Consider the following 57,671-nt stretch of genomic DNA (forward strand, 5'->3'; position numbering starts at 1 on the left):
TTGAACAGGGCAACCTGGTGCCGGAGGGAAACAAGGTGGTTGTGATACTGCAACTAAGCGGTGGCAACGATGGCTTGAATACGGTTATTCCTGTACGTAATGATATATACTATAAGCAGCGGCCAGCACTGGGTATAGTAAAAGATAAAGCGCATCAACTTACTGACGAGGCTGCACTGCATCCTTCTTTAACGGCTTTCAAAAGCTTGTACGATGATGGTAGCCTCGGCATCATTAACAGTGTAGGATATCCGAATCCTGACAGGAGCCATTTTAGAAGTATGGATATCTGGCACAGCGCCAGCCTTAGCACCGACTACTGGAACACCGGCTGGCTGGGCAGGTATTTAGATGCCCAATGTAAAGGATGCGATAAGCCAACACATGGTTTGGAAATTGATGATGTGCTAAGCCTGGCACTAAAAGGAGAAGAAGTAAAAGGGTTGGCTTTAAGAGATCCGCGCAGGTTGTATGGCACCAGCCAGGAGAATTATTTTAAAGAAATAGCAAAGCACCACAAGCACGATCACGATGAACAGCCGGTAGATTACTTATATAAAACACTCAGCGAAACGCTCAGCAGTGCCGACTATATTTACAAGCAAAGCAAGTTGCGCCCATCCACTACAGATTATCCAAAAACGGGTTTGGGAAATAGTTTTAAAACAATCGCCTCACTTATTTTTTCTGATATCAATACCAAGGTGTATTACGTAAGCCTTGGCAGTTTTGATACACATGTAAACCAGCAGAACCAACAACAGAAATTGTTTGCTGAAATGAATGATGCTGTGGCTGCATTTGTAAAAGATCTAAAAGCTAACAATCGTTTCCAGGATGTATTGTTGATGTCGTTCAGTGAATTTGGTAGAAGAGTAGCGCAGAATGCAAGTGGCGGCACCGATCATGGAACGGCGAATAATATGTTCCTGGTGAGTGGCGGCTTAAAGCAGCAAGGCATACTGAATGAACTGCCTGATCTAACAGACCTGCAGGATGGCGACCTGAAACATAAAGTAGATTTTAAACAGGTATATGCTACCATACTAGATAAATGGCTGGCCGCTGATGATAAAGCTATTTTGAAAGGCAGCTATGAGAAAATGGCCTTTATATAGAAATATGTTTGCAAGTTTTCAGCAATTGTAAGAGACAAGCTTTGCCTGTTGTTACAGGTATGAAGTTTCTGTTTCAATAGAATAATACATATAGAAGATGCCATCTGTTTAAAAACAAATGGCATCTTCAAACACTCATTTCTGGTCTTCTATTTTCACCTTTCTTATCTCGTTCCTGCCAAAGAATGTTGGGAAATACATCAGCTCTGCTTTGGCAGGATTGAGTGTAAAACTTCCGCTGTAGCGAGGTTCCAATTCTATTTCGAATGTATGTGTGCCGGTGCGCAGGCTGTTGGCAAACACTACTAGTTTGTCTTTGAAGTATTCCTTATGCACAGCCCACTGATCCTGCTTGCGACTGCTATAGTTGCATCCTGCAGGTATGGGTATATGTATCATCACATACTCTGCATCTGCACGTACATTCACTTTTACCACCATTTTTATTTTTTCACCGGCTGGCAGTTTCAGCACCTGCTGCCCATTTTTTTCAAAATAGGTAGTGATATCAAATTTGCCTGTTGCTGGCTTAGCACTATCATTCCACCACTTCTGGTACAAGGTAATGTAGGTGTACCCACCACCAGACCTGCTCACCTGGTAATTGCCACCTGCAGGTAGTGTTGTTTTAAATGGAAACGTGTTAACGGAAAGGGTGGTGTCGCCTTTCACTACAACCTGTGCAGGAGCGGTTGCATTTGCATTTTGCTGTAGCATCTGCGGAAGGATAGCATCTACAATAGAAGCCGATTCTACTGTGTTGCGCCAATAGCCGCCGCGCTTGTGCTCCATAAAAAATTGGATGATTTTTGGAACGAGGTGCTGGTACTCTTTTTCATTTTTTATAGTGTGAAAAGCTGCCAGGGTAGTAGCCACATGATTGCTGTACCACAAGTAGTTTTCTTCTCCCCAGTACATACCACCTGTCATAGTTTCCTGAGGTTTTGATACCAGCCTTTTCAATTCCTTTTCACCACCAGCTTTTTGTTTGCGCATTACCTGCACCCATAACCACTGCTGGTGGATGCCCAGTGAATCGTAAGGTGTTTTTTCAAGCTCTGTTTTATAATCCATAACATGGCCAGCATTGGATAGGGTGGCAATGATAGAAAGCTTGTTTCTCCAATGCTGATGCGGCAGCTGGTTGTTCAGGTACAATAACCCATTGCGGATGGTAGATTCAACCAAAGGTTGTTCGCGCAGCGGAAGCAATGCCTGCACGATGTATGCTGTAATATTAAGGTCAGGCTTTCCACTGCCCCACCAGCTCCAGCCGCCCTCATAATGCTGTGCGTCCTGCAGTTTTTTAAGCAGGGCATTCATTTCTTTTTGATTTTCAAAAGGCTGCTGCAATGCTGCTCTTATCCGTTGCTCCAGGGCAAGCCCCTTAAGTTTGGAAGCTGTTTGTTCCATGCAGTAAAATGGATATTTCTTCAGGTGATCCAGTTCCTGTAGCAGTAGATCGAGTGTGTTGTTTTGCAGGTAAAGCGAAATAGGCAGCCCGTTCTTTTTACCTGCATATTCAAATGTAGTATCCCTATAAGCCACGGTAAATATGCCTTCTGTTTCTTCGCTGCCTTGCCTGAACACCGGCAGCTTTCTTTCTTCACCATCATTGAAGCCTGTGGTAGCTGAAACAGTAAATCCAATGGTTGCGGTATCAGTAGTAGCAGGCGCAACTACATGCTGTTGTATAACTGAAGAGGCTGCCTTAAGATCGAAAACAGATGGTGGCGCAGTGGCTTTATTATAGATAAAACGAGCTTCAATTTTATAATCATCATTTGTGTGATTGAGTGCTTTGCCAACTACTTTGACAGAGTCTCCAACTACAAGAAATTGCGGCAGGCTTAGCTGTGCAGCTACTGGTTTAAATGCTCTTGTAAAACTTGTGCCTTTACCCACACGTTTTTTCTTGTCCATGGCCAGTACAAACATTTGCCAGCCTGTAATGTTATCAGGATAAATTGCCGTGAAATGAGCCTTACCATCAGCATCGGTGAATAGTTGTGGTTCCCAGAAAGCATAATCACGAAAAGCGGTACGCTGCGTCTTTACGCCGGTGATTATGAGGATTACACCGTTAGCCCCTCTTGCTCCATAGATAGAAGTTGCTGCTGCATCTTTCAGCACTTCCATGCTGCCGATCATTTCAGGCTTTATATGCAAAGGAAGCTCGTTGTAAATTATTCCATCTATTACATAAATAGGAGGAGCAGCACCATTAATGCTGCTGGCACCACGGATACGAATGAAACCATCTGCAGCACCCGGTGCTCCCCGCACTTGTACCCCAGCAGCCCTTCCCTGGAGTTCATTAGCAAAAGTCAATGATAAATCTTCTGAACTGGTAGTAACTACAGAACCTGTCATACTCTTCATTCTTTTATTGCTATAGCCCACTACCACTACTTCATTCAATTCCATATTAGACGCTTCCAGTTCTACAACAAGATTTGTTGTTTGGTTGCTGAATGTTTCTACAATCACTTCTTTGTGTACATAACCCAATGATGAGATCACCAAAGTATACCTGCCTGGTTGAATATGGGCTATTGAAAAATTACCACCCATATCAGCAGCAATAGAGAATGAAATACCTTTCAAGCTAACAGCACCACCGGGTATAGCATTGCCTCCTTTCCTGTCTTTTACTATTCCTATAATATTACTATTTCCTTTAGGATAAGTGCGCAACACTTCTTTTTGAGGCTCCACAACAGGTTGAGTTATGGGTGCAGGTATAGGAGTATCTAACTGCGTTAATATTTTTTTTATGATTGAATTATTAGGTTTATAAACAGCTCTATGTGTTTGAATACATAATGTACTATCGGCTGCAATGCGTACACGAACATGTGCTGTTGACCAATCTTTATTTACCAGCAGCAATGAGTATATGCCGGGTTTAATGTTGTTGATCTGCCTGGTATGTCCTGGCAGAACGAGGTTATTCATGCCAGAATCAGGATGGTACAGCACTACATACCTGAGGTTGACAGAAGTATCCTGCTTCACCGTAAACATTAGTTTTCCATTGCTTGGATGCTGCAAGTAAGAACTGTAGTGAGTAAGTTTTAAATAAGGCTCATGTTTTATTGGTTCATACTTTATAACAGGCGGCGAAACAAGTGTATCGCCTAATCTCCATTTGGTTTTAGAAACATGTTCTAGTGGCACCTCTTTTTGTAAAGCAGGAAATATGGGTTTCCTTTCTAGCCTGGTTATCTGTTTTGATAAATTATACTCATAGCCGGGTTCGAAGATGAATGAAATATCAAAATTACCGGGAGCAAAAAATTGTACATAATTCATAGGAGTAAAGGGACCAACCAGGTGCCTTATGTTTCCATTGAGCTTTACCAGTTTATTTGCTTGCCATAAATAACCATAATTGGTTTGATAATTATTATCTAATTGCAAAATGGATGATTCAATTAATCTTCTTTCTGCATCAGTATAGTGAACCGGTCGATCTTCCACCAGCGCTTTTGCTGGCAATTTGTCTACATCAATCACTATATCATGCTTGTAAAATGGCTGCAGGTAAATGCTGTCTATTTGAATGTATTTATTACGAAGTCGAATGCCTACCTGCGCATATCGTTGCACCGATGGCCAAACATAATTCATGGCATCAGTTACGCCGTTGTAGTACACCAACTGTCTGTTGAGGTAAAGAAGATATATCTCTTGCGGCTTACCTTTTTGTACCACATGTACACTCACTTGCGGTATAAATTCAGCTATAGGAGTAACTACATCGTAAGGTGTTGTAGATGGGAAAAGCATGCGGTAGTACAGGGCTGTATCGGTAGATAGTTTTTTATTCCAATGCGCATACTTACCTAAGCTATAGCGGGAAGAAACGCCTGGTTCGTCCACTTCGTATTTGTTTCTCAACACCAACCGCTTGCTTTTGTATGTGGCCAGGTATGGCGGATCCTGTACCTGTATGGCATCTTTGAATTGTGCATTGTATGCTACTGCAGAAAGATTCACTCCTTGAGCCGGCCGCCCTTTATAGTCTTTAACTTCTACTACCACAGAATCTTGTTGCCCGGGAAACACAGTGGAATTATGATGCAGGTCTACTTTCAGAAGTTTATACAACAGGCCAATGTTTTCTTGTCCCTGCTGGTGGTTTCCGCCCCACATATAGCTCCACTTCACTTGCAGCATTTTTCTTTTATTCGAAATAGCTTTCTCCCACTTAATAGCCGGGTGATCACTTTTACCTTCAGCTATTACATTACTTCCATAAAGCACGAGATAATTAACCGGTATCTTATAAGGATTGTGCAATACAAAGCCGAGTGTATCGCCGCGGCTAATTCGAGAGAGAGAAGGGGAATACCGGCTGTTGATCTTTGTAGAGTTCTTTAAGGTATCTTTTTCGTGAATAGCTTTGAATAAGTATTTGTCAGCTAGTGGATCTATTTTTAATTTAACCGGATATAATACTTCTATTTCTTTATCAATTAAATCACCAGTAATATATACTGAACCTTTTGCTGCTATTTCTTTTCCATTATTTCTGAAAATAGCCACAATGCTATCATCTACTAACTTTACATCTAATTCCTCGCTTTTTACTTTATAATCTATTTCAAGCTTTTTTTCCTGGAGCTCGTTGTTGCTGTTTTTGAAAATAGCATTGGCTGCAATTTTTAAATCAGCATGTGGTAATGCGGATGATGGTATGGAGAATGTTGTTTCGCCTGTTGTTACCAGATCTTTTTCTACATTAAATAAAGTGTCTGCTACATACAAACTGTCCTTGTAATAATTATTGATTGTAGAGGTTAATAGCAGTAGCCTCACTTGACCATCAAGCAGGTTGTTGCCATTCGCGTCTTTAGCAGTGGCAGTAAACCTTAAGCTGTCGCCTAAGTAATAACTGGTTTTATTGGATGAGAAGTTATAGCTGCCAATATCATCCAGTACATAGTCTTCGGTAGAAAAGGTTTTATTAAGCAGCGTCTTCTGCTTTTTGCTTTTGAATGCGATGGTGTATTTGATATCAGACACCAATGTATCGCTAAGTGGAAAACTATAGATATAAGCGCCCGGTGATGTAGGTGCAAGATTTGCCAGCAATTGCAGGAGATTCTTTCCACGGGCATAATACGAAAGAAACACATCCAGCTTTTCCTTGGAAGGCTTTTGTTTTTTATCGAGAATAAATGCTTTTAGTTTTACGGTATCAGTCAATTTATATTTTGGCTGGTTAAATAAAACATAACCTGTTCCTTCAGCCTTGTATCTCTTATATCTATATCGCCTTTTAAACAGCGACTTGATATTATTAGGTAACCACAATAAGGATCGGCCAAATTTGCTATAAGTGAAATTCTTCCAACGCTGCTTCCAAACCGGCACCTCAAATGATTCATCATCTTCTAGTGTAACGAAATTGGTATCGCCGGGTGCATATACTTTCACCAGGGCTTCTTTTATCTTGTTTTGCCTTGGCCAATAAGATCTTGATGCTGCATTATATTTTGCTTTTTTGCCGGCGACATACACATCTGCCTTTTCAATGAAATTTCCATCTGCATCGCGTACATCAAGCTGTATCTTCTGCTGGTGATTAACCGGGTAAACGATCAACCTGGATACCGTTTCTATTCTTGCCAATACATCGTTTTCCATCACCTGTATAAGTACATAGTTACCTACAGGTAGCCTCTCTACATCCACAGCATTTGAAGGAAAAGAATCAAACACAGGCGCATCTAAAAACATATTGATCGGGATGCTATCCCACACTATAAACTTTTCAGCCCATGCTGCTGTTGTTCTATAAACCAGTACTTTTTCACTTTGTTTTCTAACCTGCTTCAAGTTGACCTGCCCATGTAGCTGTAAGGAAAACATAAGCAGTAGGAGAGTAATTAATTTGTTCATTTGTTTGGTGTTGGCACAGGCAGGATGCAGTTTACATGATAATTGCATAACTGGTAGGGAAATGATTTGTCGACCAATCATCATTAAAATAAAAAAGTAAAGACATGGCAGTAAAAGAAGGCGGTAAAGCTCCGGCATTTAAAGGCGTAGACCAGGATGGAAAAACTATTTCTCTTGCAGATTATAAAGGAAAGAAGGTGGTAATGTTTTTTTACCCTCGCGACAATACACCCACCTGTACTGTTCAGGCATGTAACCTGCGCGACAATTTTGGGCTGCTACAGCAAGAAGGTTTCCACGTTATTGGCATTAGCACCGATAGCGTTAAAAGCCATAAAAAATTTGAGCAAAAGTTCAGTTTGCCTTTTCCCCTTATAGCCGATGAAGACCTTGTTATTGTTCAAAAATATGATGTGTGGGGTGAGAAGAAGTTCATGGGTAAGACCTTTGATGGCATCCATCGCACCACTTTCATCATAGATGAAGAAGGTAAAATCAGGAAGATCATTAAGAAGCCAAACACAAAAGATCACGCACAGGAAATAATAACAGCGTGGAATGATTCATTAGGCGGTTGATGTTGTTTTTGTTGTCATGCCTCTGTGGCAACCTGCTCTTATCAGGCATATTTTATAAAACAGAAGGAAGCAACTATAGGGGAGCATAAAAAGTTAATATATTCGTCCTACCCCCACTTATTATTCCAATTTCAACCTGATCCTAATGACTATAGTACGAATTAAGGAGAATTCGTGGCTGGCAAAAATGGCTGCCAGGCAACTTAAAGCAAACAAAGTGGCTATGGTTTTGGGTAGCACCATCCATTTGTGGGAGGCCTCTAAAGAAGAATTTTTAAATAATAAAAAGTGGGTACGGCACGAAGTGGCTCATGTAAAACAATACCAGCGCCTGGGCTTTGTTCGCTTCATTTTCCTATACCTTATTGAAACCTTCAGCAAAGGGTATGAGCATAACAGCTTTGAGGTAGATGCCCGCAAGAAGGAAAGGGATGTGAATGTGATGCAGGGAGTCGAGTTCAGTTAACTCAAGATCCATTCAACGGAACCGAACGGGATAGCGGTCACACTGCCGGTGTAAATAAGTAGCTCACCCTGTTCGTTCACGCCGAGAACTTTTGCTTCAATTACTGCATTGTCTTTTTTAAGCCTTACCAGTTCGTTGCTTTTATACAGTCGTTGGTTATAATCCTGCAGTATTTGAGCCAGGTTACCTTCTGCTAGTTGTCTCCATCGTGCTTCCAGGCAACCACAAAGCTGTTTGGCCAGATTAACAATGTCAAACGTTTTCCCGGTCAGTTGCTTCAGCGAAACCGGGTTTGGTAAAGAAGGATCAAATGAAACCTGGTTGATATTTATCCCGATGCCGATAATGGCAAACTTCCACTCAGCGCCTTGCAAAACGTTCTCAATTAAAATTCCGCCTGCCTTTCTGTCTTTCCAATAAAGGTCGTTCGGCCATTTAATGCAAGTATATTGTGGGGCATGTACCAGGAAAAAGTCGTGGCAGGCTAATGCCACCAGCATGCTTAGATAAAATTGTTGAGCTATTTGCAAACCTGGGGGTACTACGGCTATACTAATGGCCAGGTTCTCACCTGGGGCATCTTTCCAAGATTTTCCGCGCTGGCCGCGGCCTGCCGTTTGATGCTTTGCTAGCCATGCTGTACCATGGTCTGCCAAAGAGGCTTGCACCTGTGCCATGGCATAGTTGTTGGAACTATCAACAGTATCCAGTTGTATAAGCGGTGTGCCTATTGGAGTTACAGGTGGCAAAGAATTACTATTTTTGCCGCGAAGTTATAGAAGGAAGTGCCGGTTTAACAATTGGTAGTACACGGTTTCCAAAAAACAAACGGAAATTTGTTGCTGGACTAAGATGAAAACATCCCTGATCGTTTATATTCTAAGCCCTCTTAATTGTATTTGATACTTATTTAAAAAAGAATTTATTTGGAACCACTTGAAATGTTGTCGAACCGGAAAAAGAACCCGGCTACTAAGATCAACAGGAACTCAAAGCTTTTTAAGACAATCATAAAAGCCATACAGGAAAAAAAAGGTGAAAACATTGTTTCGCTCGACCTTCGTAAGATTCATGAAGCGGTAGCGGACTTTTTTATTATATGTGAGGCCACCAACCCGCAGCAACTACGTGCGATAGGTGAATCGGTAGAAGAAGAAGTGAAAAAACAATGTGATGAACTACCTTACAAGCATGAAGGTTACCAGGCACTACAATGGATACTAATTGATTATGTAAATATTGTAGTACATGTGATGCTACCCGAACCACGCAAATTCTATGGATTAGAAGAAATGTGGAGCGATGCTGAACGCATGGAACACGAAGGGTAAACCTTTTTCGCCCGTACATACACGGGAATAAAATATCTAACAGAGAAGACATTTATGGCACAAGACGATAAAAAACCTAGAGATATCAGAAACATCCCAGGTATCCCATCAGGCGATGACAAACCATCGCGGAAGGGACCAAAGTTTAGCATATACTGGATCTATGCGATCATTGCTGTGGTTCTGATAGGAGCCCAGTTTTTTAATATGACACCCGACGCGGTCAGGACTACAGAGCTTGAATTCAGGCAGCAGATGCTTGCTAAAGGCGATGTAGAAAAACTTGATCTTGTAAAAAACAAGGAACTTGTTCGTGTCTACGTTAAAAAAGAAGCATTATCCAAACCATTCTATTCACAGAAAATAAAGCGACCATCTACCGGCGTTGCCCGTGGACCGCATTTCGAATTTTCTGTAACAGACTGGGAAAGTTTTAATGCTGCACAGACCAAGTTTTACAATGATCCTACGGCTAATCCACTGCAGATACAGCAGGTACCGGAGAATGTAATTAACGAAGGCGAATGGTTTGGACCAGTAGCCAACACATTAGTTACCATCTTGCTTTTTGTGGGTCTTTGGGTATTGCTAATGCGTAAAATGGGTGGCCCTGCCGGTGGTGGTGGACCAGGCGGTATCTTCAATATCGGTAAATCGAAAGCTACTTTATTTGAAAAAGGTACACGTGTAAACATAAATTTTGGTGATGTAGCCGGTTTGGACGAAGCCAAAGTTGAGGTAATGGAGATCGTGGACTTTTTGAAGAACCCAAAGAAATATACTGCGCTCGGTGGTAAAATTCCAAAGGGTGCTCTGTTGGTAGGCCCTCCGGGTACTGGTAAAACCTTACTGGCAAAAGCCATGGCAGGTGAAGCACAGGTGCCTTTCTTTAGCCTTAGCGGTAGCGATTTCGTAGAAATGTTTGTGGGTGTGGGTGCAAGCCGTGTTCGCGACCTGTTCAAGCAAGCTCGTGAAAAAGCACCATGTATCATTTTCATTGATGAGATAGATGCAATCGGTCGTGCTCGTGGCAGAAATGCAATAATGAGTAACGATGAGCGTGAGAATACCCTGAACCAGTTGCTGGTTGAGATGGATGGATTTGGAACGGACATTGGCATTATCATACTAGCGGCAACCAACAGGCCGGATGTACTGGATACAGCTTTACTTCGCCCGGGTCGTTTTGACAGGCAGATCTCTATTGATCGCCCGGATGTAAAAGGACGTGAAGCTATTTTCAAAGTGCACCTGAAGCCGATAAAGATCTCAGAAACTTTAGATATTCATAAGCTGGCTGAGCAGACACCTGGTTTCGCGGGTGCTGATATTGCTAACGTTTGTAACGAAGCTGCTTTGATTGCAGCCCGTAAAGACAAGCAAGCTGTTGATATGAGCGATTTCCAGGATGCTATTGATCGTGTTATCGGTGGTTTGGAGAAGAAGAACAAGATCATTCTTCCTGAAGAGAAAGAGATCATTGCTTACCACGAAGCCGGACATGCTATCTGTGGTTGGTTCCTTGAGCATGCTTACCCGCTGCTTAAAGTTACCATTGTACCACGTGGTACAGCAGCTTTAGGCTACGCCCAGTATACTCCAAAAGAGCAATATCTATATAATACAGATCAACTGTTCGACCAGATATGTATGACCCTTGGTGGACGTGCGGCAGAACAGATCTTCTTCGGTAAAATATCTACCGGTGCAAGTAATGACCTGCAGCAGATCACCAAAATGGCTTACTCTATGGTTACTGTTTATGGTATGAATGATCGTGTAGGTAACATCAGCTTCTACGATCCACAGGCAGATAATTCTTTCACCAAACCATACAGCGAGGAAACAGGTAAAATAATAGATGATGAAGTAAGAAAGCTGATTGCTTCTGCTTACGAGTCTACCATTCGCCTACTTACTGAAAAGCGCAATGAAGTTGAGATACTGGCAAAAGAACTTCTTGAAAAAGAAGTATTATTCCAGAGTGATGTAGAAAAGCTAATTGGTAAAAGGCCTTACGACGATAAGAAACTACTGGATGTAGCACACCAGGAACAGAATAGTGAACTTAGCGCTCCACCTGAAAAAACGGTGATAGATGCTACTTCAACAGAATTACCATGAAAGTAACTTCAGCAAAAGAAAACATACTGAAGAAAATAAGACAGGCACTGGCGAACCCAGTGCCTGTTCCCTTTCCGCAAAGTGAGGGAGTTAATAGTGTATTTCAGCCCCTGGAAAAGGAGATAGAGGTGGAGTTTGCTGAGAACTTCACCAGCCTGCAAGGAAAATTCTCTTTTTGTGCTGATGAGCGTGAGTTGGCGGGGCAGTTGGTTGAGTTTGTAAAAGCCAGGCCTGCATCTAAAATCTTTTGTAATGAACCTGCGGTGGTTCAAACTCTTCAGCAAAATGGTTTTGACCATTTCAACTCAACTGACCTCAGCAGCTGCACTGCTGCAATAACCACCTGCGAATTACTCATTGCCCGTACCGGCAGCATCTTATTATCTTCTGCCCTGGCAAGTGGACGAACTGCAAGTGTATATGCACCGGTGCATATCTGCATAGCATATACCGACCAGTTGGTGTACGATATCAGGCATGGACTGCAGATCATGAAAGAGAAATATGGAGGATCATTGCCATCACTGATCAGCCTGGCCACAGGTCCCAGCCGTACTGCCGATATAGAAAAAACGCTGGTTGTAGGCGTGCATGGCCCAAAAGAGGTTTACGTATTCCTGGTCGACAGGTCGTAACAAGAATTGGAAATATGCCATAGACATCCTTTACCTCATTTCTCTTGCCTGAAGTAATGTAATAAGCAATACCTCGCTTATCTTTAGCACATGGAAAATGCAGTTACTCAAATCTTTGTATATGGTTCATTGCGCAGTGGCTTCAAGCATCCTGCTTATGACTACGTAAGTAAATACTTCACCTTTATTAGCAATGCTAAAGTGAGGGGTTGCCTGTACGACATGGGTAGTTTTCCTGCTGCCTTGCCTTGTGAAGATGATTCTTTCATCATTGGAGAGCTGTATGACCTGAAGGAAGATGCTGATTTTTCGTGGGCTATCGAACAGCTGGACGAATACGAAGGTGTGAATCCTGAAGAGGGGGAAACAGCAATGTATCGTAGAGACGTAACAGAAGTTTTTTATAACGACACTTCTACAACAGCTTATATCTATTGGTTCAACGGAGATGTTACCGGGAATCCCATCATAGCTTCAGGAGATGTGCTGCAGTTTATACAACAAAAGAGTAAGCTGTAATGCAATTGCCTGTTGGTAAAAAAGTTTATTTCCTTTCCGATTTTCATCTTGGTACCCCTGGCCATGCTGCTAGTCTTCAACGCGAAAAGAAAATTGTAGCATTCCTTAATGAGATACAAGAAACAGCCGCTGCAATATTTATAGTAGGCGACATGTTTGACTTTTGGTTTGAGTACAAACATGTAGTACCAAAAGGTTATGTGCGCATACTGGGAAAGCTAGCTGAACTTACCGATGCCGGTATTCCAGTTCATTTCTTTGTTGGCAACCACGACATGTGGATGCGTGGTTACTTCGAGAACGAATTGAATATTCCGGTTTACCACGAGCCAAAGGTTTTCCACTTCAATGATAAGAAGTTTTTTGTTGGTCATGGCGATGGACTCGGTCCCGGTGATCATGGTTATAAAATGCTTAAATCAGTTTTCCGGAACAGGTTTTGCCAATGGTTGTTCGGATTATTGCATCCATCGTGGGGTATAGGCCTGGCTAATTATTCCAGTAGGTCGAGCAGGAAAAAGACTGGTGCCTCCGATGAGCATTTTTTAGGCGATGATAAAGAATGGCTGATCATTTTTAGCCGTGAAATGTTGGCTAAAGAACATATTGATTATTTCATTTTCGGTCATCGGCATCTTCCTCTCAACCATCCACTAACCGACACCAGCAGGTACATAAACCTAGGAGACTGGATCCGGTATTTTACCTACGCTGAATTTGATGGAAATGATGTTGAGCTGAAATATTGGGAGAAGTAACCTCTGCAATTAATTTGAATAAACATTGAAAAGAATCTTGTTCATATATATGATGGTGATGTTTTCAGCTGCAACAATGGCTGCAGGTGATAGCACACTTCATTTAAAACTGCAGCGGGTTTATCCTGAGGTGATTTCTGATTTCACCACCGATAACCTTGGCAATATCTACCTTGTTTCCACTTCCAACCATGTAAAGAAAATTGATGAAAAAGGCGACTCGCTGGCAGTGTATAACGATGTTCGCCGCTATGGTAAAATATCATCGGTAGATGCTACCAACCCACTGAAGGTGTTGGTGTTCTTCAAAGATTTTTCGACCATTGCCGTACTTGATCGGCAACTGAGTGTGCGTAAAACAATTGACCTGCGAAGGCAGAATATCCTGCAGGTAAAGGCTGTCACCACCAGTTACGACAACAATATCTGGTTGTATGACGAGATGGAAGCCAAACTAAAAAAGCTCGATGATAATGGACGTGTAATGCTTGAATCGGTAGATATGAGGCAGGTGTTTGATGTGGCTCCATCGCCGGAAGCATTATTCGATCGCGATGGTTTTTTGTATATGTACGACACCACAAAAGGCTTATTGGTTTTTGATTATTATGGCGCACAAAAACAGAAGCACGGATTGCCGGTAATTCAAGATCTGCAGGTTATAGATAAACAAACCGTTACCGGGCGTGATAATGACCGCATCTTGCTGTACAAGCCTGCTACTTTACAACTCTATTCTTTTAAGGCTTTTGCTGATCCGGCTGTGTATAAGAAGATAAGGTTCAACGATAAAAAAGTATATGCCCTTACTAAGGAAGGTAAGCTGGAACTTTACTATGTACAATAGATCGTTAACACGCTTTCCTCCAGGCTGCTTTAGTTTTTAAATTTTCTCCTACACTCATTCAACGTATAGCAAACTGGTATCAGAACAAAGATTATTTTACACGATAATCTTCAAAAGGCTACACATGAAATTGATCTGCATAATTATTCTTCAGCTATTGCTGGCACCAGTAGCATTACAAGCTCAACAGCAAAAAGTACATAAGCAAATAGCTGCCGTTTTAGATGATATAAAAAATTTCAGGGAGAAGGAATGGAAGCGGGATAGTGCACTAGGGTTTGTACTCCTTTCTCACAATGAAGAGGCCAATGCGCGTAAATATGCTTTTTACAAAGGAGCTAATGCAAAGCTGAAGGCCATCAATAAAGACACTCTTTCTTTTGACGACCAGGTAAACCTGGAGCTACTGCACCACCAGGTACTGGATGCTGTTGCTGAATACGAGTACCAGGCTTACCTAAACCCGATTTTATCTGATGAAGGTTTTCATACCGGGCTGCCACGACGTGCCGCCATCACTATCCGCAACAACAGGGATGCAGAGCGGTACCTGAAGCAGCTACAGGATATGCCGCGCTTTGTAAATGAGTACCTGCAACTGATGCGGAAGGGTGTGGCATTAGGTATCAGTCAGCCTGCTGTTATTTTAAAAGGTTATGAAAATACCTATGCCCAACATATAGTAGACAGTGTAGAAAAATCTGTTTTCTGGAAGCCATTTGTAAAGAAGCCTGCAACTATAACTGATGCTGACTGGCAGAAATACCAATTAGCAGGCAGAACTGCAATAGAAAAAGATGTGTTAGGAGCGTACAAGAGTATCCAGCAGTTTTTTGATAAAGAATATTTACCAAAGACAAGGAAGTCGCTCGGTGCATCTCAATTCCCTAAGGGTAGAGCATATTACGAGGATCGGGTTCGCCATTATACAACAACCAATCTTACCTCAGAAGAAGTTTACCAAATAGGTTTGAAGGAAGTAGCAAGGATTAAAGCAGAGATGGATGCAGTAATGAAGCAGGTTAATTTCAAAGGCAGCTTCAAGGAGTTCATAGAGTTTCTTCGCACCGACCCGCAGTTTTACCCTAAGACTGCGCTGGAGCTTTTGAAAGAAGCTTCCTACATAGCTAAGAAGGTGGATGGTAAGCTTTCATCAATGTTTGGGAAATTGCCCCGCCAGCCATATTCCGTGGCTCCCGTTCCGGATTACCTGGCGCCAACCTATACTACCGGCCGCTACTCCGGCGGAACCAATGAGTACTGGGTGAATACTTACAATCTACCAAGTCGTACATTATATACACTAGAAGCTCTTACGCTGCATGAGGCGGTACCAGGCCATCACCTGCAGACTGCTCTTTCTCGTGAGTTGGATCACCTGCCCGACTTCAGGCGCAGCTTGTACATCAACGCCTTTGGTGAAGGGTGGGGTTTGTACAGCGAATACCTTGGTCATGAGATGGGCTTTTACCAGGATCCATATAGCTTGTTTGGCCGGTTGACATACGATATGTGGCGTGCCTGCAGGCTGGTAATAGATGTAGGTGTTCACACCAAAGGATGGACACGGGAACAGGCGGTAAATTACCTGGCTGATCACACTGCATTATCTATGCATGAGGTGAATACAGAGATCAACAGGTATATATCATGGCCGGGCCAGGCACTTTCGTATAAAATTGGCGAGATCAAAATAAAGGAGATGCGCAAAAAAGCAGAGGAGGCATTGAAAGGAGACTTTGATGTGCGTGCTTTTCACGATATGGTACTTTCAAATGGATCGGTGACTTTATCAATACTGGAAAAAATGACCGACAGGTTCATAAAGCAAGAGCTGGATAGGGTAAGTGAAAGGTCAAAAGGTGAAAACCAAAAGTAAATACTACCGGTACCCATTTGAGTGCAGATATTTAGGTAACAACTTCCTGGCAACAGAAGGCAAAACAATAAGCTGGGAAGCTGGTTGAAACCTTATAAACCCGAAGGGGCAAAACCCCTAATTTTGCTGCGTCTGCTGCTTGCCGTTTCCTGCTGTATTATGTGCTGAAAAAACTACTTCAGCAGAAGTGTGCGACGCAACGGATGCCCGGTCATGTGCTGTCGCTGGTTCCATAAAAAAGAACTCCTGCAAAGGCAGTGGCCTGAGAAAATACACATACAATGTCTACACAAGAGCAAAAAGTAAGAATAGTAACAGCGGCTTCGCTGTTTGACGGTCATGACGCGGCGATCAATATCATGCGCCGCATATTGCAAAGCAAAGGCGCCGAGATCATTCACCTTGGTCACAACCGGAGTGTGGCCGAAATAGTGGAATGTGCTATCGAAGAAGATGCGCACGGTATAGCCATCACCAGCTACCAGGGCGGTCATGTTGAGTTCTTTAAATACATGAAAGACCTGCTGGAAGAGAATGGCTGTGGTCATATAAAGATCTTTGGCGGCGGCGGCGGAACGATACTGCCAAGCGAGATAAAAGAGCTGCATGATTACGGCGTTACCCGCATTTATAGCCCCGACGATGGACGTGCAATGGGATTGGAAGGAATGATACAGGATGTGATTGATCAGTGTAGCCCCCTCCTTGCCTCCCCCGGTGGGGGAGGAGACTGGCAGCAGGTGGATTACTTCCGGGCTGCTTCAGCTTGGAACGGGAAACTGCCGTTAAACGAGAAGAAGGATGTAAGGCGCATTGGCAGAGCTATCACTTTAGCTGAAATGGGACAAAGCTTTGCGGAGGTGATAGCTCCAATCAACGGTAATAACAAGAACAGTGAGCATACACAGGCGACCGGCCAATCTTCCATCACTGTGGGTCAGTTCATGGCTGATCCGATGCTTTATGGAAAGTTGAAGGAGTTTGCTCTTGAACATAGAAAGCATGCAACACAAGCTGAAGAACTTTTATGGGATAAACTAAGAGCGAAGAAAGAAGGTTACAAGTTCAGGCGGCAACACATCATAGGCGCTTTTATTGCCGATTTTGTCTGCTTATCTCGCGGAGTTGTGATAGAGGTAGACGGAAATTATCATCAACTTCCTGAAATGCAGCTAAGTGATGCAGAACGTACGGCTGAATTAAATAAGCTAGGCTTCGATGTGCTGCGTTTTACCAACGAAGAGGTAATTTATCAACTTGACGAGGTGGTTGAAAGAATCCACAAGCACCTGGCAGACCTGCCGGAGAAAAACGTTGACGTAGATACTCATGGTGCTAGCCACTCCTCCCCCGCTGGGGGAGGCCGGGAGGGGGCCATTCTCGGCATCACAGGTACCGGTGGTGCGGGCAAGTCTTCAGTAACAGATGAGATTGTTAGGCGTTTTTTGAATACGTATACTGATAAAACAATTGCTGTTATTTCAGTAGATCCATCTAAAAAGAAAACAGGTGGAGCACTGCTGGGCGATCGTATTCGTATGAACAGCATCCACAATGGACGCGCTTACATGCGAAGCCTGGCAACTCGTGAAAGTGATAAAGCCTTAAGTAAATACGTGCAGGAAGCGCTGGACATTTGCCGCAGTGCAGGCTTTGACCTGGTGATACTGGAAAGTGCGGGTGTGGGTCAAAGTGATGCATCCATCCTTGACTACTGCGACGTGAGCATGTATGTAATGACGCCGGAATACGGTGCGCCATCGCAGCTGGAGAAGATCAACATGCTGGATTATGCGGATGTAGTTTGTATCAATAAGTTTGATAAGGCCGGTGCACTGGATGCGCTGCATGATGTGCGGAAGCAGTTTAAGCGTAACCACCAATTATGGACTGCCAAAGATGAAGAATTGCCAGTAGTGGGTACCATAGCTGCACAGTTCAATGATGCGGGCATCAACGAATTATTTGAAAAACTGATGCTGGCGATAAGTACAAAAACTGGTAAGCAATTTGGTGTGCTGGAAGATCATGGACATACTGCTGATACTTCTACAAAATCGCAGATCATACCACCAAAGCGTGTACGTTACCTGAGCGAAGTGGCTCAAACCAACCGCGAGTACGACCAGTGGGTGAACGAGCAGGCAACCATTGCTTCTAAACTTTACAAGATAAATGGTGCCGCAGAGGCGCTGCAGGAAACAGGTGCTTCGTCAGCCGATCTTGATAATGTTCGTAACCATTTTGAAGAAAAGCTGCACACTGAGTGCAGGAAGTTGATAGAGGCATGGCCGCAGGTGGTAGCTAAATATGCTGCTGATTTTTTTGAATATAAAGTAAGAGACAAGATCATTAAGCAGCCACTGACGTCGGTGTCGCTGAGTGGTACACGTATACCAAAAGTGGTGCTGCCAAAATATAAAGACTGGGGCGACATTCTTCGCTGGCAGCTGCAGGAAAATGTGCCGGGTGAATTCCCGTACACTGCAGGTGTGTTTGAACTGAAACGCCAGGGTGAAGATCCTACCAGGATGTTTGCCGGAGAAGGTGGACCTGAGCGTACGAACAAGCGCTTTCACTATGTTTCATTGGGGCAGCCGGCAAAGCGATTGTCAACAGCCTTTGACAGCGTAACGCTATACGGAGAAGATCCTGCAGTGCGACCAGATATCTACGGAAAAGTAGGAAACAGCGGTGTGAGCATAGCAACAGTAGACGATGCCAAAAAATTGTATAGCGGTTTCGACCTGTGCAGCCCAACCACATCGGTAAGTATGACCATCAATGGTCCGGCGCCTATGCTGCTGGCGTTTTTCATGAATGCTGCTATTGATCAGCTATGCGAAAAATATATTGAGGAGAATAATCTTTGGGACAAGGTAAACGAGGTGTTTCAACAGAAATATGAGCATGCTCCACGTCCTTCCTATTACAATCCCTCTTCGCCGGAAAGACTGCCGGAAGGTAACAATGGTTTAGGGCTAAAGCTGCTTGGACTAAGTGGTGATGAAGTGCTGCCAGCTGATGTTTACCAGAAATTAAAAGCAGAAGCGCTGAGCCAGGTACGTGGTACGGTGCAGGCGGATATTTTAAAGGAAGACCAGGCGCAGAATACCTGCATCTTCTCTACGGAATTTGCGCTGAAGCTAATGGGTGATGTGCAGCAATATTTTATTGACAAAAAGGTGCGCAACTTCTACAGCGTTTCTATTTCAGGATATCATATTGCAGAAGCAGGAGCTAATCCTATTACCCAGCTTGCTTTCACTCTTGCCAATGGTTTTACTTATGTAGAGTACTACCTGAGCCGCGGCATGAACATAGATGATTTTGCGCCAAACCTTTCGTTCTTCTTTAGCAATGGCATGGACCCTGAGTACAGCGTGATTGGCCGTGTGGCGCGTCGCATTTGGGCCAAGGCAATGAAGTACAAGTACAAAGGCAACGACAGGAGCCAGAAGTTGAAGTATCATATTCAAACATCGGGTAGAAGCCTGCATGCGCAGGAGATCGATTTCAACGACATACGTACCACGCTGCAGGCGCTGTATGCCATCTACGACAACTGTAACAGTCTTCACACAAATGCGTACGACGAAGCCATTACCACACCAACAGAAGAAAGTGTGCGCAGGGCAATGGCCATCCAATTGATCATTAACCGCGAGTTGGGTACAGCAAAAAATGAAAATCCAAACCAGGGAAGCTTTTTGATAGAAGAACTGACAGACCTGGTAGAGGAAGCTGTGCTGGCAGAATTTGACCGACTAACAGAACGTGGCGGAGTGCTGGGTGCAATGGAAAGAATGTACCAGCGCAATAAGATTCAGGAAGAAAGCCTGTTTTACGAGCACCAGAAGCATACAGGTGAGTTGCCGCTGATTGGGGTGAATACTTTCCTGAACAAAAAAGGTAGCCCGACCATTTTACCTTCAGAAGTTATAAGAAGTACAACCGAAGAAAAAGAGCAACAGATACATAACCTACAGGGTTTCCAAAAGCGGAACGAAGCCAAGAGCCAGGAGGCGCTAAAGCGCCTGCAACAGGTAGCCATCAACAATGGAAACCTTTTTGAAGAACTGATGGATACGGTAAAGTACTGCAGCCTTGGGCAGATAACACATGCACTTTACCAGGTAGGCGGGCAGTACAGGAGAAACATGTAAAAACAGTATATAGATTTTTAAAACGAGAGGCTGCCAGTAATGACAGCCTCTCTTGATTTTTACCATGATAAGTAGTAGCCGCTGGAGGTAATACTTTTGATTAGTTCAGAAAAATCCATTATTCTATCTGAATCTTGCTGCTTCACGCATCCCAATCTAAAATCCGCAATCGCAAATCAACAATTGTTACTCTACTCCATAAAACTCATCTAACGAGCGGAAGTAGGTCCCATTCCAACCATCTACCACATCATCATATTCCTCATCCGGGATATTTACATGGCGCAGCTCAAGAGAAGTTCCGTGCTTATGCGTATGTAGTTTTATCGTAACTATAGATGGCTCTTCTTGGTCGAAATACCATTGCTGTACGATCTTTTTTCCTTCTTCGAACTCAAGATTAAGTCCAACAATGCTGCCTTCCCACAGGCTGAACTCACTTCCCGGTTCTGTAGACATTTCTGCCGGTTCACCCGTCCAAAGCTGGATGGTAGCCGGGTTGGTAAGGGCAACATATACTTCTTCGGGTGGCGCAGGTACTATATAGTATTTTTTAAAATCCTTCATTGTGCTTTGATATTCGGCAGCAAATTTACCTTTTACTACCTGTAGTTACTGTATTAGTTACGCTTGCTGCATAGCTGCAATAGTTTGCATTGATTTACGTTTACAAATCCATGAACCAATTTTTTAAGCTTAACTGGATGCTGCTGCTGTTGATTGTAGCAACACCTTCGTTAGCACAATCAAAAAAGACGCCGCAGGAAGTGGCGGCAAAAGTGGTGAAGATAATAGATGGTGATACGGTAGATGTAACGGAAGCTGACAGCACCTACAGGATACGCTTGTACGGTATAGATGCACCGGAGAAAGGACAGGAATTCTTTTCTCAATCACGCGATCTGCTGCGGCAGCTCACGCAGGATGAGCGGGTAGTGCTGCAACTGCATGGAAGAGACAGGTACGGCAGAACTTTAGCCACCATCATCAGGTTGAGTGATAGGCTGAACATAAATTACCATATGGTGAAGAGCGGAATGGCGTGGCATTTTGTTCAATATTCGGATGACCCGGAGCTGGCAAAGCTGGAAAAGCAGGCAAAGAAACTAGAACTTGGAATTTGGTCGCTATTCAATTATGTAGAGCCGTGGGAGTTTAGGAAGAACATGCGCAACTAGAGGAACTAGTGAATAAAAAAACAGCAGGCCTTTAGGACCTGCTGTTTTTGTTTATAATGCTTAACAAGATTAGTTCAAAGGAGCACCTACAGGTACTGCGCAATCATGACCTGGTTCGCCATGTGCAGGGTTTACCCTTCCGCTACCTGCAGTTGGTAATGCAGGTTTTGCTGGCTGTATAGGAGTGATTTGTGGTCCTACCTGTACCTGTTGATTAGCAGGAGTTACTTGCTGTACCTGTGGTTGTGCTGTATTAGCTACCGGTGAATTGAGCGGCGCACCTACAGGAATATCGCACCTATGGCCTGGCTGACCATGCTCAGGGTTCATTCCCTTTGCAGCTTTCGCTTGTTGTGCGGGTGCTTGTTGCGGTGTAGGCACTGCTGTTACAGTCTGTGCACCTGCAGCAGGATTTACAGGAACTATTGTTTGACCTGTAGAATCTGTTTGAAATGCATTGGCAGGAGCTGTTCCTGGCATTGGCATTGGTTGGGTAGCAACCGGCTCGTTATAAGCTGGCGGATTGCCTGAACAGGCTGTTAACGTAGCGGCGGCGCAAATACATGCACCCAGGAAGAATTTATTCATTGTAGGTTTTTGCTTTTTGTGAGAAAGTGGGTAAAGCTAAAGGATAATTTTCACTCGCTGTTGCCACCTGCTATAGAAGCTGTGGTAGTTAATGTTAAAACTTTGATGTAGCTACAGAACGTGTTGAATATGAAACTTATTGTATGGGTAATGCACCAGTTTGATTTTGAAGAGCGTTTTTGGAAATGATGTTTGTGAGGTTGGCTTCATCTTCCGCAGCACCAGGTTTATTAGAATAACCTACGGGTATTCATTAAAAAAATGCACTGAAAGCTTGGGTTGGTTAAATCGGTTTATATTGCACCTCCTAAAAAATGAACTTATGGAATATGGAAGAATAATTTCCGTGACAGGTATTGGCGGGTTGTTTGAACTGGTGGGTAGCAAAAAAGATGGCGCAATTGTTCGTTCGCTGGAAGATAAAACCACTCGTTTTGTTGCAAGTCGCATACATAACTTTTCGCATCTTGAGAGTATAGAAGTATATACGCAGCGCGATAATGTAAACCTCGTGGAAGTTTTCCAGGCTATGGACGCAAGCAGTGAAGCGTTGCCATCAGAAAAAGACAATGCAGCTATTAAGGCATATTTCCAGAAAGTTTTTCCTGATATGGATTTTGAGCGTGTATATGCCAGCGATATGAAAAAGATGGTGAAGTGGTATAATGTATTGAAGAAAAATAAAGTAGAGCTAAAACTGACTGATCATCCTGAAGAGGAAGAAGAAGCCAGTGAAGAAACACCTGAAAGTAGTGCAGCCGCTGATGTAGTAGCAGAGGAAACACCTGAAGAGGCTCCTAAGAAAAAAGCTACCAGGAAAAAGAAGACTGAAGAATAAGTAGTGTAGAAAATAATTATAGAAGCTGCGGTTGTCATAGATGACCGCAGCTTTTTTTATTGGTTGAAAAGGTAGCAGCGTTTTTGCGGCACCTTTCCAATGGCTTATCAAATGCGCCTCTCCAACAAGAAGCAACTATCGAAAATAGATTGTGCTCGCCACTCTTAAACTTAAAGCTACCGGTGCTATACATGCTTCCTCTCTGCCATCTAAATCTTACACCTAAATTTGCACACCCTACAGTAAGGCTGTAGTGGCTTACACATTGCATTACCAGAAGCTAAAAAAAACGATTATGGAATTAAGTGCTGATATAAAGAAACTGGAAAGGAAGTACCTGCCTAAGGATTTTTCTGTAACAGATTGGGCCGGATTGGAGCCTTATTTTAAAGAGCTGCTGGAGCGTCCGATCAACAGCCGCGAAGACCTGGAGCAGTGGCTGAAAGACTCAAGTGAGCTCGAAGCAGTAATAAGTGAAGATGCATGCTGGCGCCAGATACGCATGACCTGCGATACCACCGACAAATCGCTGGAAGAAGCATTCAATTACTTCTGCATGCACATTCAGCCGCATATGCAGCCATATGCAGATAAGCTGAACCGCAAGCTCATTGAGAATCCTTTTACACAGGAACTTGATAAGGAAGAGTATTTTACTTACCTGCGCAATGTGCGCAAGAGCATCGATCTTTTCAGGGAAGAGAATATTCCTATACAGGCTGAGCTGAGCGTGATGCAGCAGCAGTATGGCCAAATAGCAGGCGCTATGACCATAGAAGTTCGTGGGCAGGAGTATACGCTGCAGCAGGCTTCAAAATTTTTAGAAGATCACGACCGGAACCTGAGAGAAGAAGTCTACCGGAAAATAAATGAACGTCGCCGGCAGGACCAGGAGACGCTTCATACACTTTACTCGCAGCTGATAGCAAAGCGTCATCAAATAGCACTGAACGCAGGTTTTGAAAACTACCGCGACTACAAGTTTGCAGAAATGGGTCGCTTCGACTATACCAAAGAAGATTGTTTCAATTTTCACGAGGCGGTAAAGCTGCATGTACTGCCATTGGTAAAAAAGATATACGACAAAAAGAAGCAGAAGCTGGGCCTGGATACGCTGCGCCCATGGGATACGGAGGCAGAGCCGGAAGGAGTGCAGCCGCTTCATCCATTCAATACAGGAGAGGAACTAACGGAGAAGACAATCAAATGCTTTGAACTGCTTAATCCATTCTTTGCTGACTGCCTGCGTAAGATGAAAGAACTGGGTCACCTGGACCTTGAAAGCAGGAAGGGTAAGGCGCCTGGAGGGTACAATTGTCCTTTAGCAGAAAGTGGTGCGCCATTCATCTTCATGAATGCGGCGGGGCAAATGCATGATGTGACGACGATGGTACACGAAGGAGGACACGCCATCCATTCTTTCCTTAGCCACAGGCTCGCCTTAAGTGCTTTTAAAGAATACCCGATGGAGATAGCTGAGGTAGCAAGTATGGCTATGGAGCTTTTCAGCATGAATTTCTGGAATGTTTTCTTTGATAATGATGAAGACCTGAAGCGTGCAAAAGAGCATCAATTGGAGCGCACCATTACCATTTTCCCATGGATCGCAACCATCGATAAGTTTCAACATTGGGTTTATGAAAATCCAACGCATACTGTAGAAGAAAGAACCAGTAAGTGGATGGAGATACTGGAAGAGTTCAATACAGGTGCTGTTGATTTTACAGGATTAGATGAATACCGCAAAATTGGATGGCAGCGCCAGTTGCATTTGTTCGAGGTGCCTTTTTATTACATAGAATATGGTATAGCTCAACTGGGTGCTATTGGTATGTGGAAACAGTTCCAGAGAGATAAAGAGCAGGCGCTGCGTAACTATATTAATGCCTTAAGCCTGGGCGGAACAAAAACACTTCCTGCACTATACGAAGCTGCGGGACTGGAATTCAATCTTTCACCTGATTATATAAAGTCACTAATGGAATTTGTGAACGAGGAGATGGAAAAGATTTAGTGCTCTGAGATCAGTAGATCAGTGACTAGATGAGAGAACAAAACCTTTCTACTAGTCACTGGTCTCTAGTCTCTAATCAACTACTTTACATTCCTACGGCTCCTCCCATTGGCCTAAGCCGTACCTGATCACCTCGTATGGTTCTGTGGTGCAATCAATGATTGTAGAAGGGTGCATGCCGCCATTTCCCCCATCAATCACGATATCTACCAGCTTTTCAAATTTTTCATGCATAAGCTCTGGGTCAGTATACTCTTCTACCATATCACCTGGCAGCGATGCACTAAGAATTGGATTCCCTAGTGCTTCTATAATTCCCAGAGCAATCTTATTATCAGGAATTCGAAGGCCGATCGTGTTCTTTTTGCTCTGCAGGATTTTAGGTACTTCACGACTTGCGGGTAATATAAAAGTATAAGGACCTGGTAGGTGTTCTTTCAATGTTCTGTACAATGGCGTGGATACTGACTTAGTGTATTTACTTAAATCACTTAAGTCGTGACAAATAAAACTCAATTGCGCTTTTTGCGGGTCAACTTGTTTTATCCTGCAAATTCTTTCTACAGCCTTAGGTTTAAAGATATTGCATCCCAACCCGTAGATGGTGTCAGTTGGATAAATAATGATCCCTCCGTCTAATAAACATTCTACTACCGTTTTTACCAACCGCGGCTGTGGATTTTCAGGATGTATTTGAAGTAGCATCTTGGTTTTGTTTTAGGTCACTCAATGGGAATGTTTTTACCATCTTCCATTACTGTGCCTGAGGGCTGTTATTAAAAATGTTTAGCTTTTATTGAAAAATCACATATTTATGTGTTGCAAATATAAAAGCCTATGTATACTTTTATTTCTCCATCTATTCCTTAGAAATACCTCACAACTTATTCTTGCCATTTTTTATTGACAAATTATTTGCTAAGCTATGGCTCAGTTAAATGGTACAGTTGGCGTAGGTAAAGTAACGGTAAAAGGGAAGTTCCTATTTAGAGGCAGACAAAAATTTTACATTAAGGGTGTTACATATGGCACCTTTGCCCCTGACGAAGAAGGCTTTCAATTTCCTGATGAAACAGTAATTGCGAAAGATTTCGAGATGATGGCTTTACATGGCATCAACTCAGTAAGGACTTATACAGTTCCTTCACAATCTATACTTAATCTTGCTTTACAAAATAACCTGCAAGTAATGGTGGGCCTGCCATGGGAACAACACATTACTTTTTTAGATACAAAAGAACGCCAGCAGGACATTATACGCAGGGTGAAAGAAGGTGTTCGTGCAAGTGCTGGGCATCCTGCAATCTTGTGTTACGCAATAGGAAATGAGATACCTGCTCCTATTGTTCGATGGTATGGCAAAGAGAAGATTGAGCGTTTCTTAAAAAGGCTCTATAAAGCTGTAAAGGAAGAAGCGCCTGAAGCCTTGGTCACTTATGTAAACTATCCTACCACCGAGTATCTCGACCTAAGTTTTCTTGACTTTGATTGTTTCAACGTGTACCTGGAAACACCAGAGAAGCTTAGCAAGTATATTGCCCGGCTTCATAACCTGGCAGGCGACAGGCCGCTTGTGCTAGCAGAGATAGGACTGGATAGCATGCGCAATGGGCATGATAAACAATCTGAAGTGCTACGTTGGCAGGTAGAAACAATTTTTGGTAAAGGCTGCGCAGGCATGTTCGTATTTGCCTGGACCGACGAGTGGTGGCGTGGTGGATATGAAATAGAAGACTGGGATTTCGGTTTGGTTGATCGCTGCCGGCAAGCAAAGCCCGCACTATTTACAGTGGCTGCGTCCATGCTTGAAGTACCCGTGAGGATCGAGCACCATTTTCCTTCATTCTCAGTAGTTATTTGTACATATAATGGTTCGGCTACAATTAAAGATACTTTGGATGGCTTGCAGCGTTTGAAATATCCTAATTATGAAGTGATAGTAGTAAATGATGGTTCAAAAGATAATACCGTAGAGATAGTAAGCAAGTATGAGGATGTAAGGCTGATAACTACTTCAAACTGTGGACTAAGCAGTGCCCGCAACACCGGGATGTATAATGCACGCGGAGAAATACTAGCCTATATAGACGATGATGCATATCCTGATCCGCACTGGCTGCATTACCTGGCATATGCCTACAGCAATTCATCGCATGCAGCTATGGGTGGTCCCAATATCATTCCTGAAGAGGATGGGCCTATAGCTACTTGCGTGGCAAATGCGCCCGGTGGTCCTGTGCATGTATTAGAGACAGATGAGATAGCTGAGCATATACCAGGTTGTAATTTGTCGGTACGCAAAGATGTACTTATGAAGATCGGTGGCTTCGATCCGATGTACCGCGCCGCCGGAGATGATGTAGACGTATGCTGGCGCATACAGGAAGCTGGTTACACCATAGGCTTTCATCCGTCTGCGCTTGTATGGCACCACCGCCGCAATTCTATAAAAGCATATTGGAAACAGCAGAAAGGATATGGCAAAGCTGAAGCATTATTAGAACATAAATGGCCGGAGAAATACAATGGCTTTGGTCACCTCACCTGGGCAGGCAGGATCTATGGTCATGGGTTTACGTTGCCGATAAAAACTAAGAAGGATCGTGTCTTTCACGGCACCTGGGGAAGCGCCTTGTTTCAGTCGGTGTACCAGCCGGCAGATGGGTTGTTAAATTGTATACCCCTGATGCCCGAATACTATCTGATCACTGGCATGTTTGGCTTATTGGGCGCATTGGGTCTTTTCTGGCCACCACTGATATGGATGTGGTTGTTCTTTGCTGCATCAATTGTAACAATAGTGGTACAGGCTGCTATTAGTTCATCTAAAAACTCTTCGCTCACCAAATCGCAGTCAGCCAACTGGAAATACAGGTTGCTGATATTCTTCTTTCACATCATCCAGCCGGTAGCACGGTTAAGGGGAAGGATCAACAATGGCTTAACTCCCTGGCGAGTAAGAGGATCTGGTGGGTTGATACATAAAGCCCCGTTGGTTAGATCAAGGACATTAAAGCATTGGTCGGAAGCCGAGTGGAAAGGTAATGAGACCTGGCTTGAAGAACTGGAAAGCAATATCATCAAATGCAAGGCAAGGGTAAAAAGAGGTGGTGATTTCGACAGGTGGGATCTCCAGGTACGGACAGGACTATTCTCTTCAGCACGGAGCATATTAACCGTAGAAGAGCACGGAGCCAATAAGCAGTATGTAAAGATGAAGTATTGGGTAAGGCACTCATGGATTGGAATCTTCTTGGTGACTGCTTTTGTGAGTATAGATGTGGCGGCGGCATTGGAGCAAAGCTGGGTGGCACTTGGCCTGTTGGTAACAATTACTTCATTCATTCTTTTGAAATACGTGCAGGATATACAAAGAGTTTCAGGCTGTGTGCAGCACTCTTTTAATTCACTTTCATTACAAGGAGAAAAAGAAAGTAAGCTGGTGCTGGTAAAGGTAGATGGAATGGAGGAAGCAGAACAATCCGAAGCACCTGGTGTATACGAAGACAGCCATATGAGAAATTTCAGGAGTAACATAGTCAACGGTAAAATTTAACCAGGCAAGAAATGAGCAAAGCGCAGATACTTCTTCGTTTAATAAGATTTACGTATAACTACAAGGCAAGCATCCTATTGTTGGTGATCCTGGGTTTTTTAAGTGTTGGTTTCAGCGTGCTTCAGCCCCTGCCTGTGAAGTACATAATTGATAATGTGCTTTCAAATCATCCACTTCCTGAAAATTTGAGAAGTTTATTCTTGTATTTTGGAGAGGTTCCTGGCGATAAACAATTACTTCTCATTCTAGTAATTGCTTCTGTTTTAATGGTTATAGGAACGTCTGTTTTATCTTATATATCTACCGCTGTTACCACTAAAGTTTGCCAAAGGCTAGTTTATGATTTCTCCGTGGCTCTGTTCGATAAAATGCAGAAGCTTTCCCTTTCTTTTTTTTCTAAGAACAACGTGGGTGACTTGATGGCGCGGCTTTCGGGTGATACGTATGTCATCTATTCTGTTGTTGGAGGTATCATGTTGCCAACTATACTTTCTGTTACATCACTCGTGTCTATGTTTTACGTGATGTACACAATCAATTCAGGTCTTGCATTATTAGCAATTTCCACCGTTCCTCTTTTTGCTATTCTTTTATTTGTTTTCAATAAACCAATGACCCACACCTCTACTTATCAATCTGTAGTGTCAGGTCATCTCTGGTCGTTTATGCAGCAAAGCTTATCTGCAGTAAAAGTTATACAAGCTTACTCAAGAGAAAGCTTTACACGCGAACAATTTAAAAAGCAGAGTCATCAATACAATCAAGCCTCTTTGGCAAACACCAGGATCGGCATGGTGTACAATGGGTTGATTGGTATTGTTACCGGAATTGCTACGGCCATTGTTATTGGTATTGGAGGGTACAAAGGATTGAATGGAGAAATAACCACGGGAGAACTATTTCTTTTTATTAGTTATATCGGTAGCCTATTCGGACCTGTGAATTCTTTGGCTAGTATAATTGTTTCTTCATTTTCAATCACAGCAAGAGCAAAAAGAGTATTTGAGATACTTGACTCAGAGGAGGTAGTAAGTGAAAAATCTGATGCTGTAGAATTAACAAGTATAGAAGGACATGTGGAGTTGCGCAATGTTTCATTTGGTTATGGTATCAAACATGATGCAAGCGCCATTTTGAACAACTTCAATTTAGAAGTAGACGCTGGAAAAGTAGTGGCAATTGTAGGTCCAACAGGCGCTGGTAAAACATCAATGATTTCTTTGCTTCTACGCTTCTATGATCCATGGGAAGGCGATGTATTTATTGACGGCAAAAATCTAAAGGATGTTACTTTATCGTCACTAAGAAGAAATATTACTCTTGTTCTGCAGGATGCTTTCATCTTTCCAATATCTGTTGCAGATAATATTGCTTTTGGAAAACCAGGGGCAGCAAGAGATGAAATAATAGCTGCAGCAAAAGCTGCTCAGGCTCATGAATTCATAAGCAGGCTACCTGAAGGATATGATACAGTGGTTAGTGAAGGCGGCTTATCCTTGTCGGGTGGAGAGAAGCAACGTTTATCATTAGCAAGAGCATTCTTGAGAGATAGTCCAATTCTGATCTTAGATGAACCCACATCAGCAATGGACGTTCAAACAGAAGCCAAAATTTTTAAAGCTTTATCTACTTACTCAGCAGGGAGAACAGTATTTATAATATCACACCGCCTTTCCACGGTGCGACATGCTGATATGATCATTTCAATAAAAGATGGAGTGATTGTAGAAAAAGGAAATCATGAAACTTTATTACAAGGGGGGAAAGTGTATGCGGAATTTTATAAACATCAAGGCGTTGCCGGCTAATTCTAAATAAGATGAGTAAATTAAGAATCGTTGTCGGAGGCTATATTGCCTCTTACTGTACCTCTGGCGTTACATGGGATTACGTACAGTATCCCGTTGGGCTGCAGTTACTAGGGCACGACGTATATTACATTGAGGATACTTTGGGCTACCATTGCCACTTTGACCCTAAGTACTCGTGGGATGATCCTACACCCGTTGTTAATTATCTTAAAGAAACAATGACTTTCTTCGGAATGAGCGAACGGTGGGCTTATAGAGACGCCGTTTCTGGAAAGTGTTTTGGTTTATCCGAAGAAAAGCTCCTGGAAGTATGCGCCTCGGCTGACGTGTTCATCAATGTATCATGTTCTACATTTCTTCGTGAGGAATATCTAAAAATTCCCACACGAGTTCTGATCGACAGTGATCCAATGTTCACCCAGATTCCTAATAATGAAAATCCCTCGCAAGTTGAAGCTATTCAAGCATCATTCAAAAATTATACTCACCTTTTCTCCTTCGGCGAAAACATCATGGCGGAAGACTCAAAAGTTCCTACCTATAGTTTTAAGTGGTACTCAACCAGGCAGCCCGTATGTCTAGATTACTGGGCAAATCAGCACGTAGTAAATAAGAAAACATTTACAACAATAATGAATCTTTCTGCTAGGAAAAAAATTCAATACGACAACGAAGAATGGGGCCAAAAAGATTTGGAATTAGAGAAGGTTGTGCAGATACCTGAATTGTGTCAAACGGGTTTCTTCGAGATGATATTATCTTGTTCTGTAAACAACAGGAACGACGGTGAGCACACCTGGTTAAGACAGAACGGATGGAAAATACTCAAAGCTGTGGAAACGATAGGCCAAATACATGATTACAGCGCCTTCATTAAAAATTCGTATGCAGAGTTTTCTGTTGCTAAACATACTTATGTGAAAGCCAATACGGGATGGTTTAGTTGTCGGTCCGCCTGCTATTTGGCTGCGGGGAAACCTGTCATTGTTCAGGATACAAAATGGTCCAAATATATACCAGCGGGGGAAGGGGCTCTTGCATTTGACTCTATATCAACCGCTAAAACTGCGGTGGACGATGTTCTGTGCAATTACGAAAAACATAAGAAACGGGCTAAGGAAATAGCTTATGAGTATTTTGATAGTCAAAAAGTGCTAAATCGAATGCTAGAAGATTTAAATTAAAGTTATGGACAAACATGATCATCTTTTTCACCTTTTGGAACCCGGTAAGCTGCTCCTGGCTGACGGTTCAATGCAAGTGGTGCCTGCGAACATAGAAGTCGGAGAAGACACAAAAGCGGACTCAGCGTCTATTTTTAAAAACTTTTTTTCGAAGCTTCCCGTTGGACTACGGGTAGGAAGCAACGTAACCTTCTTTCGTTCTTATTTGGCGACTGAAGAAGCCGGCTACATCCAAATTGGTGACTATACTTTTATGTCTAACGCTTCAATTGCATGTAATAGTGAAGTTGTCATCGGGAGCTACGTGTTTATAGCAGGGGGAGTTAACATAGTCGACACAGATTTTCATCCAGTAGCACCAGCTGCTCGTTTGGCCGATACAATAGCTATTTCCACTGTCGGCAAAAGAAATCTGAGGCCGCACTTTAAGTCTTACCCCGTTTTAATTGAAGATGACGTTTGGATTGGTTATAACGCCACCATACTAAAAGGGGTGACAATTGGCAAAGGGGCCATTATTGAGCCAGGATCTGTTGTTTCAAAAGATGTTCCTGCAGGTGCTGTTGTATCAGGAAATCCAGCCATTGTAATAAATGATGTTTATGCATAAAAATATTGCTCAAAACCTGCTTTGTAACGAGCAGGGTGAATTGTCCATTGAGTATGATTGGTATCCTGCCCCTTTGCCTAAAAATATTCATCTGGACGAGATGACATATCCAGATACGGCCTATTCATTTGCTACTTTTCATTCGGAAAAAAAGGATGGGTTTAAGTTAGGGTATGCCAGCGGCAATTATGGTCATAGTATCATTATGGCTGGAAAGAGCGGAGTAATTAATGTGGGTAAGTATGTAGTCTTGGAGTGTACTAATTTAATATCTAATTCATCGATCTTTATAGGGGACCATTGCATGTTCTCATGGGGCTCAATTGTAACCGACTCATGGTTAAATCTACAGTCAAGTTCTATAGGAACGAGGAGAGAAATGTTGAAAGAAGCTGCCCATTCCAAGACACGACATGTAGAATTCTTACATCCAAAACCAGTAATCATTGAAGAAAATGTCTGGGTAGGTTTCGATGCTATTATCATGCCGGGTGTTCATCTAGGACGAGGATGTATTGTTGGATGCAAAGCAGTTGTACGGGAGGACGTTCCGCCTTACGCAGTAGTTACGGGCAACCCAGCTAGAACTATTAAATATCTGGAGGCGAATGATACAGATGAAGCTAAACAAGAGGCTTTAAGAACTTTGTTAGTAGTTTGATATGAAAAAAATTCTTGTACTTGGCTACATAATCAGAGCTCCCTTTGGGGGACTTTGCTTTCATCATTTGCAGTACTTGTTAAGCTTAAAGAACTTGGGTCATGAAGTGCTTTTCTATGAGGACAGTGATGACTATCCAGGCTACTACAATAGCCAATCTATAGAAATAGCCAAACATTTAGGCTTCGACTTTATTAATAAGCTTTTTGCGTACTACGGTCTAGAAAATAAATGGGTTTTCTTTGATTCAGGAGTTAATGTTTGGCATGGTTTGTCACGAAACACATTCCTTAACTTTTGTTCTCAGGCTGACATAGTTCTAAATCTTTCTGGAGTTAATGTGTTGAGGGAATGGTGGTTGAAAATTCCTGTAAGGGCTTTTGTTGATACAGATCCTGTCTTCACTCAAATAAAAAATATTACGGATCCAAAGTTTAAAGAACTTGCTGCTGCACATACATGTCATTTTTCTTTTGGTGAGAATATTGGCAGGAATACTAGCTTGGTTCCTGATGATGGGTTTGATTGGAAAGAAACACGGCAACCAGTTGGAATTGAAATTTGGAAAGTAGCGACAGCGGTGAATTGTGGTCGGTGGACTACAGTTTTACAGTGGGATGCATATGATAAGTGCGAATATAGCGGAGAGATTTATGGGATGAAAAGTGCCTCCTTCAACAACTTTATAGATCTGCCGGCAAGAACGGGTGAGAAATTTGAACTAGCTATCAAGGCTGATGAAAAGACAATTATTTGGTTAGAAAATGCCAACTGGTTAACAGTGGGATCCCTCATTCCAACTAAAGACTCCTGGAGCTATCAACTATATATTGCAGAGTCAAAAGCAGAATGGAGTATTGCGAAGCAAGGTTATGTAAAGACAAGAAGCGGCTGGTTTAGCGAGAGGAGCCTTTCATATTTGGCTAGTGGCAAACCAGTTGTTGTTGAGAATACCGGATTTTCAGATTTTTTACCAGTAGGTGAGGGCGTTTTTTGCTTTTCTACATTGGAAGAAGCTGTAGAGCATATTGCTAGGGTAAATAAAGAATATGCACGCCAATGTGGGAATGCTAGAACTTTTGTAGAAGAACATTTCGAAGGTAAATCAGTATTGATGTCCTTATTGAATCGTCTTTCATAATTACATGTAAACTTATCAATAGCAACTCGTGATACCGAACATCATCCACTTCATTCTTTTTGGGGACAGGCCCTTCAATCATATTCACTATGTAGCTATTAAATCAGCTTATGAAGTAAATTACCCTACTAAGATTTTTTTTATTTGTGAGGAGGAGCCAAATTCAAGATGGTTTAGTAAATGCATTCCTTTCATAGAATTAGTAAAATTGAGAGCTCCGAAAACTGTGTTTGGTAGGCCATTGCTTCATAATGCTCATAAAGCCGACGTAGTAAGGCTTGAACGACTAATAGAGTATGGAGGAATTTATCTTGATCTTGATACTATTTGTGTACGACCTTTCAAAGATTTGTTGGAACATGACTGTATTTTAGGGAGAGAATATGTCATTTGGGAAGGTAAGAAGTATATAAAAGGTCTAGGCAATGCAGTCATTCTTGCTAAACGCCAATCAAGTTTTCTGGTTCGCTGGTATGAAACTTACAAAAATTTTCGTTCGATCGGAAAAGACCAATATTGGGCGGAACAGTCTGTTCATGTCCCAGAGCTGCTGTCGAAAATTTATTGGGATGAGATAACTGTCTTGGATGAACTTGCATTTTTCACACCAAGTTATGATGCGGAAGAGTTGAATATGTTTTTTGAAGGAAATCACTGCTATCCCAATTCTTATGTCCATCATTTATGGGAGAGCGTTTCGTATGAAAGTCATCTATCTAATTTGTCCCCATCCGCTATTCTAGGTTCAAAATCTACCTATGGCTTGGAAGCGAAAAAATATATCGGGCCAGCCGACATCTCTTCCTGAGGCATCTAAAGTTCTAGATGTGTTTAGAAACTTTTCATACAGTGTTCGTCTATAAATGCAATAAGAGATTCTTCAAACCAAAGTGGCAGTTTATAAACCGGGGGAGGTACAAATTGAAAGACAACCCCTACAACCCCTCCATCCTCGGGTTAATAAAATTATTCAACTTACTACCAAATCTGTAGTTGATACCAAAGCCTGTGTATAGCGTATAGTCGGTAGCTATTTGCCGTCTGCGGGTTAGTACATCCTGCTCCGATGCTTTTCCTTTTACAAGGTAAACCTGGTCGCGGACGATGCTGCCGCTGGTGTACATGTATATTGATAGGCCACCAGTAATGCGCACGTTCATGTTGATGTTGAGCGAAAGGTTGTTGAGCTGTGGGTCGTGCAGATAGTTGCGGTAGGCTAGCAATGAGTTGAGATTGCCCCATCGCTTGTTGAGCGTTAGGTTGGCTTGTGCTACTTGCCCATACAGCATTTCTTTTGTCTGGTAGTAGATGGTTGTATCATAATACCTGTTTTGCCTCGCATCTAAGCCGTAGCTGATGGTAAACAACTTCGTGTTCACTTCGCTGTAAGGAAAGATAGAGTATTCTATACCACCTTTGAGTAAGATCCGTTCTTTATTGTTGCTATAAGTGTTGTTGCTGTATGAGGCCCTGTAGCCGATGCCCCAGTGGCTGCCAAGGCTTTTGATGAGCGAATGCGCGATCTCGTAGTTTGAGTTGATAACCTCGAAGTCTACGTTGGTGCCATTGTCCTCATATGTATAGATTGATTGGTTATAGCCTCCTGATGCACCAAAGTAAATGCGACTTTTGTCAGTTATTCTATTGGCGGTAGTGTATCCTGTTCCGTTCAGGTTTTTGTACACTTGTTCGGCATTATAAGTGCCGTCTACACCCACGCGAAATACCCAGTAGTTCCAGGGATCTTTTGTTGTTTCAGCTTTTAGTTCCTGCTCTTTTTTCCTTTCCTCCGTTTTCATATCTACCGCTATCCATTTTGCATAAGGTGTTCGGGCAAGAAAACGAAGTAGACCGATTTTTAGAGTGCGCAACAATTCGTCCCTGTTCTCGGCTTCAGTGGCATTAGGTTCAGTATTGAAGCTATAGGTTTCTTGTTCTTTATCAAACTTGTTCTGGCCAAAGAATATGAGCTGGTAGTTTTTGCCACCGTTTCCATTTTCTACTGCAGTTATCAATACATGCACATCGGCTGCTAACTGGTCATTTAGGAAATCAACCAATTTTATTTCGGAACGTATGTAGTTGAAGTCGCACCACACATTGCTACAGTCAATAAAAACCTTCAATTTTTCTGCAGGCCCTTGTGAGCAAACAGCAACATGAATAAGTAGGAAAAAGATGAGCTTTGTAAATCGCATGGTCGATTTGTTGATTATCAATAATAAAGCGGCAGGCATTGTTAAGGTCTTTCAACAAATCTTGGAGAAGGAAGCTGCAATTCGGTCAGTAATATACAAACTCCTCGCATTCATTTACTACAGTGATAGATATTCTGCAAAAGGAAAAACCGCTACTTTCGACGCTGTAAATGACAGCCGCACCTGATATACGAACCGTTGATGTTACCCGCTATGTAACACCCTTGCGTGAAGGTGGTTCGCTGCCGGCTATTGCCGAGGCAGATGATGGTTTCATGTATGTCATAAAGTTTCGTGGTGCGGGCCAGGGAGCTAAAGCACTAATAGCTGAATTAATAGGCGGTGAAATAGCAAGAGCACTGGGTTTTAAAATGCCGGAAATTGTTTTTTGCAATCTTGATGAAGCCTTTGGTCGTACAGAACCTGACGAGGAAATACAGGATCTGCTGAAGGCCAGCGTTGGTCTCAATCTCGGCCTTCATTATTTATCTGGCGCCATCACATTCGACCCTGTGGTGAATAATGTGGATCCGATGCTTGCTTCCAAAATAGTTTGGCTCGACAGCCTGCTGATGAATGTTGACCGTACGCCGCGTAATACCAATATGCTCATGTGGAACAAGGAGCTATGGCTGATAGATCATGGCGCCGCATTGTATTTTCACCATGCATGGCAAAATTTGGAGAAGCAGGGACGAAGACCGTTCCCGCAGGTAAAAGACCATGTGCTGCTGCCACTTGCTTCGCAGCTAGACGCGGTTAACGATGCTTTTCTACCTATTCTCCCGGCTAAAAAAATACAAGCTATTGTTTCTGTAGTGCCCGACGAATGGCTGCAGGATGAAAATGGAACTGCCGAAGAAAAGCGGCAAGTGTATGTTGATTTTCTTGTGTCTCGTCTAGCAATCTCCTCTCAAATTGTAAAAGAAGCCCAGGATGCCCGCCAAGCACTTATTTGAATATGCCGTGATACGGGTAGTGCCACGTGTGGAGCGTGAGGAGTTCATGAACGTGGGCGTGATCGTTTATTGCCGCGACCTCAAGTTCCTGCAGATAAAATATGAACTGAAGGCTGAACGTCTGCGTGCATTTTCTGCAGGTATAGACCTGGAAGAATTAGAGCATCGCCTGCAGGCATTCTTCAAAATCTGTTGCGGCAAACCCGATGGTGGTCCAATAGGTGAATTGCCTCTTGCTTCACGTTTTAGATGGTTGGCTGCGGCACGTAGTACCATTGTACAGGTATCTCCTACTCACCCGGGACTTACGCACGATCCGCAGCAGGCACTGGAGAAACTATATCATCAAATGGTTTTGTAGTTTCTTTTTCCGGTAAAGAAGTCGAGGCTTATTGCATCTGATCGCTGTGTACTACCCAATGCTTTTCTTTTATTTTTTATACAGGTAGCATCTTTAGTTTTTTCTATAGACAATATGAACAGGAGCTTTTTAATTGGTTAAATATGGATAATCATTTTGTTGGGCCTTCAGCACATGCCCTATTCCTGTTACGAATTAAATATTGTATTCTTACTAACTAAAACTATCAATTATGAGAAAGATCAAAACCATGCTGAGTCACAGGTTTATTTTTGTACTAGTAGTGGCGTCATTTGTTCTCGCCAATATTGCATGTGGTAGTAGTACTGAAGAAACTGAAGCTTCTACAACTACCGGTTCAGAAACTGTGGATACTACACAATTTAGAAACACTGATACATCGCAGGTTCCCAACTTCAGGAATGATGATGAGGATACTACAAGAGGTGTGAAAACACCTAAGCTATAGCATACCATTAATTAGTTTTTGCATGATGGTTTTTGCCTCCAATCCTGGCAAGAAACCAATGCTCTACCCGGTGATGTGATCGCGTAAGCAAAGTAGCAATGATAGAAAAAACAATAAGCTCAAACAGCGGTACATGATTGGTTAAATTAACCACTACCGGGTGCAATAGCAGTGTTATGTATTCAAAAAACATAAGCAGCGATACAAGGCCAAGGTATTCAATATATCTTGGCTTTACTTTCTTATTGCGCAGGTAAAGCGTAAAAATGAACAGTAGCGGAATTAACACACCAATACCTATGTATTGAAGTCTTTGTTTCCACTCATATTTCTCTTTTATTATAAGTTCTTGTATTTCTTTTTGTCTTTGTTGTTCACTTAATGTTAGCAGGTAACCTTCTTTTATTTTTTCTATACTATGCAAGGAATCCTTAACTGCCATTAGATGTTGCTGGTATTTATAAGCACTGTCTATTTTTTGTTTACTGTCGTAATAGTTAACCAAAAAAGTGGAAGTTTCGAGCAGCCTGCGCTGAAAGCCAGCTGCATTTGATATGGCAAATGAAAGTTGAGCATAATGTCGGGCAGAGTCTTCAGCTTGTAATGCAAGAAAGGTTTTAGCTAAGCCAAGATAATTTTCACTAAGCATATCATCATCACCTGTTTCTTTCAAAAAAGGAATCGCCCTCCTGTAATTTTTTAATGCAAGATCAAATGTTTCAAGTTTCAAACAAACATTGGCCTGGTTGGTTAGCGCTGTTCCTACCAAGTTATCATCTCCAGCAGATTTAGCTGCAGCATATGCCCTGTTAGAAAAATCCATGGCAGAGTCCAGCTTGTTGAACTTTTCGTAGATGTCACCAAGATTCAACAAGGTATATTTACGGTGGTTGATAAGGTTGTTTTCAACAAGTATTGAGTCTGCCAAAAAAGTATAATCAAGTGCCTTTCGGTATTCATGTTGAAATAGGTAAACTGTAGCAATATTTATTAGAGCAATGGCATGGCTGGTGGGATTATTTCCCTGTTCTACTATCTTCAGGCTTTGAATGTACAGCTCCAGCGCTTTAGGGTAGTTGCCCACCCAGTTAAAAGCATTAGCCATTTGGTTCAATGATTGAGCTTCGCCTTGTTTGAAATCAATTCTCCTCGACAATATCAATGCATCCTGCGCCAGGATCAGTGTTGAATCTGGTTTGCTCCCTTGGTATAAAGCTGCCAGGTTATATAGGAGGATAGCGCGGTTGCTATCATTCTTTTCATGCTTTAGTAGTTGCCGGATGCTGTCTGTTTCACTACGTTGACTTAGCGCTATAGTGCAATTAACTGTTACCGCTACTATTGCTATTGCCATTTTAAGAATGTACATTAGATGCAGTTGTGGTTTAGGCGATAAAATTTAATGTTACTCATTTCTTTAACTGTAGATAGGCCTATTCATATTCACTGCTCTTATTACTCTGTGAAAAACTCTCTATGCTCTTTGGGTAAAAAAAGAACACAATACACATTCACAATGGATAAGAAATTACTTCAGTGAACGGCAAAGCATGCTGGAATTTATTGCTCCTAATTTAATCTATATGTTGTCAATGGTCAACTAAAAACAAATATTATGAAGACGGCTGTGTTTTTACTACTAGTACTTTGCATGCCTGTAGTGCTAAAGGCACAAAAGAAACATGCACTCATCATTGGTATTGATAACTACTATGAAAGAAGGGGAGTAGTAAGTAAAAACATTAGCCTGAAAGGATGTGTGAACGATGCAATGGCTATTAAAGGATTATTGATGAATCGTTTTGGGTTCAAGGAAAATGAAATACAAACGGTATATAATGAAGAAGCCACAAAAGACAATATTTTAAGCAAGTTCATTTCGCTGGCAAACGTTTGCGGCAAGGATGATGTGGTTTTCATTTATTATGCAGGGCATGGCGTCACACTTTGGAATTCTTATTCACCTAAAGATGGCAAAAATCAAGGGATACTTGCCTCTGATCTTTATTCTAAAACTTCATCCCTCATTAGGGATAATGATCTTAAAACCTTTGTCAACAAAATGATTGATAAAAAAGCTGTCGTCACTTTTATAAACGACTGCTGCTTTGCCGGGGGATTGACTAAGGCTGCTCCGATAAGAGAAATTGATACTGTAGGTAGAATGAGGTCTATCAGGTACGTCCATAAAGAGCACGAGGATGAGGAAGATAGAGAAATTGAAGAAGCGATGAAGGATACGCTTCTTTCAAGGGCTTTGCCTGCTACTAATGTGGATATAAAAGATAAAACAATTGTACAGCGTCCAGAGGATAAGAAGAATTCCAGGTTTTTATTTTTTGCAGCAGCTACAGATTATGAAGAAAGTAATGAGCGGCTAGATCTGAACAATATTCCGCATGGTGCTTTTACTGCGGCATTCATCCATGTTATGAAAAAGATGCCTGTGTCTGCTACTAGTACCGAAATCCTGAACAACATAAACAAGGAGTTGACACGCCAGTACATATTTGGCTTACAAAAGCCATTGATGTATGGTGATCCTAACCGCTATAACATGAATTTATTAGGAAGTAATCTTCCGGCGTTATCAAATAAAACATTGGTAAGTGTTACTGCAATCAATCAAAATCAAATAATCTTATCAGGTGGTGCATCGGCAGGTTTAGCCAGGGGAAATACTTTAGCCGGTACAGGTAGTAAAAAAGCCATCAAATTAAGAGTGGATGCACTGGCAGGTTTAACCGCCGCAAAAGCAACCATTACGTATGGAAGTGCTGCTTCAATAAAAGTGGGAGATCAGTTTGAAGTAACAGGCTGGCATACCGTAAGCCTTCCCCGGCTAAAGGTTTATTTGCCTGCTTCCCCTTCTTTACATGCCTTCAACAGGTTTGTTAGTCAGGTGATACAACCTGCAATTTATGATGAACAATACAAAGACTACAACCAGGTACCGGGTGATTACAGTTTTAATATTTACTTCTCTAAAGATAAATGGCAAAGCATACAACAGCAGCTGGCTCCAATTGACAGGGGTACCTATAAAGTGAAAAGTTATAAAACTATAAATGAATCAAAAGCGTCCTTTGCTGTTAATTCCATTGATTTTAAAAAACTGAAACAGGAAGTGAGTAAACTTGATTACTTCATCTATTTGCCTTTGCCTGCAGAAGTATCTGCCCGGCTCAAATCGAACCTGGCATCCAACCAAAATATTCAGTTTGTAAATAATCCCTCAGAAGCAGATGTAAGTTTTTATGCTACTGTAGAAAGAGCGACGGGCGGGCTGATATTCTTAGTGAGTAAGGAAATCATAGGTGAAAAATTTTTAGATGGAGGCCATATGCGCGAAAGACATAGCCACAGGATAGAAGGGTATAACATCAAACAGGATGCTGTAAATAAACTGGCTGTTGATCTGCAAAATCTTTTGCTTTTAAGCGCGAGCTACAAAGGATGGCTAAATGAATATGCCAGGAGTACAAATAGATAATAATATCCAGCTAAGTCTGCTTTATTACTCAACAACTTGCCCCTATAATGAAATTGTTTCTACTCATCCCTTCGTTGATAGGATACTTATTTGTGGCTGCGCAAAACAGGCATGCCCTCATTATTGGCATCAACAATTATTATGAAAAGCCAGGACAGCTCCACTCTTTTAGCCTGAAAGGGTGTGTGAATGATGCAAAATCTATGAAGGCATTGTTACTGCACCGGTTTGGCTTCCGTGAAAGCGACATTGTTATGCTGCTCGACGAAGCAGCCACCAAAGACCAGATCAAAACTAACTTCATTTCCCTGGTAAACAGGGTTGCTAAAGACGACATTGTTTTCGTGTATTATGCTGGTCATGGCGTTACCATCCGCAATACTTTATCGCGCACTGGGCAAATGACCCAGGGCATTCTTGCGTCAGATTTTTACTCCGGTACATCATCTGTCATTTTCGACAATGAGCTGAAACGATACTACAATGCCATCATAGATAAAAAAGGTGTTCTAACCGTTATCAATGATTGTTGCTACAGTGGAGGTATGGCCGCCGGTATGGCTTGCTGCTTTAGGGAAATGGAAGAAGAGACAAGCAGGTCGATCTATTTTACGGAAGCGGTGGAAGATACAAGCGACATAGATGATACACGTGCGCTTACCGATCTTAACAGGGACCTGCGGGATGCCACGTTTGTTCAACCACCTGCTGAAAGACCCGGTTCACGCTTCTTATTTATTTCTGCCGCAACTGACACACAGGAAAGCAAAGAGCGGAACGATTTAAATAATAACCGCCATGGCCTTTTTACAACTGCATTGGTGAATGTGATGAAGCGTAACTCTGCTTCAATTTCTGGTAATGCTTTATTGAGAGGTGTAAAGGAAGAGTTGGACAAGCAGTTTGTAATCGGCTCGCAGGATCCTTTAATGTATGGAGACATCAACCGTTTCGACAAAAACTTATTAGGCTTTCCAGGTGCTGTACCAACTAACAGTACCCAATTGCAGGTAGTGGAAGTAAAGGGTAAGATGGTGTGGCTGAAAAATGCCATTGAACTAGGCCTTCACCGGGGTAATAAGTTGAGGGGCTTAGGCAGCAAGCAATATATCACCCTTGTGGTAGAGGAAACTGCAAATGGTAAAACCGCGGCAAGAGTAACGGCAGGGAATGCCGCAATATTGAAAGCAGGTGACGAAATGAAAGTGGTGGATTGGAATAGTCGGTCAATGCCAAGGTTGAAAATTTACCTGCCAGTTCATTCTATTTCGCTGGCTGAATACAATGCTATTGTAAAAAATGTGCTGCAACCTGCCCTGGCTGATCCGCTGTTCCAGGATTATGAAAGCTTAGGCCCTCATGATGTCAGGTATATCTACTATCACAACGGTTGGAAATATTGGCAAGCTAAAGAGGGAGACATGGTACGGGGAAGTACGCCTCCAAGCACTGCTATAAATCTTTCTTCATTCCAGCAACTGAAGCAAGCCATGAAAGATAAGTCCTACTTTATTTATCTGCCACTTCCCTCTGAGGTGTCAAAACAGCTAAAACAATTGCTAGCCGGAGATCAAAACATTCAATTTGTAACTAACCCTGCCGAGGCTGATATGGCTATCTATTCCGCTTACCACAACAGGGAAAACGAAATGGTTTTTGTGGTAAGTGTAGAAGTGGTAGGTAATCGCTTTGAAGGCAGCACCCATTTCCGGGAAAAATTAAGTCACTCTGAAGCAGCACCTCTGATAACTGCTAACCGGGTGCAACCTATTGCTGCAGCGCTCAGGCAAATAATACTAAAAAGAGCGAGTTTCAAGGGTTGGTTAAATGATTCCAGGATTTTTTCTTCCCTGTAGCCGGAGTAATAAAATTTTAACAACAAAATTTTAGTTGATAATCAGCTTGTTGTGCAGGTGCGGTAAAAAATAGTTATCTAAAACTTGTACATTTCCACATCATCCTCCTACCTTCGCCGCTCATTTTAAAATCCGGTGGGATAGCGCCGGTAATAATTAAACAACAGAATAATGAGCAAACTACATTTCACAACCAAACATGCGAACGAGGCTACCGTGCAGCGCAACTGGTACGTTGTAGACGGTACTAATCAAACCGTAGGTCGCGTATGTGCTAAAATCGCAGCAGTTCTTCGTGGTAAGAACAAAGCGTACTACACTCCACACGTTGATACTGGAGATTTCGTAATTGTAATCAACTGCGAAAAGGTAAAATTCACTGGAAACAAGCTGGATGAGAAAGTTTACCTGAACTTCTCTGGTTATCCAGGTGGTAAAAAAGAAGAAGTTGCTAAAGACCTTCAGAAGCGTCGCCCAGAGGTGATAGTAGAAAGAGCGGTAAAAGGTATGCTTCCTAAAAACAGGCTTGGCCGTAAGATGTACAAAAAGCTTTTTGTATATGCTGGTCCTAACCACCCGCACACTGCACAACAACCTAAGGAACTGAAGTTCTAATTCAACCAATCACAAATTTTCAAATTCCTCATAAATGGAAAAGCAAAAAAATGCCGTAGGTCGTCGTAAGGAAGCAGTTACCCGCGTATTCCTTAGCCGTGGCGAAGGCAAGATCACTATCAACGATAAAGACTACAAATCATACTTTCCACTGGTATACCTGCAAAACCAGGTAGAGCAGCCGCTGAAAGCTGTAGAAGGTGCTGACAAATTTGATATCAAGATAAATGCAACAGGTGGTGGTCTGAAAGGCCAGGCTGAAGCAGCAAAACTTGGTATTGCTCGTGCGCTTATCGAAACCAATCCTGAATTACGTCCTACTCTTAAAGCTGCCGGTTTACTTAAGCGTGACCCTCGTAGCGTAGAGCGTAAGAAGCCAGGTAAGAAGAAAGCAAGAAAGAGCTTCCAGTTCTCTAAGAGATAATGAAGAAGGTATCAGCCATGAGGTATGGGCTATCAGCAAGCAGCTGTTCTCTCACACCTCATACCTCATACCTGACACCATACATATTCAAATCATTTTAATACTCGTTTACAAATGGAAAATAACACTTCACTACAACAGCAACTTCTGGAGGCCGGCGTACACTTTGGTCACCTGAAGAAGAAGTGGAACCCAAAGATGTTGCCTTACATCTTCGCTGAAAAGAAAGGTATTCACATCATCGACCTGAACAAGACTGTAGAAGGTCTTCAGGAAGCTGCTGCAGCTATGAAATCTATTGCTAAAAGCGGTAAGAAGATCATGTTTGTAGCTACTAAAAAGCAAGCTAAAGAAATTGTTACTGAAGCTGCTCAAAAGATCAACATGCCTTACGTTACTGAGCGTTGGTTAGGTGGTATGCTTACCAACTTCAACACCGTGCGTAAGAGCGTAAAGAAAATGCAGAGCATCGAAAAAATGCTTGCTGACGGAAGCGCAGAAAGCCTTACTAAAAAAGAGCGTCTGACACTTACCCGCGATAAAGAAAAGATGGAAAAAGTATTAGGTGGTATCAGCCAACTTGGCCGTGCCCCGGCTGCTTTGTTCCTGGTAGATATAGGTCACGAGCATATTGCGCTTGCTGAAGCTAAGCGTCTTGGCATCACTACTTTTGGTATGGTTGATACCAACAGCGATCCTAACAAAGTTGACTTTGCAATCCCTGCAAACGACGATGCTACCAAATCTGTAGCCATCATCACCAACTACATCGCTGCTGCTATTGCAGAAGGTCTTGCCGAAAGACAAGCAAACAAAGATGAAGACGGATCTGATGATGTAGACAACGATGCAGAAAAGCGTGCTGCTCGCCTGCAAGCTGAGGCAGAAGCTGAAGCTGGTCGTGGTGGTCGTGGTGGTCGTGGTGCCGGAACAAATGCTGGCGGTGGTGCCGGTGGTGCACAAAAGCGCCGTGTACCAGGTGGTGCAAGCCGTCGTCCACAAGGTGGCGGACCTAGATAAGCTGATTAGTTGATAAGTTGATCAGTTGATAAGTAATGAAGATTATGTAGTCAGCTGATCAACTTCATTCAACTACTGTTGCGTCGCACACTTGTGCTATTGTACAGGTGTCAGCAATTGCCAGTTGGCAGACGTGAAACATCTAACGTGAGAAATCAGCAATGTAGAGGTTACTTATTCCAGTCTCGCCTCTCACATCTCACGACTTTTGAATTTTTAATTTTGACTTTTTAATTTATATAATATGTCTACTGCAACTATTACTGCACAAGATATCAATAAACTTCGCCAGGCTACCGGCGCCGGTATGATGGATTGCCGTAAAGCACTTACTGAAACCAATGGCGATTTCGAAGCTGCTATCGACTGGCTGCGTAAGCAAGGTCAAAAAGTGGCTGCTAAGCGTAGCGATCGCGAAGCAAAAGAAGGTGTTGTAATTGCACGCACCAACTTCGAGCACACTGCAGGTATCGTAGTTCATATCTCTTCTGAAACTGATTTCGTAAGTAAGAACGCTGATTTCGTAGCTTTTGCTACCAGCATTGCTGATGCAGCTATTGCAAACGATGTAAAGAGCGCAGAAGAACTGAACGATGTAACCATCAATGGTGCTAAGGTTTCTGACATGATCAATGATAAACTGGCTTCTATCGGTGAAAAAATTGGTGTTGCTCGTTTTGAAAGATTGGAAGCTCCTTATGTTGCTTCATACATCCACGGTGCTAACCGTATTGGTGTACTGGTTGCTTTCAACAAAACTGCTGAAGAAGCTGGTAAAGATGTAGCAATGCAGATTGCTGCTATGAACCCGCTGGCTGTTGATCCAAGCGCAGTTCCTGCTGATGTTATCGAAAGAGAAAGAGCAATCGTTACTGAGCAGATAGCAGCTGATCCTAAGATGGCAGGTAAGCCAGCTGAAATGATTGCTAAAATTGCTGACGGTAAATTGAATTCATTCTTCAAAGACAATACACTGGCTGCACAGCCTTATGTAAAAGACAACAGCAAATCAGTTACTGACTTCCTGAAGAGCGTAGACAGTGAACTGAAAGTTGTAGATTTTAGAAGAGTAGCCCTTGGATAATTATCATTTGGTTTTAGATATTGAACCCGCTGCACATTTGCAGCGGGTTTTTTGTTTTAGCGCATTTCCAATTAAAAATTAGGCTCTACCAGCTTATTTATATTCTTTTACCAGCACTTGCTTTACACCTTAGTGCTTATTTTAATGCATTAAATATGGAAATAACCTATTCTTCTATATGTGGTAGAATGGGAAAATATTACAGTACAGCGCAACATTCTTTAGCGGGTTAATAGATTAAAATAAAAAATATAGATGCGGCTGCACAATAATGTTAAAAAAATTGCAGAAGTTTAAAGCTGAGATAAACGTATGCTTTCCTACAATTCCCATCCTATAGAATGGCGCTCAGTTCCTAAGCCTCCATTTTAAGGTTCCTAACGATACTTCCACTTGAAACGCCGCAGCTGCCGTCTGCATCTTTTTTACACCACTAACTATACTAGCTGATGAGAAGTTTTTACGCTCTTGTTTTACTATTCTTTTGCCTGCTTACAAATGTAGTGCATGCACAAACCTCCACTATTTCCACCACGTTTACCAACAACAATGGTAACGGGCAGGTAACTTTCAATTTTCAAAATACCAATGGCTACCCAGTACGTATCACTGAGATTGCCAGTGTTACCAGCAGTACAGGGTCTATACCTGTACAGGCATGGTATAGAACTACACCAATTAATAGTGCTACCGCGCCGCCAGCTGTTACCACAGCTAACGGCTGGACACAATTTGGTAGTGCAACCATTACTGCTGTAGCAAATTCAACTACTACCACACCCCAAACTTTCATGACTGGCCTGGACCTGGTAGTACCAGCAGGAGCTACTTATGGTATAGTAGTAGGTGCAACAAATTTGCGCTATAGCTCATTGGCTGCGGGTACTTACACAGAGTCAAGTGGTGGGTGCAGCATAATTACCGGAACTAATATTGGTTGGGCAGGGGGAGCCATTCCGGCTAATTTTGCTAACAATGAGCGTGGGTTCATTGGTACAGTAACTTTTGAATCTGTTGGCCCTTGTACTTCACCTCCTAATACCGGTACTATTAGCAGTACACAAAATCCTGCTTGTTCAGGTTCTAATTTTACACTAACCCTTGTAGGCGGTACTGGTGGCACAGGACAAACTTATCAGTGGCAATCATCTACGGATGATGCTACTTGGAGTAATATTGCAGGAGCAACTACTGCTACGCTTACTACATCTCAAACAGCTTCTACTTATTATCGTGCTATAGTAACCTGCGGAACAGCTGTTACTTCTTCCAGCGTGCAAATCACTACTCCGGCACTTGTATCTGGCAACTTTACCATCAACAGTGGCTTGCCAACAGGAGGTGGAGTTTTCCAAACCTTTACTGAAGCCATCAATCATATCAAATGTGGTATCAGTGGACCGGTGACATTTACTGTTGAACCAGGATCAGGTCCATATAACGAGCGGGTAGTGATACCACAAATTGGCGGCGCATCAGCAACCAACAAAGTAACATTCATAGGTAATGGTGCAACCATCTTGCACAATACCAGCGATGGTAACAACAGGACAGCTGTTACTTTTAATGGTGCAGATCACATAGTGCTGGATAGCCTGGTGGTGGATGCTTCTTCCGGAACTTTTGGCTGGGGTATAGTATTGACGGGACAGGCTGATAGTAATATTATCCGTAACTGTACCATCGTAACAAACAAGAGCTCTACCTCTACCAACTACATGGGTATCCTTATCAATGGTTCTACTACAGCTACAGGTTCATCTGGTAATAATGCAAACGGAAACTTAATAGCTAATAACACCATTGATGGAGGTTATCATGGAATCTACTTATATGGTAGCACAACACCTTACAATCAAAACAATATAGTTGCAGGAAATAGGGTTTTAGACTTTTACAACTATGGCATCTACTTCTACGGTAATAACAACATAACGATCAGTGGTAACGATATTAGTCGCCCGACGAGAACTGCTGTAACAAGTACTTATTCTATCTATATTTCTACCAATACCAATGCACTGGTGGAGAAAAATAAGATCCACAACCTGTTTGATGCTGCTACTGGTAGCACATCACTTTGCTATGGTATTTATGTCATTGCATCGGGATTGTCTGCAGCACAGCCAAATCGTATAGAAAACAACCTGCTATACAACTTCAATAATGGTGCAGGTACGCAAGCAGGTATTTATGCTTTGGGTTACAATAACTACAACTACTATCACAACACGGTGGTACTGGATGATGCAGCTTCTACGGCGGGTACTACTTATGGTATGTACGTGTATGGTACAGCCACCAATGTGAAGAACAATATCGTGATCGTAAGCCGTGGTGGTACAGGTACAAAATATACAATGTACTATTCTACCACTGGCGTTACTACATCTAATAACAACGTATTGCAGATGTTGTCTACTACGGGTACTACCAATGTACTTGTAAACAGGAGCAGCGTGAATTATACAACACTGGCAGGATGGCAAGCATCAAACAGCAATGCATTTGATCAGCAGAGCGTGGATGTAGATCCAATGTTCTTGAATCCTTCTGCCGGTGAATACATACCACAGTCGCCAACGCTTAACAATCTTGGTGCTAACGTAGGCGTAGCTACAGATATTGATAACAAACCTCGTACGGTAGCTTCGCCAGATCCGGGTGCTTATGAATTTAATCTTGGTTCTTGTACTTATCCATTAACACCAGGAACGGTGGTAGCACCTACTACTGTTTGTGCAAATACGCCATTCATTCTTACACTTGACAACAGCAGCACTGGCGATGGATTAACCTACCAGTGGCAGTCATCAACTGATAACGTAACATGGACAAACCTGGCAACGCCTTCAACGGCTATTTCTTTCCAGGCATCACAAGCATCTGCTACATGGTACCGTGCTGCGTTGCAGTGTGGAACGGGTGCTATAGTGCATACTGCGTCTGTACAGGTAGCTTCGCCAGCTTTGGTGTCAGGTACATATACAATCAATTCAGGACTTCCCACAGGCTCAGGGAACTTCCAAAATTTTGCTGATGCTATCAATCATGTAGCATGTGGTATCAATGGTCCTGTAGTGTTTGATGTTGCCCCAGGCAGTGGACCTTATATGGACCAGGTCGTTATTCCACAAATAAAAGGAGCTTCACCAGTAAATACTATCACCTTCAATGGTAATGGTGCTACTATTACTTATTCACCTACTGATGGTTCTTTACGTTCAGCTATTTTATTAAATGGCTCAGACCACGTGATTATTGACAGCTTCATAGTAGATGTTTCAAACGGAACTTTTGGATGGGGTATTTCCTTGGCTGGCCAGGCGGATAGCAACACCATCAGGAACTGTAAGATCATAAACAATACGACATCTACCAGTACCAATTACATGGGTATCATCCTTAATGGATCGGCTACATCTACGGCTTCTTCTGGTAACAATGCTAATGGAAACCTGGTGACAGGTAATACAATCACTGGTGGATACTATGGCATTTATGCCTATGGTAGCACCGCGCCATACAACAAGAGAAACATATTCAGCAACAACAAAGTGGAGGACTTCTATTCCTATGGTATCTATACATATGGCCAGGACTCTATCATCATAAGCGGCAATGATATCTCGAGGCCAGCACGTACTGCAGTTACAAGTGCTTATGGTATTTATCCAGCCTCTTGTACAAATTTTCTGGTGGAGAAAAACAGCATTCACAACCTGTTTGACGGAGCGCCTTCAAGCACATCCAGTTCATATCCTATTTACGTGGCATCAACAGGACTGGCAGCGTCACCTAACAGGATAGAAAACAACATTGTATACAACCTGAACAATGGCGCAGGGCTTATCTATGGCTTGTATGGTTCCAGCTATAATTACAATAATTATTATCACAATACGGTAGTGATAGATGACGCAAGTGCTACTGCTGGTACAACCTATGGTTTGCTGGTAAGTGGTACAGGCGTTAATGTAAGAAACAATATCGTGATAATAAGCAGGGGTGGTACCGGTGCTAAATACAACCTGTACTATTCTACAACAGGTGTTACTTCTTCTAACAACAACATCCTAATAAATACTTCTACCGGTGGAACTACCAACGCTATAGCATATCATTCCACTGGTTTCAATACTCTTGCTGCATGGCAAGCTGCTAACAGCAACAATGATCCCCAGAGCCTTGAAATTGATCCTGCATTTGCCAATGCTGCCGGTGGTGATTTTACACCAACCAATAGCCTGGCAAACAATAAGGGTGCAGCAGTAGGAGTGTTAACTGATTTTTACGACAGTACCAGGAGTACTACCACACCTGATATTGGTGCAATAGAATTCTCTACTTTGACTGCAGGCAATAACATGAGCGCAGAACAACTTGTAACACCGACGGCAAAAGCTAGTGGTTGTTATACTGCAAGTGAGCAAGTGACAGTACGGATTAGAAACTCAAGTTTATCTGCTATTGATTTTGCTGTTACCCCAGTTACGATCACTGTAGAAGTATCTGGTGCAACAAACCAATACTTTACGCATACACTCAACACGGGTACAATGCAATCAGACGCAACAATGGATGTATTGATGCCGCAACTGTTAGATATGTCAGCTGCAGGTACGTACACTTTTGCTGCAGCAACTTCTGTAGCAAATGATGCTAATCCTTCAAACGATGCTATAGTGCCGGTTGTACGCACTAAACAGCAATTAACAGCAGGTACTGCTGTATCTGCCCCTGATTCATATTGTGCTCAGTCTTCTATAATGCCTATGCTAAAAACAAGCGGCGCTGCAGGATATAACAACTTGCAATGGCTACAAAGCACATCGGCAACTGGAGGATGGTCCACAATACCAGGTGCAACAGGTACTACTTATCAACTGGCAACTGCACCTACACAAACCATGTATTACAAATTGTCTTCTACTTGTGGTACCAGTGTAGATACAAGTGCGATGATAATGCTGGAATACAATAATCCAACTATCACGTCTACCACGCCAGCTGCACGTTGTGGTGCAGGTAATGTAACAATGTCTGCCGCGGGTTCAGCGAGCAACATCAATTGGTACAGAACTGCTACAGGTGGTGCTCCTATTTATACAGGTAATTCTTTTACCACTGCTATTTCATCCGATACTACATTCTATGTAGCAGCAGGGCAGGGTGGTGGTTCTGAATATGTAGGTCCGGCAGATATTGCTATTGGTGCATCTATATCTGTAAACTATAACTACTACCTGACTTTTGATGTGCTACAACCAACAACTATTGTTTCTGTTGACATTTTCCCTACAGATGCAATAGGTACTTCGGCTTCTATCCAGATTACCAACAGTACAGGAACTGTTTTATATACCATTCCATATACTACAACGGTAACAGGTGGTAACAAGCAAACAGTTGTTCTAAACCAAACAATGACTCCGGGCTCTTATAGAATGCAGCAGGGCGGTACGCATATCAACCTGCATCGTAATTCAACGGGTGCAAGCTTCCCTTATACTTCGTCTGCTGTTTCTATCACAGGTCATAGTTTCAGTTTCGCAAGCAATCCTACGTTCTACTACTACTTCTACAACTGGCAAGTGAGCTCTGGTTGTGAAAGTGCACGTATGCCTATTACGGCTTCTATCACTGATTGTCCTGTGCCAGTGAACCTGTACAGCTTCAAAGGTGAAAAACAAGCGAGCACCAACAGGCTTGAGTGGACAACACTTACTGAAGCGAACAATGCAGGTTTTGAACTTCAGCGTAGTGCTGATGGCACCAACTTCAGTGCATTGGCATTTGCTGAGTCTAAAGCTGCGAATGGCTTTAGCAACAGGCCACTCACTTATTCTTACAATGATGTACGTCCGTTAGCTACAAACAACTATTACAGGTTGAAGCAAATGGACAAGGACGGAAAGGTTACCTTCTCTCAAATAGTATTGCTAAAAGGAGCAAAGGTGAATGCAGTAACCATTAGCAACATTTATCCAAATCCTGTGAAGAATGATCTGAATGTTGTAATCGCTTCACCTGCTACAGAGAAAATTCAGCTGGTAGTAACGGATGTTACTGGTAAAGTAATGGCCAACGCTGCTTACCAGTTGCAGGCTGGAGACAATGTCATCAAGTTGGATGTTGAAAGATATTCAACGGGTACATACATCATTAAAGCAACTTGTGCTAATGGATGCGATATAGCTTCATTTAAGTTCATAAAGCAGTAAAATGAAATAACGAAAGACCCGGTAAAACGGGTCTTTTTTTTGAAATTTTATTAGGATATATAGGAATATAAATTCCTGGAATAGGCCTGAAATCAACAAATCAATATTTCACAATTTAGCCCGCTGATTTATATGCAGCGGGTTTTTTGTTTTGAATTATCTATTAATTCCAATTAAATTTTGCTTTAGTAAATAAGCTCAATTATTAATTTATTTACCAAAATAATTTTAAACACTAATGCGGTTATCATTAGAATTAAAAGCTTTTACTCCCACACTAAATAGAGAGAAAATAACTTGAAATAATTGTAATTATTGCTTTAAAAACAGGTGTAATAAAATATTTCATTTAAAAAAATCTGTCAATTTTTCTATTTTATTAATTACCTTACCACCTATTCCCAAAATAATTCGCTTTATGAGAAAACTGTACACTTTCCTATTAGGGAGTTTTTTGCTTTTGATGCAGGTAGCATCAGGGCAAACAAATATCGCCGCTTATCCCTACTCCACTTCTGTTGGAACCTACACACCTATCACCGGTACTACCATTTGGAGCGGTACCTGGGATAGCGAGATCAGTGCCTCCTTACCCTTAGGTGGCACATTCACTTATGGTGGTGTAGCCTTTACCTCAGCGTATGTATCAGCCAATGGTTGGCTGGCTCTAGGTTCTACCGCTCCATCATCTAGTAGCAGTCCTTTAAGTTCTTCAGTAGGAACAGTAGGAGGTGTAATATCCGCTTATGGTAATGATGGTTCCAACTCTACTGCTACAGGCGCTTCTCCCCTGGTGAGCTATGCCAACGTTGGTGGTGCAACTGGAGAATTTGTAGTTCAATTTAGAGATCACGCCCGTTGGTCAAACCGTACAACTGAGAGGCTGAACTTCCAGATCAGGCTTAACCTGGCTACAGGCGCCATCAACATCGTATATGGTTCATTCACGCCTTCAGGTAGTACAGCTACCACATCGCAGGTTGGTATAAGGGGCAATAGCACTACTTATGCTAGTAATGTAAACAACCTGATGGTAGCTAATATACCAGCAGGCACCACCTGTAACTGGCAGTCACCAGTGACAGGTTTCTCTAATGCAAGCACTATGGTATATACCGGTGACAATAATAATATTTCAGTGCCTAACGGCCTTACCTATACATGGACACCACAATCAACCGTGCTGCCTGTTCGTGTATTCTCAGCAGTTTCAGCAATTACAACTACTAGTGCTACTATATCGTGGACTGCTTCAACAGGTGCTACTTCTTATAACGTTCAGTACCGCGCATTAGGTAGTTGTACATGGACGAATGTACCATCTGTTACTACCACTACAGCTACTTTAAATGGCTTAACCCCGAGCACTGTTTACCAGGTGCGTGTACAAGCTGCAGCTGGTGCTGATGTGTCACCTTGGTCGCACATTCCTAATTCAGCAGGTACGGGTGATGGATATACTGCTACAGGAACTTTTACTACTACTGCTATACCTACTGACCTGCAGGCAAGCCAACTGGTTTCACCAGTTACCAATGCAAGTGGCTGTTATACTACCGCGCCTGTTACAGTTCGTATTCGTAATGCCGGTACAGATGCAATTGACTTTAGCACCAATAATGCAACTGTGAGCGGTTCTGTTACCGGACCTAATGCTACCACTTTCACTCCAGTAGTCATCAACTCTGGTACGCTGGCAGCGGGTGCTACACAAGATGTAGTATTAGCACCAACATATAATATGACAGCTGTGGGAACGTATACATTCAATGCTTCTGTTACCTTAGCCACTCCTGATGCTAACCCTGGTAATAATGCCATTGCTCCGGTTAGTTTTACAACTACTGCCCCGGCTTCTTTACCACAAATTGTAAATTTTACAGGCTATAGCGGAACACCTGCTTCGCTTAATACAGCTTTCCCTGGATGGACAGAAGGTTCAGGTACTGTAGTACCTGTGTTTGGTGGCAATGGTTCATTTACCAATACTTCATCTACAACCCAAGTAGGTAAATATGGTGCTGCCGCTAAGATCAACTTGTACAACGCCACCAGTGGTTGGCTTATTTCTCCTAGAGTAGTACCTACAGCAAATCATAAGTTTAAATACAAGGCAGCCCTTGTTGGTTATGCAAATGCAACTGCTGCAGATTTTGGTACCACTGATACGGTTAAAGCATTGATCAGTACTGACTGCGGCAATAGCTGGATAACGCTGAGAGAGTTTAATAGCTCTACAACACATGGCCTTGATAATTCTTCTAATGATCTACGATTCTTTGAAGAAGATCTTACACCTTATGCTGGTCAGACAGTGATATTAGCTATTTATGCGCGGAGGCTTTCAGGTGCTTCTCCTGATATTGATTTTGTAATAGATGATCTTGCAGTGGATTTACCTACTACTTGTTATGAGCCTTCAGGTATCTCTGTTTCAGCAATAACAACAACCGGTGCAGAAGTACAATGGTCAGCTCCTTCAACTGGTTCTGCGCCAGCATACCAGATTTACTACAGTACGAGTTCTACTGTTCCAACAGGTGCTACTACTCCCATGGTAACAGCTGTACCTAACAGTCCTTATACTTTAGCTGGTCTTACAGCTGGTACTTCATACTTCCTGTGGGTAAGAACTGATTGCGGTACTACTGATGGCGTAAGCCATTGGGCTGGACCTGTGCAATTTGTATCGCTATGTAATCCTGTTACTTCATTCAGTCAAGATTTTAGCAGTGTTACAGTACCTGCATTACCTGCTTGTTGGGCAAAAGTTGGAGCAGGCGGATCTGCTTCTACACAAACTACCAATGCACATTCTGTTCCTAATACGCTGTTCATTAACTCTAGTTCTACCTCTTCACTTGCAGTTGTTTCTTTGCCACCTGTAAGTAATCTTGACCAGGCGACACACAGGCTTACTTTCAAAGCAAGAGCAAGTTCTACAATCAATGGTGTCATTGAAGTAGGTTTCCTTACTGATCCTTCTGATGCTACTACCTTCAACCTGATAGAGCAGAAGACCATCAGCACGCTTACATACCAGGACTATGTTGTAGTGCCTTCACCAATGCCTGGCATCCAGGTACTTGCTTTCCGCCATGCTGGTAGCCCTGCTAATGCAGTGTTGATAGATAATGTGGAATGGGCTCCTATTCCAACGTGTGATGTGCCTTCTGCCGTGACCGTTTCAAATATTACTGTGAATTCGGCAGAAGTAGAGTGGACAGCACCGACTGTTGGCTCAACTTTGAGCTACGACATCTATCACAGCACTACTAATACAGCGCCTACTGCTGCTACTACTCCTTCAATAACAGGTGTGGTGAGCACTACTCACACTATCACAGGTCTTGCATCTAACACTGTGCACTATGTATGGGTTCGCTCTGCATGTGGTCCTTCAGGCAACAGCATTTGGACATCAGTAGCATCATTCAGAACACTTTGTGACGCTACCAATTTACCATACTCAGAGAATTTTGAATCTGCAGCTCCTCCTGCACTTCCTCCATGTACTTCAAGGGAAAACGTAGGAACTGGTAACAACTGGGCGATTACGAATAATCCAGGATCAGGATTTACAAGTAACACCTTACAGTATACATATAACTCCAGCAATCCTGCTAATGCATGGTTCTATACACGTGCTATCAACCTTACAGCGGGTACCTCTTACAGGCTCACGTTTAAGTATGGTAATAACAGCACCACTTATACTGAGAAACTAGCGGTGAAATACGGAGTAGCGGCTAATAGTAGCGCTATGTCTGATCTTATCGTAGATCTTCAATCGATCAGCATCAATGGTTCAGCTGTATCTGTAACAGATTTTACACCATCTACCACAGGCGCTTACTTCCTGGGCTTCAATGTGTATTCTGCAACTGACCAGTATTACCTTTTTGTAGATGATATCTCTGTAACAGTAACGCCAACATGTGTAGCACCAACTGGTTTGGTTGCAAGTAATGTTACATCTACAACTGCACAGCTTGATTGGGGAACTCCTACCATTGGAACACCTAGCAGCTACGAATTGTATTATAGTACTTCTAATACATCTCCTACAGGTGCTACTACACCAACAACAGCAACTATAACTGGTAACTCTACTTACTTGTCAGGTCTTACACCAGCTACCACATACTACATGTGGATGCGCACCCGTTGCTCATCAACAGATGCCAGCGACTGGACTACTATGCTGGCTATTACCACTAATTGTACATCGGTAGATACCTTCTTCCATACCTTTGATAACGTAACGGCTCCGGCTATGCCAAACTGCTGGCAGAAAGTAGGATCAGGTGGCAGTGTTAATACACAAACCACTAATCCTTTCAGTGGAACAAATACACTATACATCTACTCTTCTTCTACCACATCCTTAGCAGTGGTAGCACTGCCAAGTGTTAGCAATCTTGCTGCAGGTACACACATGCTGACGTTTAAGGGAAGAGCTAACTTCACCGCAGGTGGAGTGTTGGAATTAGGTTACTTAACTAATCCTTCTGATGCCTCTTCATTTACGATGTTGCAATCAGTAACCCTGTCATCACTTACGTACCAGTCGTACAGCTTCGATCCGGGTGCGCTACCAGGAATGACAGTGCTGGCAATGAGGCATACAGGTAGTCCTGCTTACAGTGTTCTGGTAGATGATGTAAGGTGGGTGTCTAAAGCACTTCTGCCTGTTACACTTGCAAAATTCAGTGGCGAGAAAGCAGGTACAATCAATAAGCTTGAATGGAGCACACTTACAGAGTTGAACAATGCAGGTTTTGAACTGCAGCGTAGTGCTGATGGTGTAAGCTTCAGCAAGCTGACTTATGTGGCTTCTAAAGCACAAAATGGAATGAGCAACGGAAGCTTAACCTACAACTTTGATGATGCTAAGCCTTTTGCTGGCAACAGTTATTACAGGCTGAAGCAAATAGATAAAGATGGCAAGTATGCTTATTCTCCAATTGTTCTTATCAAAGGAACTAAGCCAGGTGCAATTACTATCAGCAGCATTTATCCTAACCCGGTAAAGAGCGATATCAATATGATCATC

Annotated in this window: 39 protein-coding genes (2 of these 39 only partly in view); 32 read left to right on the forward strand and 7 right to left on the reverse strand. The window is 42.5% G+C overall.

Going from position 1 to position 57,671, the window contains the following annotated elements:
- Positions 1 to 1,118, forward strand: partial view of a DUF1501 domain-containing protein gene (locus J4N22_RS12810; RefSeq protein ID WP_207495175.1) — the 3' portion only. 82 nt of this gene lie to the left of the window's left edge; the window shows 1,118 of its 1,200 coding nt (coding positions 83-1,200); its start codon lies beyond the left edge, outside the window; the stop codon is at positions 1,116 to 1,118.
- 135 nt (positions 1,119 to 1,253) lie between these two features.
- Here J4N22_RS12810 and J4N22_RS12815 read toward each other — a convergent pair whose 3' ends face one another.
- The gene (locus J4N22_RS12815; protein ID WP_207495177.1) at positions 1,254 to 7,028 is read right to left on the reverse strand and encodes a carboxypeptidase-like regulatory domain-containing protein; all 5,775 of its coding nucleotides are present in this window, start codon (positions 7,026 to 7,028) and stop codon (positions 1,254 to 1,256) included.
- 104 nt (positions 7,029 to 7,132) lie between these two features.
- On the opposite strand from J4N22_RS12815, the gene bcp reads away from it, so the two are divergent.
- Both bcp and J4N22_RS12825 read left to right on the forward strand, forming a co-directional pair.
- Complete coding sequence (bcp, locus tag J4N22_RS12820; protein WP_207495179.1) at positions 7,133 to 7,606, forward strand: thioredoxin-dependent thiol peroxidase; 474 nt, start codon at positions 7,133 to 7,135, stop codon at positions 7,604 to 7,606.
- A gap of 145 nt (positions 7,607 to 7,751) precedes the next feature.
- Complete coding sequence (locus J4N22_RS12825; protein ID WP_207495180.1) at positions 7,752 to 8,072, forward strand: eCIS core domain-containing protein; 321 nt, start codon at positions 7,752 to 7,754, stop codon at positions 8,070 to 8,072.
- Here the strand turns inward: J4N22_RS12825 and J4N22_RS12830 are convergent.
- Positions 8,069 to 8,821 (reverse strand): biotin--[acetyl-CoA-carboxylase] ligase, encoded by a 753-nt coding sequence (locus tag J4N22_RS12830; protein ID WP_207495181.1) that lies wholly within the window; start codon positions 8,819 to 8,821, stop codon positions 8,069 to 8,071. The genes J4N22_RS12825 and J4N22_RS12830 overlap by 4 nt on opposite strands.
- A gap of 177 nt (positions 8,822 to 8,998) precedes the next feature.
- Here J4N22_RS12830 and rsfS point away from each other — a divergent pair, with 177 nt between their 5' ends.
- The 8 genes from rsfS (at position 8,999) to J4N22_RS12875 (ending at position 20,331) form a co-directional block, all read left to right on the forward strand.
- Positions 8,999 to 9,403, forward strand: a complete 405-nt coding sequence (gene rsfS / locus J4N22_RS12835) for a ribosome silencing factor (protein ID WP_207495183.1) — start codon at positions 8,999 to 9,001, stop codon at positions 9,401 to 9,403.
- 54 nt (positions 9,404 to 9,457) lie between these two features.
- A complete protein-coding gene (ftsH, locus tag J4N22_RS12840) occupies positions 9,458 to 11,527 on the forward strand; it encodes an ATP-dependent zinc metalloprotease FtsH (protein ID WP_207495184.1) in 2,070 nt (689 codons plus the stop codon).
- Positions 11,524 to 12,162, forward strand: coding sequence for a LutC/YkgG family protein (locus J4N22_RS12845; RefSeq protein WP_207495185.1), 639 nt, complete (start codon positions 11,524 to 11,526; stop codon positions 12,160 to 12,162). The genes ftsH and J4N22_RS12845 overlap by 4 nt, the downstream gene beginning before the upstream one ends.
- Positions 12,163 to 12,252: 90 nt before the next feature.
- Complete coding sequence (locus J4N22_RS12850; RefSeq protein WP_207495186.1) at positions 12,253 to 12,681, forward strand: gamma-glutamylcyclotransferase family protein; 429 nt, start codon at positions 12,253 to 12,255, stop codon at positions 12,679 to 12,681.
- On the forward strand, positions 12,681 to 13,439 hold the full coding sequence (locus J4N22_RS12855) for a UDP-2,3-diacylglucosamine diphosphatase (RefSeq protein ID WP_207495187.1): 759 nt from the start codon (positions 12,681 to 12,683) through the stop codon (positions 13,437 to 13,439). Before J4N22_RS12850 ends, J4N22_RS12855 begins: the two co-directional genes overlap by 1 nt.
- Before the next feature lie 49 nt (positions 13,440 to 13,488).
- A complete protein-coding gene (locus J4N22_RS12860) occupies positions 13,489 to 14,286 on the forward strand; it encodes a hypothetical protein (RefSeq protein ID WP_207495189.1) in 798 nt (265 codons plus the stop codon).
- Between the two features lie 124 nt (positions 14,287 to 14,410).
- The gene (locus J4N22_RS12865) at positions 14,411 to 16,165 is read left to right on the forward strand and encodes a DUF885 domain-containing protein (RefSeq protein WP_207495191.1); all 1,755 of its coding nucleotides are present in this window, start codon (positions 14,411 to 14,413) and stop codon (positions 16,163 to 16,165) included.
- 281 nt (positions 16,166 to 16,446) lie between these two features.
- Positions 16,447 to 20,331, forward strand: a complete 3,885-nt coding sequence (locus J4N22_RS12875) for a methylmalonyl-CoA mutase family protein (RefSeq protein WP_242692214.1) — start codon at positions 16,447 to 16,449, stop codon at positions 20,329 to 20,331.
- 186 nt (positions 20,332 to 20,517) lie between these two features.
- Here the strand turns inward: J4N22_RS12875 and J4N22_RS12880 are convergent, their stop codons facing one another.
- A complete protein-coding gene (locus J4N22_RS12880; protein ID WP_207495192.1) occupies positions 20,518 to 20,898 on the reverse strand; it encodes an SRPBCC domain-containing protein in 381 nt (126 codons plus the stop codon).
- A gap of 110 nt (positions 20,899 to 21,008) precedes the next feature.
- On the opposite strand from J4N22_RS12880, the gene J4N22_RS12885 reads away from it, so the two are divergent.
- Positions 21,009 to 21,509, forward strand: coding sequence for a thermonuclease family protein (locus J4N22_RS12885; RefSeq protein ID WP_207495193.1), 501 nt, complete (start codon positions 21,009 to 21,011; stop codon positions 21,507 to 21,509).
- A 69-nt stretch (positions 21,510 to 21,578) separates the two neighbouring features.
- Here J4N22_RS12885 and J4N22_RS12890 read toward each other — a convergent pair whose 3' ends face one another.
- Positions 21,579 to 22,097, reverse strand: coding sequence for a hypothetical protein (locus J4N22_RS12890; RefSeq protein WP_207495194.1), 519 nt, complete (start codon positions 22,095 to 22,097; stop codon positions 21,579 to 21,581).
- Positions 22,098 to 22,419: 322 nt separating this feature from the next.
- On the opposite strand from J4N22_RS12890, the gene J4N22_RS12895 reads away from it, so the two are divergent.
- Positions 22,420 to 22,935: a DUF5606 family protein gene (locus J4N22_RS12895; RefSeq protein ID WP_207495195.1), complete on the forward strand. Its 516-nt coding sequence runs from the start codon at positions 22,420 to 22,422 to the stop codon at positions 22,933 to 22,935.
- Between the two features lie 295 nt (positions 22,936 to 23,230).
- Positions 23,231 to 24,949 (forward strand): M3 family oligoendopeptidase, encoded by a 1,719-nt coding sequence (locus J4N22_RS12900; RefSeq protein ID WP_207495196.1) that lies wholly within the window; start codon positions 23,231 to 23,233, stop codon positions 24,947 to 24,949.
- A 93-nt stretch (positions 24,950 to 25,042) separates the two neighbouring features.
- Here J4N22_RS12900 and J4N22_RS12905 read toward each other — a convergent pair whose 3' ends face one another.
- The gene (locus J4N22_RS12905; RefSeq protein WP_207495197.1) at positions 25,043 to 25,654 is read right to left on the reverse strand and encodes an L-threonylcarbamoyladenylate synthase; all 612 of its coding nucleotides are present in this window, start codon (positions 25,652 to 25,654) and stop codon (positions 25,043 to 25,045) included.
- 220 nt (positions 25,655 to 25,874) lie between these two features.
- On the opposite strand from J4N22_RS12905, the gene J4N22_RS12910 reads away from it, so the two are divergent.
- From J4N22_RS12910 to J4N22_RS12940, 7 genes are read left to right on the forward strand one after another with little or no spacing between them, the layout of a single operon-like run.
- Positions 25,875 to 28,505, forward strand: coding sequence for a glycosyltransferase (locus tag J4N22_RS12910; RefSeq protein ID WP_207495198.1), 2,631 nt, complete (start codon positions 25,875 to 25,877; stop codon positions 28,503 to 28,505).
- Positions 28,506 to 28,516: 11 nt separating this feature from the next.
- Positions 28,517 to 30,313, forward strand: a complete 1,797-nt coding sequence (locus J4N22_RS12915; RefSeq protein ID WP_207495200.1) for an ABC transporter ATP-binding protein — start codon at positions 28,517 to 28,519, stop codon at positions 30,311 to 30,313.
- 11 nt (positions 30,314 to 30,324) lie between these two features.
- Positions 30,325 to 31,500 carry a hypothetical protein gene (locus tag J4N22_RS12920; RefSeq protein ID WP_207495201.1) on the forward strand — a complete coding sequence of 392 codons (1,176 nt, stop codon included), beginning with the start codon at positions 30,325 to 30,327 and terminating at the stop codon, positions 31,498 to 31,500.
- 4 nt (positions 31,501 to 31,504) lie between these two features.
- Positions 31,505 to 32,110, forward strand: a complete 606-nt coding sequence (locus J4N22_RS20150; protein ID WP_280923983.1) for an acyltransferase — start codon at positions 31,505 to 31,507, stop codon at positions 32,108 to 32,110.
- A complete protein-coding gene (locus J4N22_RS12930) occupies positions 32,103 to 32,771 on the forward strand; it encodes an acyltransferase (protein WP_207495203.1) in 669 nt (222 codons plus the stop codon). The genes J4N22_RS20150 and J4N22_RS12930 overlap by 8 nt, the downstream gene beginning before the upstream one ends.
- Before the next feature lies 1 nt (position 32,772).
- Complete coding sequence (locus tag J4N22_RS12935; protein WP_207495205.1) at positions 32,773 to 33,912, forward strand: glycosyltransferase family 1 protein; 1,140 nt, start codon at positions 32,773 to 32,775, stop codon at positions 33,910 to 33,912.
- 28 nt (positions 33,913 to 33,940) lie between these two features.
- Positions 33,941 to 34,720, forward strand: a complete 780-nt coding sequence (locus tag J4N22_RS12940; protein ID WP_207495206.1) for a glycosyltransferase — start codon at positions 33,941 to 33,943, stop codon at positions 34,718 to 34,720.
- 127 nt (positions 34,721 to 34,847) lie between these two features.
- Here the strand turns inward: J4N22_RS12940 and J4N22_RS12945 are convergent, their stop codons facing one another.
- Complete coding sequence (locus J4N22_RS12945) at positions 34,848 to 36,110, reverse strand: hypothetical protein (protein ID WP_207495208.1); 1,263 nt, start codon at positions 36,108 to 36,110, stop codon at positions 34,848 to 34,850.
- 170 nt (positions 36,111 to 36,280) lie between these two features.
- Between J4N22_RS12945 and J4N22_RS12950 the strand changes: the two genes are divergently transcribed.
- The 3 genes from J4N22_RS12950 (at position 36,281) to J4N22_RS12960 (ending at position 37,899) form a co-directional block, all read left to right on the forward strand.
- Positions 36,281 to 37,069, forward strand: coding sequence for a HipA family kinase (locus tag J4N22_RS12950; protein ID WP_207495210.1), 789 nt, complete (start codon positions 36,281 to 36,283; stop codon positions 37,067 to 37,069).
- Positions 37,047 to 37,430, forward strand: coding sequence for a DUF3037 domain-containing protein (locus J4N22_RS12955; RefSeq protein ID WP_207495211.1), 384 nt, complete (start codon positions 37,047 to 37,049; stop codon positions 37,428 to 37,430). Before J4N22_RS12950 ends, J4N22_RS12955 begins: the two co-directional genes overlap by 23 nt.
- Positions 37,431 to 37,662: 232 nt before the next feature.
- Complete coding sequence (locus tag J4N22_RS12960; RefSeq protein WP_207495213.1) at positions 37,663 to 37,899, forward strand: hypothetical protein; 237 nt, start codon at positions 37,663 to 37,665, stop codon at positions 37,897 to 37,899.
- Between the two features lie 7 nt (positions 37,900 to 37,906).
- Here J4N22_RS12960 and J4N22_RS12965 read toward each other — a convergent pair whose 3' ends face one another.
- The gene (locus J4N22_RS12965) at positions 37,907 to 39,268 is read right to left on the reverse strand and encodes a tetratricopeptide repeat protein (protein WP_207495215.1); all 1,362 of its coding nucleotides are present in this window, start codon (positions 39,266 to 39,268) and stop codon (positions 37,907 to 37,909) included.
- A gap of 246 nt (positions 39,269 to 39,514) precedes the next feature.
- On the opposite strand from J4N22_RS12965, the gene J4N22_RS12970 reads away from it, so the two are divergent.
- The 8 genes from J4N22_RS12970 to J4N22_RS13005 all read left to right on the forward strand — a co-directional run.
- Positions 39,515 to 41,392, forward strand: a complete 1,878-nt coding sequence (locus tag J4N22_RS12970) for a caspase family protein (protein WP_207495217.1) — start codon at positions 39,515 to 39,517, stop codon at positions 41,390 to 41,392.
- A 47-nt stretch (positions 41,393 to 41,439) separates the two neighbouring features.
- Positions 41,440 to 43,248, forward strand: coding sequence for a caspase family protein (locus tag J4N22_RS12975; protein ID WP_207495219.1), 1,809 nt, complete (start codon positions 41,440 to 41,442; stop codon positions 43,246 to 43,248).
- Between the two features lie 171 nt (positions 43,249 to 43,419).
- Positions 43,420 to 43,863 (forward strand): 50S ribosomal protein L13, encoded by a 444-nt coding sequence (rplM, locus tag J4N22_RS12980; protein ID WP_207495220.1) that lies wholly within the window; start codon positions 43,420 to 43,422, stop codon positions 43,861 to 43,863.
- A 34-nt stretch (positions 43,864 to 43,897) separates the two neighbouring features.
- On the forward strand, positions 43,898 to 44,287 hold the full coding sequence (gene rpsI / locus J4N22_RS12985; protein ID WP_207495222.1) for a 30S ribosomal protein S9: 390 nt from the start codon (positions 43,898 to 43,900) through the stop codon (positions 44,285 to 44,287).
- Positions 44,288 to 44,401: 114 nt separating this feature from the next.
- Positions 44,402 to 45,307 (forward strand): 30S ribosomal protein S2, encoded by a 906-nt coding sequence (rpsB, locus tag J4N22_RS12990; RefSeq protein WP_207495224.1) that lies wholly within the window; start codon positions 44,402 to 44,404, stop codon positions 45,305 to 45,307.
- A 244-nt stretch (positions 45,308 to 45,551) separates the two neighbouring features.
- On the forward strand, positions 45,552 to 46,391 hold the full coding sequence (tsf, locus tag J4N22_RS12995) for a translation elongation factor Ts (RefSeq protein WP_207495225.1): 840 nt from the start codon (positions 45,552 to 45,554) through the stop codon (positions 46,389 to 46,391).
- A gap of 449 nt (positions 46,392 to 46,840) precedes the next feature.
- Complete coding sequence (locus tag J4N22_RS13000) at positions 46,841 to 52,615, forward strand: right-handed parallel beta-helix repeat-containing protein (RefSeq protein WP_207495227.1); 5,775 nt, start codon at positions 46,841 to 46,843, stop codon at positions 52,613 to 52,615.
- Positions 52,616 to 53,033: 418 nt separating this feature from the next.
- On the forward strand, positions 53,034 to 57,671 hold the 5' portion of the coding sequence (locus J4N22_RS13005; RefSeq protein WP_207495228.1) for a fibronectin type III domain-containing protein. It continues 201 nt past the right edge of the window; the window shows 4,638 of its 4,839 coding nt (coding positions 1-4,638); the start codon lies at positions 53,034 to 53,036; its stop codon lies off the right edge, out of view.

Source organism: Aridibaculum aurantiacum (genome assembly GCF_017355875.1).
GTDB classification, from domain to species: domain Bacteria; phylum Bacteroidota; class Bacteroidia; order Chitinophagales; family Chitinophagaceae; genus Segetibacter; species Segetibacter aurantiacus.

Bases quoted from the DNA above. Each gene is read 5' to 3' on its own strand.
- J4N22_RS12905 (WP_207495197.1), bottom strand. From the start codon at position 25,654: ATGCTACTTCAAATACATCCTGAAAATCCACAGCCGCGGTTGGTAAAA.
- J4N22_RS12885 (WP_207495193.1), top strand. From the start codon at position 21,009: ATGAACCAATTTTTTAAGCTTAACTGGATGCTGCTGCTGTTGATTGTA.
- J4N22_RS12920 (WP_207495201.1), top strand. From the start codon at position 30,325: ATGAGTAAATTAAGAATCGTTGTCGGAGGCTATATTGCCTCTTACTGT.
- J4N22_RS12945 (WP_207495208.1), bottom strand. From the start codon at position 36,110: ATGCGATTTACAAAGCTCATCTTTTTCCTACTTATTCATGTTGCTGTT.
- J4N22_RS12850 (WP_207495186.1), top strand. From the start codon at position 12,253: ATGGAAAATGCAGTTACTCAAATCTTTGTATATGGTTCATTGCGCAGT.
- J4N22_RS12900 (WP_207495196.1), top strand. From the start codon at position 23,231: ATGGAATTAAGTGCTGATATAAAGAAACTGGAAAGGAAGTACCTGCCT.
- J4N22_RS13000 (WP_207495227.1), top strand. From the start codon at position 46,841: ATGAGAAGTTTTTACGCTCTTGTTTTACTATTCTTTTGCCTGCTTACA.
- J4N22_RS12910 (WP_207495198.1), top strand. From the start codon at position 25,875: ATGGCTCAGTTAAATGGTACAGTTGGCGTAGGTAAAGTAACGGTAAAA.
- J4N22_RS12965 (WP_207495215.1), bottom strand. From the start codon at position 39,268: ATGTACATTCTTAAAATGGCAATAGCAATAGTAGCGGTAACAGTTAAT.
- J4N22_RS12955 (WP_207495211.1), top strand. From the start codon at position 37,047: ATGCCCGCCAAGCACTTATTTGAATATGCCGTGATACGGGTAGTGCCA.
- J4N22_RS12815 (WP_207495177.1), bottom strand. From the start codon at position 7,028: ATGAACAAATTAATTACTCTCCTACTGCTTATGTTTTCCTTACAGCTA.
- rpsI (WP_207495222.1), top strand. From the start codon at position 43,898: ATGGAAAAGCAAAAAAATGCCGTAGGTCGTCGTAAGGAAGCAGTTACC.
- J4N22_RS12880 (WP_207495192.1), bottom strand. From the start codon at position 20,898: ATGAAGGATTTTAAAAAATACTATATAGTACCTGCGCCACCCGAAGAA.
- J4N22_RS12915 (WP_207495200.1), top strand. From the start codon at position 28,517: ATGAGCAAAGCGCAGATACTTCTTCGTTTAATAAGATTTACGTATAAC.
- J4N22_RS12950 (WP_207495210.1), top strand. From the start codon at position 36,281: ATGACAGCCGCACCTGATATACGAACCGTTGATGTTACCCGCTATGTA.
- ftsH (WP_207495184.1), top strand. From the start codon at position 9,458: ATGGCACAAGACGATAAAAAACCTAGAGATATCAGAAACATCCCAGGT.
- J4N22_RS12975 (WP_207495219.1), top strand. From the start codon at position 41,440: ATGAAATTGTTTCTACTCATCCCTTCGTTGATAGGATACTTATTTGTG.
- J4N22_RS12890 (WP_207495194.1), bottom strand. From the start codon at position 22,097: ATGAATAAATTCTTCCTGGGTGCATGTATTTGCGCCGCCGCTACGTTA.
- J4N22_RS12895 (WP_207495195.1), top strand. From the start codon at position 22,420: ATGGAATATGGAAGAATAATTTCCGTGACAGGTATTGGCGGGTTGTTT.
- J4N22_RS12855 (WP_207495187.1), top strand. From the start codon at position 12,681: ATGCAATTGCCTGTTGGTAAAAAAGTTTATTTCCTTTCCGATTTTCAT.
- tsf (WP_207495225.1), top strand. From the start codon at position 45,552: ATGTCTACTGCAACTATTACTGCACAAGATATCAATAAACTTCGCCAG.
- J4N22_RS12935 (WP_207495205.1), top strand. From the start codon at position 32,773: ATGAAAAAAATTCTTGTACTTGGCTACATAATCAGAGCTCCCTTTGGG.
- J4N22_RS20150 (WP_280923983.1), top strand. From the start codon at position 31,505: ATGGACAAACATGATCATCTTTTTCACCTTTTGGAACCCGGTAAGCTG.
- J4N22_RS12875 (WP_242692214.1), top strand. From the start codon at position 16,447: ATGTCTACACAAGAGCAAAAAGTAAGAATAGTAACAGCGGCTTCGCTG.
- J4N22_RS12865 (WP_207495191.1), top strand. From the start codon at position 14,411: ATGAAATTGATCTGCATAATTATTCTTCAGCTATTGCTGGCACCAGTA.
- rpsB (WP_207495224.1), top strand. From the start codon at position 44,402: ATGGAAAATAACACTTCACTACAACAGCAACTTCTGGAGGCCGGCGTA.
- J4N22_RS12845 (WP_207495185.1), top strand. From the start codon at position 11,524: ATGAAAGTAACTTCAGCAAAAGAAAACATACTGAAGAAAATAAGACAG.
- bcp (WP_207495179.1), top strand. From the start codon at position 7,133: ATGGCAGTAAAAGAAGGCGGTAAAGCTCCGGCATTTAAAGGCGTAGAC.
- J4N22_RS12930 (WP_207495203.1), top strand. From the start codon at position 32,103: ATGCATAAAAATATTGCTCAAAACCTGCTTTGTAACGAGCAGGGTGAA.
- J4N22_RS12860 (WP_207495189.1), top strand. From the start codon at position 13,489: ATGATGGTGATGTTTTCAGCTGCAACAATGGCTGCAGGTGATAGCACA.
- J4N22_RS12960 (WP_207495213.1), top strand. From the start codon at position 37,663: ATGAGAAAGATCAAAACCATGCTGAGTCACAGGTTTATTTTTGTACTA.
- J4N22_RS12825 (WP_207495180.1), top strand. From the start codon at position 7,752: ATGACTATAGTACGAATTAAGGAGAATTCGTGGCTGGCAAAAATGGCT.
- J4N22_RS12970 (WP_207495217.1), top strand. From the start codon at position 39,515: ATGAAGACGGCTGTGTTTTTACTACTAGTACTTTGCATGCCTGTAGTG.
- rplM (WP_207495220.1), top strand. From the start codon at position 43,420: ATGAGCAAACTACATTTCACAACCAAACATGCGAACGAGGCTACCGTG.